This is a genomic window from Shimia thalassica (assembly GCF_001458215.1).
Taxonomy (GTDB): domain Bacteria; phylum Pseudomonadota; class Alphaproteobacteria; order Rhodobacterales; family Rhodobacteraceae; genus Shimia; species Shimia thalassica.
Map to the genome: position 1 here is coordinate 1,718,435 of NZ_CYTW01000001.1, position 57,125 is coordinate 1,775,559.

Below are 57,125 nucleotides of genomic sequence, written 5' to 3' on the forward strand. Positions count from 1 at the left end.
GACGCTCTGGATCGCCCATGTGAAAGGGCGCTGGAGGCAGATCACGCATCGCTTCGAGCTTATCGACGCTCAACTGCGGAATGTCGGGTGTGTCCGGCGCGGCAATCGCCGGATCGCGCAGGATCGCCGCCGGAGACAGCTCGGCCACCATTTTGGCCACTTCTGGCGCAGTTAGTTGCGAGGATGTTGGCACCGGCACAAGGCCCACCGATATGGCCCCCAGATAGGCAATGGGAAAGTCGACGGTATTGCCAAGACGCATCAAAACGATGTCGCCGGGTGTCAGCCCCTGTTGCAGCAACCCCGCGCCAGTGCCCAGAACCGCGGCTTTGAGATCGCCATAGGTCCAGACCTGTGCGTCCGTCATGGACATCACCGCCAAGGCGGGTTTGTCGGCCAAAGCATCAGCATGGGCAAGAACATGGGCAGCCATGTTGAACGGGGTCGGGGCGGGCGCACAGGCGCCTTTGTCGAATATGGAAAGCATAGGAACTTGGTAGGCCGAGGGATGGGCAGTTGCAAGAGGGGCAAAGGGCGCGATAGAAAGACCCTTATGACAGGTAAAGATCCCAAATCACTGATCAAGGTGGCGCGTGAAAACGGCCAGCATGACCATATCGAACCGCTCGACCTTGGCTTGCGGGTGCGTGAACTGCGCAAGGCTCGTAGCTGGACGCTGGAACAGGCCGCGCAACAGGCGGGTCTGGCGCGTTCGACACTGTCTAAAATCGAAAACGGCCAGATGTCGCCCACCTATGAAGCCCTGAAAAAGCTGGCGGTTGGGCTCGAAATTTCGGTGCCGCAGCTGTTTACACCGCCGCAAAACAGTCAGGTCAACGGACGTATGTCGGTGGTGAAATCCGGCGAAGGTGTCCACCATGCAACCGTGACCTATGAGCACGAACTGCTGGCCGAGGCGCTGACGAAGAAATCAATGCTGCCGTACCGCGCGCGTGTGCGGGCCCGCTCGATCGAAGAATTCGACGGCTGGGTACGTCATGACGGGGAAGAATTCCTGTATGTTCTGACCGGTGTTGTGCATCTTTATACCGAGTTTTACGAACCGGTTGAGATGCGCCGGGGCGACAGCGCCTATTACGATGCGTCGATGGGGCACAACGTGGTGTCTGTATCCGACGAAGACGCGACTATTCTGTGGGTGACATCGCTGGCCTAATGCGTCGTTTGGCGGCGTCTGGTTGCCTCTTGCTGCCTATGACGTCAAATCCAGGCCAAGGTCAGAGCCGCAAGCACCAGATAGCGTGCGCCTTTTGCAATGGTCACCAGCACCAGAAAAGGCACAAACGGTTCCCGCATCACACCCGCGATCACGGTCAGGGGATCACCGACCAACGGCAGCCAGCTGGCGAGAAGGGACCATCTGCCATAGCGGTGATACCAGTCTTGCGCGCGCCGAAGCTGGTCATCGGATGCCGGAAACCAGCGTTTGTGTTTAAAGCGCAAAAGGTATTTGCCCAGCACCCAGTTTATCACGGACCCCAAAACATTGCCGACTGTCGCAACGGCCAACAGGATCGGGACAGGGTGCTCTTCTGCAACCAGCAGCGCAACAAGAACCGCCTCTGACTGCATCGGAAGAATCGTGGCCGCGATCAGGGCGGACAGGAAAAGAAGAAGATATGCAGTCATGGAGCGGTTTTGCGGGGGATCGCCCAAGAGTGCAAGCGCGAAGGCGGTCTGTCACCCTGCGCGCGCAACAACGCTCAATCCGAATACCCCCTTTGGGGTCAGCGTTTCCCGATCAAATCCATAGAGATGTCTCGGTCAAACACCCGTTCCGCGTTTTTGTACGCGATCTTTTCGGCAACATCGCGCGGCAACAGCGACAGCCACGCCCGGTTTGACGCGATGATGCTGTCATAATCATCCCACTGGCTGTTGACCCATGTGTCACTGCCAACCATCAGGCGATCCTGAAACTGATAGATGATCTTTTTCCAGACGGGATGCAGGGAATCCTGACCATCAAGAATTTCGTATTCTTTCAAGGATGTATCGGCCAAAAGGGTGGGGCGTTCTTTCATCAGCCGGTAAACACCGTTTGCGCTTTCGCCCAGACCGGCATGGGCCCAGATGATTTTTGCGCTTGGATCAAGACCGTAAAGCCAGCGTATTTCATCCGCGCCAGAGTGGACATGCAGATAGATGTCACGCTCTTTCGCCAGCTTGATCACGTCGCGAAACAGCGGCTCGTCAAATGGATCAAGACGGTGAATGTGGAACTCGCCAATCCCCTCATGCGGATAGGTGTCGAGACGCCCGCGCAGATACTCTTGCATGCCCTCGACCTTGGCCCAGTTCGATGATCCCGCATTGCCGTGATAGGGGCGCAGCTCGGGCACGATCCGGTTGGGGGCATATTCCCACAGCATGATTGTGCCTTCGTCCGGCGTAGAGGACACCAGCCCCATGACAACGCCGTTTCGATCCATCAACTGGATGATGCTTTTGACCGGATAAGCGTCCCACGCGGGTTCCTTGTAATGGATATGCGCGTCAAAAATCGGCAGGTCCTTTACCGCATCACCAATCGGCGTGGCGGCATCATCGGCCATGGCCAAGGAAGACATTGCAGCGGCGGCCAGAACCGCAGCACAGACAGAATTGGCAAAAGCGGGCATGGGATGTTTGCTCCTTGGACAACGGCTGTTGCCCCAGAGGATGGCCCAGCTTTGTCTAATTGCAAACACCGCGTGACAAGAAACCGTGGAAATACATGCTACAATGCGGCCAGTGTCGTGGCGAGATCACCATAACCCGTCATGCGCCGCTCGAACGCGAGGCCCAGTCGATCAGCACAGTCCCGGGCTTTCTGCGTCAACGCGGGATCATCCGTTTGTGCCTGATAAACCAGCTTTGAGTAATTGCCGAAATACATGTCTCTGAGATCCGGGTGGCGGTCCAGCCCCATCGGTTTCCAGACAAAGGCATCAAACTGGCGAACCAGAAAGTCGGTCAGATAAAAAGCGTCGAATTCGGTTTCACTGATCTCGGCAAACTTTTGATTTCCCTCAAAAAAGCTGTAGCAATGAGGGCCTTGAACCATATCAACGCCAAGGTCGCGACATTCCTGTTCCAGCAACCCGCCGGTGCCACAATCGGCATAGACAACGAAGATGTCATCATATCGGTCGCGGTGCTTTTCCACGGCTGTACGCACGGCTTCGGGGATTTTTTGCGGGTGGATATGAAGGATCGCAGGAAGGCAGGTCAAATCCATATGATCCCAGCCATTGGCCTCTTTCAAATCCAGAATTTCACGCGCCAGCGCCCCGCAGGCAATCAGCAGGATTTTGCCTTTGTGTTGATCCAGATCCAGACCTTCAGTGGTCAGTTTTTCATCAGACGGGTGGGGCATGGCAGGGAACACTTCCTTGAAAGTGAAACGGCCTGCCCACAATAAAGAAGGCAGGCCGTAGCAAATTTATGAACTCTTTTCAGAAGGGCGCGATCAGGCGCTCATCTGGTTGTGCTTGCGCGCAACATATTCTTTCGCGGTTTCAACAGCCACAGCCGCATCACGACAGTAGGCGTCTGCACCGATGGCTTTGCCGAATTCTTCGTTAAGCGGCGCGCCACCTACCAGAACGGTATACTCGTCACGGACGCCTTGCTCGACCAGTGTATCGATTACAACCTTCATGTAAGGCATTGTCGTAGTCAGCAGGGCAGACATGCCGAGGATGTCCGGCTTGTGCTCTTCCAGAGCTTCCATATAAGCCTCGACCGCGTTGTTGATCCCGAGATCGACAACTTCGAAACCTGCGCCTTCCATCATCATGCCGACAAGGTTTTTGCCGATGTCGTGGATGTCGCCTTTGACAGTACCGATCACCATCGAACCCATGCGCGGTGCGCCGGTTTCTGCCAGCAATGGCTTGAGGATGAACATTCCGCCCTTCATGGCGTTTGCGGCCAGAAGAACTTCTGGAACAAACAAAATACCATCACGGAAATCGGCGCCAACGATGGTCATACCACCAACCAGTGCTTCGGTCAGAATCCGGTATGGTTCCCAACCGCGTTCCAGCAGAATGTTAACACTCTCTTCGATCTCTTCCTTGAGGCCGTCATAGAGGTCGTCAAACATCTGTTGAACAAGTTCCTCGTCGTCTAGTTCCGACAGGATGATATCGTCTTCTTCCGACATGGGCGTTCCTTTTTGTGCGGGCGCTCGGCCTGTTGTGTATCTTTCAACCACAATTCGTCTTTTTGTATCGATCCGACTGTCAAAATTGCGACATGGACGAAGCTGAGACCGACTTATAGCGAGGAAAATATTTCTCGTGGAGTGAAACTTCTTCATGGAAGAGATGAGGTTCGTTGCATTTGTTCTTCATTTGTTCCAGTGTTGCGGCATGCAAAACTGTGAATCTTCGAAAATTGAAAAGGAAAGGCGTCGCGGGCGCGGCGCGCTCAGCAATCAGGCAGGTCGGTTTGATCTGGCCCGAGTCGAAGAATCAGATGGCTGGGACATCCCTTTTGACCGCCCCGCGTTCAAGACCGAACTGCGTCTGGAGCCGGCCAAAACCATCATCACGCGCAACACATCCCCCGATGTGCCGTTTGATCGGTCCCTGAATCCGTATCGGGGATGCGAACACGGGTGTGTCTATTGTTTTGCGCGTCCAACCCACAGCTATCTCGGGCTTTCTGCGGGACTTGATTTTGAAACACGCCTGATCGGACGGCCCAATGCGGCGGCCCTGTTGGACAAAGCCTTGCGGCGCAAAGGGTATGACGTGGGCACCCTTGCGGTAGGCACAAACACAGATCCCTATCAGCCGGTCGAAAAGGAACAGGGGATCTGGCGCGCATGTCTTGAGGTGCTTGAACGTTTTCAGCACCCTGTTGGTATCGTGACCAAAGGGACGTTAATCGAACGTGACATCGATGTTCTGGTGCGCATGGCCCGCCGCAATCTTGTGCATGTCGGGATATCGATCACAACGCTTGATCCTGATGTGTCTCGCGCGATGGAGCCCCGTGTACCGGCACCGGCGCGGCGTCTGACAACCGTTCGCCGTTTGGCGGATGCGGGTATCCCGGTGCGGGTCATGATGGCGCCGGTAGTGCCTGCGATCACCGACATCGAGATCGAGGCGCTTTTGGGGGCAAGTGCCGCTGCGGGCGCACGGGCGGCAAGCTGGATCATGCTGCGGTTGCCGCTTGAAGTGTCGCCCCTGTTTCGCGAATGGCTGGACACGCATTTTCCGGATCGGGCCAAGCGGGTCATGGCACGGGTCCGCGAAATGCATGGCGGAGAAGATTATCGTGCCGACTGGGGCAAACGCATGCGCGGCGAGGGGCACTATGCAGAGATGATCGCATTGCGGTTCAAACGTGCCATGCGCGCCCAGAACCTCGTCGCGACGTTGCCGCCTTTGAACACAGACCTGTTTTGTCCGCCATTGTCCAAAGGGGATCAGCTGGCGTTGTTCTAGCGCGCACAATGCGTGGACACGTCAGACCCGAACGCCACCGGCGCGAACCGGCGGGCAGGGGGCGTGCATCGGGTTCAGCTTTGCAGGGCCATAACTTCTTTATGCACACGGCGCGCCTTGGCAATCGCCATATCCGCGAGGCAGACGTCGTCTTTGCAGGCGGCGATTTTGGAATCAAAACTGTCGCGGGCAATTTCAAGCGCGGTACGCTCGGACGGAAGAACCTCGAAAGCATATTCCAGCGGCGCATCGGGCGCGAGAATGCCCTCTTCACGCAGTTTGGCCTCGGCAATATCGCGTGCCGCAGGGGTCAGTTTTTCGAACAGGATACTCATTTTGGTTTCCTTTCGGAGTTATCGTGACATGGTTTCAAGAGACCCGTTCGAACAGCGATTGGGCCGCAAGACGGATCAGACACCAAGAGTGTGGGCGGGGCTAAACACCGGGGGCACTGATCTATGTCAAATTGCTCCGATCCGTCGCAACGAAAAAGGCCGGACGCAACGCATCCGGCCCTTTGTTGCATGATTTTAAGGCAGTCTTAACCGCGACGACGGCGATTGCGACGGGCGGGGGCCGCCGAGTCTTCTCCGGTGCCGTCATTGGCAGAGGAAAAAGCGCCCAGTGTTTCGGTGATCTGATCCAGTGTCGGACGTGGTCCCCGTGGACGGGTTTCCAGCGCGGCACGCATGGCGATCAGGTGCTCGGGTTTCGTACCACAGCAGCCGCCAATGATGGTTGCGCCACAATCGCGGGCCATCACGGCGTAATCCGCCATCAGTTCTGGCGTCCCGTCATAGTGGATGTGACCGTCGACATATTTGGGAATGCCGGCATTGCCCTTGGCGATGATCGGGCGTTCGTTACCTTGCGCCGCGAATCCGAGAACCGTGCGCAACAGGTCTGGCGCGCCGGTGCCGCAGTTGGCGCCAAAAGCGATCGGAGGATTTGGAAGGCCTTCGACCATCTGGGCCATGTCCTGAGACGTCATGCCCATCATTGTGCGCCCAGCGGTGTCAAAGCTCATCGTGCCGCACCATGGCATATCCGCCAAGGCAAACGCTTCGGCAGCGGCTTTGTATTCTTCGGGGGCCGAGATCGTCTCGAGCCACAAAACGTCAGCGCCGCCTTCTTTGAGACCTTCGGCCTGTTCATGGAAAATCTCGACCGCGGCGGCGTGCGACAGTGCGCCAACAGGTTCAAGGATCTCACCGGTTGGCCCGACAGATGCGCCAACAACGATGGGACGGTTTGCGCGATCGGCCACATCACGACCAAGTTCGGCTGCGATGCGCGACAATTCACGCGCGCGGTGGCCGGCATTGTGCAGCTTCAGGCGCGCCGAGTTTCCGCCAAACGAGTTGGTCAGGAACAGATCGGAACCGCTATCGACAAAGCCCTGATACAGCTTCTTGATGCGATCCGGGTGCGTTTCGTTCCACAGTTCCGGCGCATCACCCGCCTCAAGACCCATGTTGAACAGGTTGGTGCCAGTGGCGCCATCGGCCAGGATCCAGTCGCGGGTTTCCAGCATTTTGGTCAGCGCGTTGGTCATTTGGCTCTCCTTCGCAAGATTATCATGAATATATGGTGTTTGCCGCACATGTGTCATGCCCGTGCAAAAGGCACAATGCGCATTTTCCTCATAGTCTTTATGAAGCAAGCAACCGCTGACGGCGCATCAGGCGGGTTCGACAAATCCCAAGAATACACAAGATAAGGGGAAAGGCGCTGTTTGTGCCTTTGGGTTCCAACAGGTTGGCAAAGGAAATTCTACGGGGCCCGGTGGCCGTGGCCGATGTCCGGAATAGACAAAACGCGCAGGAGGGGACTCCTGCGCGTTTTTCGTGATCAGAGTGTAAAAAGCCGGATCAGGCTTCTTTCATGATCTGGTCTTTGGCAACAGCCAGAAGCTCTGCGCGTTTTGCGCGAATTTCGTCTGCTGTGGATTTGCCTTCCAGATCTGCCGCAACTTTGCGGACAACATCTTCGTGTCCGGCTTCTTCGAAGTCGGCAATTACAACGGTTTTGGCATATTCGTCTGCGTCTGCGCCGGTCTTGCCGAGTGTCTCGGCAGCCCACAGGCCCAACAGTTTGTTGGCGCGTGCATCGGCTTTGAAGTTCATTTCTTCATCGTGAGCAAACTTGGCTTCGAATGCGTTTTCGCGATCGTCAAAGGTGGTCATCTGCGGAATCCCTTGCAAATGTTGGCGTTGAACCCTGTATGCACAGGTGATCGCATTGCCGCAAGGGGGCTGGGCACGCTTGCGACAATGCCGCCCATGGATTAAGAGAGCGCCAGACAGCGGGGACTCGGCCCCGCGGCACAGGAAAGAGACCCCATGGCGCGTGGTAAAAAGATTTACGAAGGCAAAGCCAAGATTTTGTTCGAAGGCCCGGAACCCGGGACGATTGTTCAGTATTTCAAGGATGATGCCACCGCATTCAATGCCGAAAAGAAAGACGTGATTGACGGCAAGGGCGCGTTGAACAACCGCCTGAGCGAATATTTCATGACCGGTTTGAACCAGATTGGCGTGCCGACACACTTTTTGAAGCGTCTGAATATGCGCGAGCAGCTGGTGCGCTCTTGCGAAATTATTCCGCTGGAAGTGATCGTGCGGAACTTTGCCGCAGGGTCGATCAGCAAACGTATGGGCATCGAAGAGGGCACACAGCTGCCGCGCCCCATCGTTGAATACAGCTATAAAGACGACAGTCTTGGCGATCCTCTGGTGCCGGAAGAATATATCGCCGCCTTTGGATGGGCCAGCCAACAGGACATGGACGACGTTCTGGGTCTTGCGCTGCGCGTGAATGATTTCCTGTCGGGTGTGATGTATGGCGTCGGTATCAAGCTGATCGATTTCAAAATCGAGATCGGCCGCGTTTATGACGGCGACTTCCAGCGTCTGGTTGTTGCGGACGAAATCAGCCCCGACAGCTGCCGCCTTTGGGATATGGAAACCGGTCAGAAGCTGGACAAGGACGTCTTCCGCCGGGATCTGGGAAACCTGACCGACGCATATGCCGAAGTGGCCCGTCGTCTGGGCGTTATGCCCAAAGGTACCGGCCCCAAGCCGACATTGGTAAACTAAGACTGTCGCGTTCCGGAACGGGCGCGGCGCACAGGATTTATGTAGAGAGAAGACACCAATGATGCGGTTCTTCTTCAACTCGGAGAAAAAGACATGAAAGCACGTGTGTACGTGATGCTGAAAAACGGTGTTCTGGATCCGCAGGGCGAGGCCGTGCGCCACGCGCTTGGCAGCCTTGGATTTGACGGCGTTGAAGGCGTGCGTCAGGGCAAGATCATCGAGCTTGATCTGGCCGAGGGCAGCACCGAAGACACTGTGACCGAGATGTGCGAAAAGCTGCTCGCGAACACAGTGATCGAAAGCTACCGTGTGGAGCTGCTGTAATGAAGGCGGCCGTCATTGTATTCCCGGGTTCCAACTGTGACCGCGATCTTGCGGTTGCGTTTGAACAGGCGGGCATGGACGTCACCATGGTGTGGCACAAGGACACCGCGTTGCCCGAAGGGTTGGACATTGTCGGGGTTCCCGGCGGGTTTTCCTTTGGGGACTATCTGCGCTGTGGGGCCATTGCCGCAAATTCACCTATCTGCAAATCGCTGATCGCCCATACCGAGCGCGGCGGTTATGCGCTTGGGGTGTGTAACGGTTTCCAGATTTTGACCGAGACAGGTATTTTGCCGGGCGCGCTGCGCCGCAATGCTAACCTGAAATACATCTGTCGCACCGTTGGCCTCAAGGTTGAGGCCACCAACACGGCCTTTACGTCGCAATATGATGCAGGGCAGGTGATCAACGTTCCGATTGCGCACCATGATGGCAACTATTTCGTCTCTGACGAAAAGCTGGCTCAGCTGCGTGACGAGGGCCGGATTGCCTTTACCTATACAGACAATCCCAACGGGTCGGTTGCCGATATCGCCGGTGTGGTTTCCAAGAACCAGCGCGTTCTTGGCATGATGCCACACCCCGAGCGTGCAGCGGACGAAGGGCACGGCGGCACCGATGGTGTGGCAATGTTCCGCTCGTTGGTGGACCAACTGGCGACAGCCTGACTTGTGACCCCCGCGGGGGCGGCGTAATCTGACTCTATGAGCGAACAGCTGCCCCTTGTGACTCAGGCCTCAGATGCCGACGCCCCCAGCAATTGGCGGGTTCGTTTGGCCATGCTGATTGTCTTTGCGGTTGCCGTAGGGACCATCTGGGTCACGAACTCTTTTCTGACAGACCGCTTTACCCAAAACACCCGTAACCGCGCAGAGCTTCGGTTGGCGTTGTATTCTGGGAACCTGCAATCCGAATTGCGCCGCAACGCCATCGTGCCCCAGCTTCTGGCCCGCGATCCGGCCCTGATCGGCGCTTTGAATTCCGGCGATTTTTCCCAATCCACCGCGCGTTTGATTTCCTTTGTGGATGAAATTGGCGCGGCGTCGTTGATGCTGCTGGATGCGGACGGCCGGACGGTCGCTGCCACAGAACGGACCAAGCTTGGGTCCAGTCATCGGAAAAGTGATTTCTTTATCAATGCTTTGCGCGCAAATGCTACGGTGTTTTCAGTCGAGCGACAGGACACCGGAGCCTATCACTTTACCTATGCGCGGCGACTGGACAACCAGGGACAGGTGATCGGGGTCATCGCGGTTGAGGTGGACCTGCAAAAGTTCGAACGCGCATGGGCGGGGATTTCGGATGCGGTTTTTGTCACCGATAGCGAAGGCACGATCATCCTGTCGACCGAGCCGCGCTGGCGGGGCCTGACAGAAGATGCGGCCTTGGCCCGTCAGCCCGCCGACGGGGCAATCGAGCGTGCGATCCAAGCCACCAGCGATTGGACGGCGCTTCCTGCGGACGCTTATATCCAGGGCGAAGGCGTGATGCGAGAGGTTGCCCGCATCCCGTTTCGGGGCTGGCGGATGACCTCGTTTACCACCTATGCCAGCGTCCGAGAGCGCGTGAATGCCGTTCTGGCGCTAGAGATCATGGGTTTTGCGATTTTGCTGGCTTTGGCGTTTTACCTGTTGGGCCGCAAGAATGCCCTCCGGATGGCCTTGTTTCAGCGCGAGACAGCTGGTTTGCGGGCCCTGAACCTGCGGCTTCAGCGCGAAATCGCAGAGCGGGAGCGGATGCAGGAAAGCCTTGCCGTGGCCGAGCAATCCCTTGCGCAAAGCTCGAAACTGGCGGCCTTGGGCGAGATGTCCGCAGCCGTCAGCCACGAATTGAACCAGCCATTGGCGGCGATGAAAACCTATTTGGCAGGCGCGCGGTTGTTGCTGCAACGCAACCGGCCCGACGAAGCTCTGTCTTCGTTCCAGCGGATTGATGATCTGATCGAGCGCATGGGCGCCATCACGAAACAGCTGAAATCCTATGCCCGTAAGGGTGGCGATGATTTCAGGCCCGTTGAAATGGGCGAAGCCCTGGTTTCGGCCCTGTCGATGATGGAACCCCAGTTGCGCCAGCGTCAGGTGCGGATTAGCCGGATTGTGCCCGATGATGCCGTGCGCGTTATGGGTGACCGCGTGCGCATCGAGCAGGTGATCATCAACCTTTTGCGGAATGCGCTGGATGCAACTGATGGGCAAAGTGATCCAGAGATTGAAATTCTTCTCGCCGCCGGTGAAACGGCGACGCTTACGGTGCGTGACAACGGGCCGGGAATTGAAAATCTGGATGATCTGTTCGAACCATTTTTTACCACCAAGCAACCCGGTGACGGGGTAGGGCTTGGACTTGCGATTTCTTCGGGGATCGTGAGCGACCTTGGCGGGCGGCTTACCGCGCGCAACGGGCACGACAGGGGGGCTGTATTCGAAGTTCAGCTTCCTATCTTGAGTGAAGACATTGAAGCAGCGGAGTAATTTGACATGGCCCAAGGTATGAAGATCGCCATCGTGGATGACGAGCAGGACATGCGCCAGTCAATAAGCCAATGGCTTGCCTTGTCGGGCTATGACACGGAAACCTTTGCCAGCGCGGAAGACGCGCTCAAGGTTTTGGGCCCTGAGTATCCGGGCATTGTCATTTCTGACATCAAAATGCCGGGCATGGACGGAATGCAGTTCCTCAAAAAACTGATGGGATCAGACAGCGCCTTGCCTGTGATCATGATCACCGGTCATGGCGATGTGCCCATGGCGGTTGAAGCGATGCGTGTGGGGGCGTTTGATTTTCTCGAAAAACCGTTCAACCCCGACCGGATGAGCCAGCTTGCCAAAAAGGCGACCGTGGCGCGCCGTATGACAATGGACAGCCGCGCCCTGCGTCGCGAATTGTCCGATGGCGGCCAGTTGATGAAAAAGCTGATCGGAGCCAGCCCGGCTATGGAGCGTCTGAAAGAGGACATTCTGGATCTGGGGCAGGCGGATGGTCACGTCTTGATTGACGGCGAAACTGGCACTGGCAAAACGCTCGTGTCTTACGCGCTGCATGCTGTGGGAAGCCGCGCTGGCAAAAAATTCGTGTTGGTCAGCTGTGGCGCCTTCGAAGAAGATGCCCTGTCCAAGCGTCTGTTCGGGCCCATGTTGCCGGAAGACACGCAATTGCCGGCCATCGAAGAGGCCAGAGGCGGCACTCTGGTGCTTGAGGATATCGAGTCCCTGAGTGATGCGACACAGGCCCGATTGCTGAATGTGATCAACGAACAAGGCACACCGGCAGAGACGCGCATCATCGCGATTTCCAATATGCAGGAACAGGATCGCACCTGCGAGGATGCCCTTCGGTCGGACCTCTATTACCGGTTGGCCGCGTTGAAGATTACGGTTCCGCCGTTGCGCCAGCGTGGTGAAGATATCCTGACGCTGTTTACGCGGTTGTCTGAACAGTTTGCCGACGACTACGGCTGTGACGCGCCCAAGGTCAGCGCACAGGAAGCCGCTCAGTTGCTTCAGGCCCCCTGGCCGGGCAATGTACGCCAGCTGATCAATCTCGCGGAACGCGCGGTACTTCAAAGCCGTCGGGGAGAGGGCACAATCGCGTCGTTGCTGATGAGTGACCATGACGAAATGCAGCCTGTGATGACAACAGAAGGCAAGCCGTTGAAAGAGTATGTCGAGGCGTTTGAACGGATGTTGATCGATAACACCATGCGGCGTCATCGCGGGTCGATCGCGTCGGTGATGGAAGAACTTTGCCTGCCACGTCGGACCTTGAACGAGAAAATGGCAAAGTACGGGTTGGCGCGCGCGGATTACCTCTGACGCTTCTTAAGTACCTGTTTTGTAAACAGACCCACCAGCGAGAGCATTTCTCGATGGTGGGTTTTTTCTTGGGTCGCGTGCTTTTGGATCAGGTCTGTGATGTTTCCTGTTTCCGTGACGCGCCGCTCAACACCGCACCAAAGCCGACCAGAAGAACCACTATGCAGATTTGCAAAAGCTGCTCGTATTTGTGCCCGTCATAAAGCAGGGCCGAGACCCATTGCGTGTCCCGCAGGAAATAGGCCGCAGCGCCCAATGTGGCCGCGCCAAAGCTGACCAGATAGGCCCATGGCGCAATCTGGCGGGATCCAATCAGTCCGACAACCAGCACAGGTGTCAGAAACATCGATGCTGTGCCCGAAACGGCAACAGCGTCAAACAGGCTTTGACTACCGGTCAGGGTCAGGGCCGCCCCAAGCGCGGCAAACGCCGCCATCGCAAGGCGACCGCCAACAAGGCTGCGCGAGGCAAAGTTCAGTTCTTCCACCACAAGACGCGCAGCCGAAGACAGGGCGGAATCCAGCGTCGACAGGGCCGACACGAGAAGCGATACCATCAGGGCTACAAATACCCATGCCGGCAGGATTTCGGCCCATGTGCCAATCAGTTGGGTCTCATAGCTCGCCCCTTGCAGGGCGGCCTGAATACCGAAAAAGCCAAAGGCAATGATGCAGAGGGACGAAATCCAGAAGGCATGGATAAAGCTGTCGCGGGTGGTTTTTTCATCGCTGAGAAATCCACGATCCATCATGACGGGATCATGCACCGGATAAGAGAACACCTGAAGGAACGCCACAAGCAACAGAACCCATCCGTTGTGGGCACCTGACACCCCTTGGGCAGTCACTGTTGCCGCGAAGTCAAAGTTAGGACTGATCACCAACGCAATGAAGGCGGCGACAAAGACAACCAGAAACAAAACCATTTGCATCACATCCGTGCGCAGGGCGGCGCTCAGGCCACCCCATGTGGAATACCCCAGCGCCAAAAGACCAACCAGCATCATCGCCATGTTGCTAAAGCTGGCATATTCGGGAAACACGGCGGCAAAAATCAGCCCGACAACAATCAGATTGGCAAAAACTTCTGACAGCAGTCTGAGGGCGATAATCAGGTTGTAGCATCCTGTGCCCATCGTGCCAAAACGCGTGCCAAGCCAGTCCTGCACCGATCCGGCGCCGGCTGCGCGCAGACGCATCACAACAAACCCGCCGGTCAGGAACGATCCATAGTAGGCTGCATAGGCCAGCACCCCTGCGAACCCATAGAAGTACCCCAGAATGGCTGCATTCATAAGAGAGCGGGCAAAGATCCATGTTGTGACCTGGCTGAGAACCAGCGTCCACAATCCGGGTGCGGCACCCGTTTCGGATGTTCCTCCGAAAAAGCCCGTGACGCTCACCTGTCTTGGCGCTGCCCAAAGGCTCGCCGCGATAATCAGGGTGAAAATTCCTAAAATTGCAATTGGTTGCATGTGGGGCTCCGAATTTTGAGTGGTGCCGTCCGCTAGCAGCGTCCTTGTTCAACAGCGATTCAATTCCATGTGTTCGCTGCGTGATCTGGTGTGATCTTGGGGCTGCAGGAACCCGACTGGATTGCAGGGAACTGCACGCGATAGTCCGGGATGACGGCCATGATCCGGCGTGGCGAAAGGCGGGCGCTTTCGCGAAAAGAGGGCGCGCCCAGAGGCGGTTTTCCGCGCTCCCATTACTAATTGACCTGTGAAGTACCAAAAACATGCGCTTTCACCATGCGTTTTCGTAGGGTCAGAGCTTTTGCCATTGTAATTTCCCAAATGCTGGTTTTATGTAAGCCAGTGGTAGTCCGTGTTGAGACTGCCTTTGAGAGTTTCGCTGGTGCATGGAACGCTGATGGCCACAATGGCCCGACGACATGCCCAGACCGATTGGGTCCCTGTAAAGGGGCCAGAGAGACGCCCGCACCGCCAAGGCGGAGGGCATGCAATAGACACCGGGTGGCGAACGAACCGCTCGTGTGTCGGAGAAGAAACGCGATGACGCGCGCGATCAAATTGTTAGACCGAGAAGAGGCCGCAAGCGGCCCTCTTGGCCGCGCGCACGACTTCGCCCTGACAAGACACCCCCTGCAACCCAACCTCAACGCCCCACCAGGGCGTCGGCGATTGCGCGGGTGCATAAAACGGACAACATGGCAAAGAAAATGCTCATTGATGCCACCCACGCGGAAGAAACCCGCGTTGTGGTGGTCGACGGAAACAAGGTTGAGGAATTCGACTTTGAATCCGAAAACAAGCGACAGCTTGCAGGAAACATCTACCTCGCAAAAGTAACGCGCGTAGAACCATCGCTTCAGGCGGCTTTTGTAGATTACGGCGGGAACCGGCATGGGTTCCTCGCGTTTTCCGAGATTCATCCGGACTATTACCAGATTCCGGTCGCTGACCGCGAAGCTCTGATGGAAGAAGAACGCGCCTACGCGGATGCGATGAAAGCCCGCGACGAGGACGAAGAAAAAGAAAAGCCCAAGCGTCGCCGGTCACGGACACGCAAGCCCAAGGCCAAACAAGCAGAGGCACCTGCGGTTGTAGAAGAGTCGCAGATCGAAGGCATGGAGACCATTGATCTCGACGATGCCGGCGAAGGCACCGAAGGCTTGTCGCCAATGGAACTGGTGTCGGAAACACCGGTGGAAGAACCCGTAGAAGAGGTCGCAGTTGAAGAAACTGCAACGGAAGAACCCGTTGCGGAAGAAACTGTTGTCGCCGAAGACATGCCCGCCGAGACTGTGGAAACACCTGCGGAACCGGTTGAAACCGCCGAGGCTGTTGAAGAAGAAACTGCGCCGGTTGAAACCGCTGCAGAGGACAACGCTGACGCCGCCCCCGAGGTTGCAGAAGCTGAAGACACTGCCGAAGCTGCCCCGGAAGTCGCCGAAGTTGCGGCTGCTGAAGATGCGGCGCCCGCTGAAGAAGCCGCAGTAGAAGACGAGACCGACGTTGCCAAAAAAGATGGCGATGATACCGGTAAAACAATGGCGATGGCGACCGAAGGCGAAGACCCAACGGTTTCGCTTGATCCCGCCACAGGCGAGGAAACCCAAACGGACGGCGATGCGCCAGCTTCTGAGAAGAAGGCCGACGATGTCGCTGCAGAAGAGGCCGCTCCGGTTGAAGACACTGCTGAGGCTGCCCCTGTAGAGGTCGTTGAAGAAGCGCCTGCAGAAGACGCCGCAGAAGCTCCGGCAGAGGTCGAAGCCGAAGCGCCAGCGAAAGACGCACAAAAAGACGAAGACAAACCTTCTGAGGTTGCGGACGAACAAGCCGAGACCGAGGCATCAGATGACGACTCGGACAAGCCCAAGCGCGCCGATGCGTCTTCCAAGGACGAAAGCATTGAATCCGTCGCCGACGAAGATGACAGCGATGACATCCGTCCGCCACGCAAGCCGCGTCCACGTCGTTACAAAATTCAGGAAGTGATCAAGGTTCGCCAGATCATGCTGGTTCAGGTGGTCAAGGAAGAGCGCGGCAACAAAGGCGCTGCTCTGACGACCTATCTGTCTTTGGCAGGGCGGTATTGTGTTCTGATGCCAAACACCGCGCGCGGTGGTGGCATTTCACGCAAAATCACCAATGCGCCGGATCGCAAGAAGCTCAAGGAAATCGCGTCTGAAATCGATGTGCCCTCGGGGGCTGGTCTGATCATCCGCACAGCAGGTGCAAAACGCACCAAGGCGGAAATCAAGCGCGACTATGAATACCTGCAACGCATGTGGGAACAAATTCGTGAACTGACGCTGAAATCCATCGCGCCAGCCAAGATCTATGAAGAGGGCGACCTGATCAAACGGTCGATCCGCGATCTTTATAACCGCGAGATTGATGAAGTTCTGGTCGAAGGCGAACGCGGATACCGCACCGCCAAAGACTTCATGAAAATGATCATGCCGTCGCATTCGAAAAACGTGAAACAATACACCGACGCGCTGCCCTTGTTGGCGCGGTATCAGGTCGAAAGCTATTTGTCGGGCATGTTCAACCCGACGGTCCAGCTGAAATCTGGCGGCTATATTGTGATCGGCGTAACCGAAGCACTGGTTGCAATCGATGTGAACTCTGGTCGTGCGACCAAAGAGGGCTCGATCGAAGAGACCGCTCTCAAGACCAACCTTGAGGCGGCCGAAGAAGTGGCCCGTCAACTGCGTCTGCGCGATCTGGCCGGTCTGATCGTGATCGACTTTATCGACATGGACGAGCGCAAGAACAACGCCGCTGTCGAAAAGCGCATGAAAGATAAGTTGAAGACAGACCGCGCCCGCATTCAGGTGGGACGGATTTCTGGCTTTGGTCTGATGGAAATGAGCCGTCAGCGTTTGCGCCCGGGTATGATCGAGGCAACAACACAGCCGTGCCCGTCGTGTCACGGAACAGGTCTGATCCGTTCGGACGACAACCTTGCGCTGTCGATCCTGCGTCAGATCGAAGAAGAAGGCACGCGCCGTCGCAGCCGCGAAGTTCTGGTGAAATGTCCGGTCGCGATCGGCAACTACATCATGAACCAGAAACGCGAGCACGTCGCACAAATCGAATCCCGCTATGGTCTTTCGGTGCGGATTGAATGTGACACGCATCTGGTGTCGCCTGATTTCACGCTTGAAAAGTTCAAGACCGCCACACGGGTTGTTGCAGAACCGACAGCAGCGGTTGTGTCGGTCGACACGTCGCTGATGGATGCGATTGATGGCGAAGCGGAAGAGGTCGAGACCGAAGTTGAAGCCGTCGCAGCGCCGGAAACCCCCGAAGTAGAAGACACGGAAGCCAAGCCCAAAAAGCGCCGCCGTCGTCGTCGTCGTCGTCGGGGTGGTGCAAATCAGGATGAAAACGGATCTGTTGAAACACAGTCCGAAGGTGAAAACGCGGATGCGGCAGCGGCAACAGACGCCAAGGCACCCGCAGAAGAGCAGGCAGAAACCGCCCCCGCAGAAGAGGGCGAGAAGAAGCCGCGCCGGACCCGGTCGCGGTCTCGCAAACGGTCACGTTCCAAGAAGACGGAAGACGCCGCTTCTGAAGGAAATGCAACACCAGCACCCGTAGCTGAGGATGCAGCCCCGGAAACGCCTTCGCAGAACGAGCCCTCACCGCAATCAGAAGCCGAGCCTGTGGCGGAAAAGGCTGTTGAAGTGCCCGTCGAGGCTGCTGTGGTCGCCGAACCGGTCGCTGCCGAGCCCGTAGCGGAAACTGCGCCAGTTGCGGCTGAGCCAGAGGTGGAAGCTGAAGCGCCCGTTGCAGAAGCGCCAGCAGAAGAGATCAAGACAGCGCCGGTACCCGAACCTGTTGCAGCCGAGATCGTTGCCGAGGTTCCCCCCATCGCGGAAGAACCCGCAGCTCCACCCAAGCCGAAACGCAAGGGGTGGTGGTCGATGGGTCGCTGATCCTGACCAAGGAAATGCAGAAAAGGCCGGGGGATCGACCCCCGGCCTTTTCTTTTGGCGCATGCCGCGAGCACACGGACAGATCAACCACCTAAGCGATCCGGTTGATTTATTGCAGGACGAATTGGAGGATGTCAGGACCGGCATGATGCCACACCGGTGCGGGGTGTCAGGCGCTTTTTTCCACAAGGAAGGTCAGCGTGCCGCCCTGATCAGATGCCTCTACAAGAACGTGCCCGCTTTCATTGCAAAAATGGGGAACATCCACGATGGCGGCAGGATCATCCGCCAGCAGGCGAATCCGGTCTCCGGGTGACAACGCTTTGAGACGCTTGCGCAGTTTCAGCACAGGCAGCGGGCAAAGAAGGCCGATGGCATCGAGATCTTGGGTCATGCTGTTCACATATGCGCGATGCCAGGGGGTGTCTACAAAGATGTGACACCTCTGACCCGTGACCTTTGTGTTCGATTGGCGTAATGCAGAATTATGTTTGGAATCGAGATCATCGACGCAGGCCTGTTACCTGCAATGTTCGTGGCACTTTTTGCCGGGGTTGTGTCCTTTTTGAGCCCCTGCGTCTTGCCGATTGTGCCGCCCTACCTTGCCTATATGAGCGGGGTCAGCGTTACGGAATTGTCTGAAAGCGGAACCGGCGGCAAAAAGGCGATTGTGCCGGCCCTGTTCTTTGTGCTGGGTCTGTCGACGGTTTTTCTTTTCCTCGGCTTTGCGGCCTCGGCGGTTGGTACGCTGTTTTTGGCCTATCAGGGCTGGTTCAACACCATTGCAGGCGTGGTGGTGATGATCTTTGGCGCGCATTTTATCGGCATCTACCGGATCGGGTTTCTTGATCGGGAAGCGCGGATGGATGTCGGGGATCAGGGCGGGTCGTCTTTCGGGGCCTATATCCTTGGATTGGCCTTTGCGTTTGGCTGGACGCCCTGTATCGGCCCGCAACTGGGAGCGATTCTGTCTCTGGCTGCCGGAGAAGCCTCTTTGGCCAAGGGAACGTTGTTGCTGGCGGTTTATGCCGCGGGCCTTGGCATTCCGTTCATTCTGGTCGCTGCATTCCTGCCACGTCTGGGAGGGCTGATGGGATGGATGAAACGCCATATGGAACAGATCGAACGCGTGATGGGGCTTTTGCTGTGGACCATCGGCCTTTTGATGCTCACCGGTGGGTTCTCGGCGTTTTCCTATTGGCTGTTGGAAGCCTTCCCGATGCTGGCAACATTGGGCTAGACCCACCCAGAGTTTCGGATTTTTGAAGCGCGCGCCAATCGGGGCGCGCTTTTGTCTTACTTCGGCCGGAAAGGACCGCTAGTCTAGGCGGCAAGACGAGGTAAGCAGATGGGCCAACGCGCACATAATCAGGTTCACCGGCGCCGGGTTTTCTATATTCCCGGATATGATCCCATTCATCCACGCAGATATCGCGAATTGTATCGCAAAGAAGGGGCCGCGCAGGCGGAACTCTCTAGATACGAGATTGATCTCAAACCCAAACAGACCAAAGGGCGGTATGGCTGGCATGTCACCGGACATATCGAGGGCGGCAAAGTGGACGCCGATTTCGAAGTTCTGGTCTGGTCCGATATCGTGCGGGACAGCATGGCGCAAGGGATCGTGGCGACCTATGCCCAACTGGTGCGTACGGCATGGGCCTATATTGCATCCGGCGCGCTGTGGCGTCTGATGCGTTTGCGAAAAGGTCCCGTGATTGCAGCACTTTATCCGGTTCTCTTCTTGTTGCTCCAATTGGTCATCGCCTGTGTCTCGGCCTATGGAATCGGACAGCTTTTGGCGATGACCTTACCTGCATGGACTGCTTGGGTCGGGCTGGTGATGGTGCCATTGGTGCTGAACTGGTTTCGCAAACGCGACGGCAAGTTCTTTGCCTATTACCTGATGCATGACTATGCCTATTCGGCGCGCTCGAAAGGGGCCAATCCGCCCGAACTAGAAGCGCGACTGGCCGAATTTGGGGATGTGATCGCTGCGGCATTACAAAGCGACGTGGACGAGGTTCTGGTCATCGGGCATTCGTCAGGCGCGCATCTGGGAGTGTCGATCCTTGCTGATCTGATCCGGTCTGGGCGTGTGCCAGAGGATGGCCCCGCGTTGTCCTTTCTGTCGCTGGGGCAGGTGGTGCCAATGGTGTCATTTCTGCCCGAGGCCCATTGGTTGCGCAAAGATCTGCAAGACCTGTGCCAGCGGAATGATATCACATGGATCGATGTCACCGCACCCGGAGACGGCTGCGCCTTTGCCTTGTGCGATCCTGTGTGCGTCTCTGGCGTGGCGCCGGCCACGGGCAAGAAATGGCCTTTGGTCGTTTCGGCGGCTTTCACACAAACCCTGAGCCCGGCGCGCTGGAAAGAACTGCGCTGGCGGTTTTTCCGCCTGCATTTCCAGTATCTGTGCGCTTTCGACAGACCGGGCGACTATGACTATTTCCGCATTACCGCAGGGCCGGCCACATTGGCCGCACGATACGAGGGGCGCGTGCCGTCCAAAAGCCGCATCGAGAAGCCTGTGAACAAGTTTACGAGTGTGACTTCGTGACGGATCTGCCCCCCAAACCGGCCTCGCGGCCCGATAAGGTCTCATTGGTCAAATATGCCAAGCTGTTTCGGCAGGATATCCTGTCGGCCCAGCCTGCGCGCCTTTACAAGGCGTGGATGGCCGAATTTCGCACGCCATTCTTTCGGTCTTATCTGCTGAACCAGCCGGATTTGGTCAAAACGGTTCTCAAAGACAGGCCGGACGACTTTCCCAAAAGCAGCCGGATCAGCGAAGGCCTGCGACCGTTGTTGGGGAATTCGGTTTTCCTGACCAACGGGGATGTGTGGAAACAGCAAAGGCGCATCATTGATCCGGCCTTTGAGGGCGGGCGATTGCACGATACCTTTCCTGCGATGTGGGAAGCCTCTGAGATGATGGTGCGCCGTTTGTCCCGCCATGTTGGCGAAACGGTCGAGATCGAGGCAGAGACCAGCCACGCCGCCGCAGATGTGATCTTTCGCACCTTGTTCTCGATCCCGATCGAACATGACGTAGCGGGCAGGGTGTTTACAGAGTTTCGCGATTACCAGCGCACGCAACCCATTCTGAATGTCGGCGCCTTTTTGCCCTTGCCGGACTGGGTTCCGCGGTTTCACAAAAAACGCACCCGCAAGGCGGCGGCGTCGATCCGTGCGTTGATCACACAGCTGACGGATGCCCGCATGCAGGAGATCAAAGCCGGAACGGCGCCGGATGATCTCGCGACCAAGATCATGACAACGCAGGATCCCGAGACAGGCGACACCTTTTCGACCGAAGACATGGTGGATCAGGTGGCGATTTTCTTTTTGGCAGGGCACGAAACCAGCGCATCGGCTCTGGCCTGGACGCTGTACCTGTTGGCACGCTATCCCGACTGGCAGGAAAAAGTCGCGCAAGAGGCCCAGTGTCTTGAGACCTGTGACTTTGGGGTCATGCGGCACCTGCGGATCAGCCGCGATGTCTTTCGCGAGGCGCTGCGTCTTTACCCGCCTGTGCCGATGATGGTGCGCCAGAATGCCTGTCCCGAGAGGTTCCGTGAACGGGATATTCCCAAAGGCGGCCAGATGGTTTTGTCACCGTGGCACCTGCACCGGCACGAACGGTTGTGGGACAATCCGGACGGGTTTGATCCGGCACGTTGGGAAACCGAAAACGGCAAAACCTGTATGCGCGAGGCCTATATGCCGTTTTCCGCAGGCGCGCGTGTCTGTACAGGTGCGGGGTTTGCCATGGTCGAGGGGCCGCTGATCCTGTCGATGTTGCTCAAGCATTACAAGGTGACCGCCGTGGGGCCGGAACCTGTGCCTGTGGCCTATCTTACCGTTCGGTCCAAAGACGGGATCTGGTTGAAACTGGAAAGGCGCTAGGGCTCCCGCCAGTCTTTGGCCCTTTGGGCCGCATCCTGTTGGGCCAAGCCGCGCGAAACGCGCGGCGGTCGGTGCTAGTCCTTGCGGGGCTCGTACCACCAGACGCCGGGCAGCCATTCCACACCGTCGCCGTAGATTGGCAAGGTTTCAGGAAAGTGCAGGGTGCTGTCATGGGCAACGCGCCCGATGGCATAGGTCCAGATCGGAATCACATAGCGCCCCGTTGTCAAAACGCGGTCCAGCGCCTGAGCCGCTGTTTCAAAGGCTTCGGGGCTGGTTGCCGTGGTGAGGTTTGAAATCATGGCATCCACGGCCGGAGACGCAATGCCCATAAGGTTGCGTGACCCGCTTTGATCCGCCGCCTCGCTTCCCCAATACAGGCGTTGTTCATTGCCGGGGCTAAGGGACAGGGCGCGGCGCGTGTCAGTCATATCAAAGTCAAAAGCCGAGATGCGCTGATTGTATTGCGCATTGTCCACAGTCGTGACCGTAACGAAAATGCCCAGTTTCTCGAGTGCCTTGCGATAAATGTCTACAATGGCCTGATCTTGTTTGTCGCCCTGACGCAGCAACACCTCAAACGTGAGGGGGGTGCCATCCGGCCCGTGCATCACCCCGTTGGTGACGTCGTATCCGGCCTCGGTCAAAAGCTGCATGGCTGTGCGCATGTTGCGTCTGTTGCGCGCACTTCCATCTGTGGTGGGCAGCGCAAAGGCCTCGAGTGCATCAGTCGCCAGATCATCAGCATAAGGTTCCAGAAGCGCCTGAACCCCTTCCGGAGCAGGTCCGTCTGACATCGCCAGATAAGAGCCCGAGAAGAAGGACGAAATGCGCGGCTGCCGCCCGCCGGTGAGCGTGTCCGCGATGAATTCATAGTTAAAGGCATGCAAGAGCGCGTCACGTACCCGAATATCGTCAAACGGCGCACGGCGCGTGTTCATCGCCAGTCCGGTGATCCCCGAAGGTTTTTGATGTGGTATTTCGGATTTCACCACTTCGCCACTGGCGACAGCGGTAAAGTCATAGCGCGTCGCCCAGGCCTCGGCGTTGAATTCGCGGAAAAAACTGAGGGCGCCAGCTTTGAAGGCCTCGAACATCACGTCGCCATCGCCATAAAAGTCGATACGGATCTCATCGAGGTTGGCGATCCCGCGTCGCAGGGGCAGGTCCTTGCCCCAATAGTCGGGGTTGCGGTGCAACGTCACGTGCCGTCCGGGTTCAAAATCGGCAACCACATAAGGGGCGGTCCCGATGGGGATGTCGCTTAGGGTTGCGGCGGTGAAATCCTTGTCCTGCCACTGTGCCTTTTGCAGGATCGGACGCAGACCGGCGATCAGGGCCAGTTCGCGATCAGCGGTGTTGAACGTGATCCTGACAGACCGCGGTCCGGTTTGACGAATGTCGTCAACCTTGCTCCAAAAACCGAGATAGCGGGGGTGCCCTTGGGTGCCCAGCGTTTCATACGACCAGATCACATCCTCGACCGTGACAGGTTTGCCATCAGAGAATCGGGCCTCTTCGCGCAGGGTGAATTCAACCCATTCGCGATCCGGACCGGTCTCAATCGATTCGGCCAAAAGCCCGTAAAGTGCGAAAGGTTCGTCCCAATTGCGCCCCAGCAGGGATTCGTAGGCCAGCGATCGCAATTGCCACGGGGGGGTGCCTTTCAACACAAACGGGTTCAGGGAATCGAAGCCGCCGGTGTTGCCGGTGACGATTCGCCCGCCCTTTGGCGCATCCGGGTTTACATAGGGTAAAGACACAAAATCCTGTGGTAGAGCAGGGTCCCCATACATAGCGATGCCATGTTTTGGCTCGGCCGACGCGAGGGAAGCCAAAGAAATAAGGCTTGTTAGCGCCAAAGCCTTCCCCAAATCGCGGAAACATACTGATGTCATGGTGTAAACAATCCTGCACTGCCTTGTTTTTATTGAGGGTAAGCTAACGGGGGATTCAAGCCTTATCAAACTTTTAGCTTGGACTCTTATCGCTGTAACGCTTATAAAGGTCTCACTGCTCGATAGGTTTCTTGCCTGTATGAAACCTGCCTCAATAACTTTACGCCCGCCTTGCGCGGGCGTTTTTTTTTGCCCTGCAATCTGTACGTAAGAATACGTGAATAGTGTAGATCCCCCTTATTTTGCTGATGCAGCATGATATGGTGCGCGGGACTCGTATAAGCAGAGGAACTCTCATGACACTGGCAGGCAAATCCGCAATCATCACTGGCTCAAACTCGGGAATCGGTCTGGGAATCGCCCGGGAAATGGCCCGCGCTGGCGCAAATGTTGTCCTGAACTCTTTTACCGATCGTGAAGAAGATCACGCATTGGCCGCCGCGATCGCGGAAGAGTTCGGAGTCGACGCGCAATATGTCAAAGCAGACATGTCCAAAGGCGATGAATGCCGCGATCTGATCACCAAGGCCGGCGGCTGCGATATCCTTGTGAACAACGCCGGTATCCAACACGTTGCCCCCATCGACGAATTTCCTGTCGAGAAATGGGATGCCATCATCGCGATCAACATGAATTCGACCTTTCACACCATGGCAGCTGCGCTGCCGGTGATGCGCGAACGTGGTTGGGGCAGAATCGTCAACATTGCGTCGGCCCACGGGTTGACCGCATCGCCCTACAAGGCGGCCTATATCGCGGCGAAACATGGTGTTGTTGGCATGTCCAAGACAGTTGCGCTTGAAACCGCGCAAGAGCCGATCACCTGTAACGCCATCTGCCCGGGCTATGTCCTGACGCCACTGGTCGAGGCCCAGATCCCCGACACCATGCGCGAATACAACATGTCGCGTGAAGATGTGGTGAAAAACGTGATGCTTACACGTCAGCCTTCGAAAGAATTCGCCACGGTCGAACAGTTGGGGGGCACAACGGTGTTCCTGTGTTCGGATGCCGCGGCGCAAATCACGGGCACCACAATCAGCGTCGATGGTGGATGGACGGCTCTATGAGCCACGAAAACGAAGCTGGCACGGACAAGCTTGAAATCGACAATATGTACCTCTGTGGCTCGCGCTTTACCCGCGTGAGCCTCAAAGGCGCCGAATTTCGCGATGCCCATTTGATCGAGGCAAAGCTGGAAGACGTGAATGCCAGCGGTCTTTCTGTCGAGAATGTCAATCTGAGCAAGGCGCGGTTTCACGACGTTAACATGGCGGATGTGACGATCACGAATGCCAACCTGCGGGGGCTTGCCATTCGAGATGCTGACATCACCGATATGACAATTGACGGTATTCGCGTCAGTGACCTGATCGCCCTTTATGATGCGCAGACCAAAGATGACTAAAAAACCAAAACGGATCAATCTGGCCCTTCAAGGGGGCGGTGCGCATGGGGCCTTTACCTGGGGCGCGCTTGAGGTGCTGTTACAGGACCCGGATGTCGAGATTGCGGGTATGACCGGCACATCAGCGGGGGCGTTGAACGGCGCTGCGGTAAAGTCGGGCATGATTGAAGCGGGGCGTGAAGGCGCGCTTACCAATCTTGAGGCGCTCTGGAGCCGGATGGGGGCCGTCGGTGACACGCGCCTTATGAACTGGATGACGGGTATTGGTCCGGCCTCTGTGGCGCGGGCGCTGGAGTATTCGTTTGCCTATTCTGTGGGGGAAACCATGTCGCGGCTTGTGTCGCCCTATGCCTATGGACCTTTTTATCAGAACCCGCTGCGGCCTGTGGTCGATGCGTTCAACTATGCCGGCGTGTGTTCTCAAAGCGGTCCGCGGCTCTATGTGTGTGCCACAAACGTCCGCACCGGCAAGGCGCGGGTGTTCACGCGAGACGAGATCACGACGGATGTCATTCTGGCGTCTGCCTGTCTGCCAACCTTGTTTCAGGCGGTCGAGATCGAAGACCCCAAGACAGGTGTGAAAGATGCCTATTGGGATGGTGGATACACCGGCAACCCTGCGCTTTTTCCGTTGTACGACAAAGAGTTGCCAGACGATATAGTGGTGATAAACCTGAACCCGATCGAGCGTGCGGAAAAGCCGGTAACACCACAACAAATCCAAAGCCGGATCAACGAGATCAGCTTTAACTCTGCCTTGTTGGGCGAACTGCGCGCGATTTCTTTTGTGCAGCGTCTGATCGAACGGGGGGCCTTTGCCGAAGGCGAGATGAAAAACGTCAAGGTGCATATGATCTCGGATGATGCGCTGATGAACGACCTGTCATCTGCGACGAAATCGGTTCCGACACCCTATATCCTGAAAGAATTGAAAGACGCGGGCCGCAAGGCCGCATCGGATTTCCTGACGGCCCATAAACAGGATTTGGGTCAACGCAGCACGGTGGATCTTCAGGCGACGTTCGGCTGAAGATCACGCCTCGGGTGGTTGGCTCGGGTCTTTGGAGTTTGGATACACAAGTCCTGCCGAGATCACCAATTTGGCCGCGTCTTCAATGCTCATATCCAGCTCGATGATATCGTCTTTTGGAAAGAACAGCAGAAAGCCCGATGTGGGGTTCGGCGTGGTGGGCACAAACACACCCATCAGCTTGCCCGTGGTCTGGGCGCGCTTGTCGACTTCGCCTTTGGCCTCGGTCGAAATAAAGCCAACCGCCCAGATGCCTTTGCGGGGATATTCCACAAGGCAGGCTTTCTCGAAGTTACGCTCGGTCTGCGCAAAAACGGTTTCGGCGATCTGTTTTACGCCGGAATAGATGGACCGCACGATGGGCATACGATCCACAAGGCTCTCGGCAAACCCAATAAAGGACCGTCCGATGATACCTTTTGCGATCCAGCCGATAAAAATCGTGAAAAACAGGAAAAACAACACGCCCACGCCGCGCAGGTTGATGCCGACATACTGTTCCGGCTGGAACCGGTTGGGCACCAAAGGCAACACAACACCGTCAACCCAGCCGATCAGGGTCCAGATCAGCCAGATCGTCATGCCAACAGGGGCGATCACAACAATACCCGTCAGGAACGACGAGCGGAGCCTTGAGAACAGGCCGGGTCTCTTGTGCTGATGGTCTTCGTTAAAAGGCGAGGTCATGGGACGTCCGTGAGTGTTTAAGTGTTACCTATGAGTAACCTAGCACCGCTGCAACCTTGCAGTGACCAAATGACACTTATTCGCATTGTTTGGCGATTTCCACGGCGATTTCCGACGCAAGACGCGCATTGTTCAGCACCAGCGCGATATTAGCCTCCAATGAGCGCCCCTCGGTCAGCTCGAAGATACGCGACAGCAAAAACGGCGTTACCTTTTTACCGCTCACACCCTGTTCGCCGGCCTCTTTCGTGGCCTGAGCAATGATGGGCGCCAGAACGGCTGCGGGGATTTCGTCCTCTTGGGGAATCGGGTTTGCAACCAACTGTCCCCCGGGCAGGCCGATCTGGCCTCGCAAGAGATGGGCGCTGGCGATGTCTTTTGCCGTGTCCATGCGCAACGGCGCCTGTAGATCGGATTCTCTGGACCAGAAGGCGGGGATGCTGTCCTGACCATAGGCGATCACCGGAACGCCATTGGTTTCCAGCACTTCAAGCGTTTTTGGAATGTCGAGGATGGCTTTGGCGCCCGCTGCGACCACGGTCACCTCGGTTTGGGCCAGTTCGCTGAGGTCGGCAGAAATATCAAAGGTCTCTTCCGCGCCTTTGTGAACGCCGCCGATCCCGCCGGTGGCAAAGACATGAATGCCTGCCAGACGCGCCGCAATCATGGTGGCGGCAACGGTGGTGGCGCCGGTGCCGCCTTGGGCCATGCACACGGCCAGATCTGCACGTGACAGTTTGGCGGCGTCTTTTGTCTGGGCCAGATTTTCCAGCTGGGCATCGGTCAGACCGGCAAACAGCGCGCCACCGATGACCGCAATAGTGGCAGGTGTCGCCCCGTTGGCGCGAATGGTTGCTTCGACTTTACGCGCCATTTCAAGGTTTTGCGGCCAAGGCATGCCATGTGTGATGATCGTGCTTTCAAGCGCGACAACCGGACGTCCGGCGGCAAGGGCTTCGGTCACTTCTGGGCTGGTGGTGACAAGGCTCATTGTGCGTTTCCTCCGGAAACATAGGTGGCGGCGGCATGAAGGGCGCGCGACAGAGAGGTGTTTCGATCGCTGCCTGATACTTCTGCGGCAATATGGGCAGCCATGAATGTATCGCCCGCGCCAGTGACGCGCGTGACCAGTACAGAGGGCGGTTTTTGGGTGATGACACCGTCTGCGCTGGCGTCACTGGCGGATTCTCCGCCATCCGTGACGAGGGCGCGACGGGCGCCGCGCGCCAACAGGCCAGAGGCCGCATCCGCCGAGGTTTCAAACGTGGTCTGACACAAAAGTCCCGCTTCTTCGAGGTTCACATAAAGAACCGCGCGGTCATGGGTCAAAAAGGGCATCAGGCGCGTGGCCTTGCCGGGGCTGGCCGGCGCAACGCGCAGATCGGCGCGCGCAAACAGCGGGCTTTGTGCGATATTTTCCAAAAGGCGTTGGGTCAGGTTGCCATCCAGCGCGATGAACCCTTCATAAGGGTCCGAGGCGCTGCCCAAAATGCCACTGACCAGCGGGTGCAGGATCTTGTCACCAGCGGCTTCCAGAGAATGCGCATCGGCAATGGCCGCGATCAGGCCATTGGCGCCTTCAACGGCCATATACTGGTCTGTGGGCAGGTCCTGAGAGCGATAGACATAGTCCGTGACCATGCCCAGTTCCCGACAGGCAGTGATGAGTTCGTGCCCGGCTGGGTCCTGTCCAATTGCCGTCAACAACCCGGGGCGCAGGCCAAAGCGGGCAAGGGTCATGGCGATGTTCATCGCGACCCCTCCCGGCAGGCGGGTGATACGGCCCGGCACGTCCGACCCCTGTCGCATATGAACAGGGGCGCGACCGATCACGTCCCACAGGACGGAGCCAATACAAAGAATATCGGGATCATGTGTCATGGCATCGCTTCTCGCCCGAAACGCAAAACTTGGCAAGAGACGCGCAAGGCGTTCAGAACGCCGCGCGCAATTCTGCCAGTCTGGCTGCGGGATCTTCGGCGCGCCAGATTTCTTCGCCGATTCCGAAGAAATCGGTGAAAGGGGACAGTTTGCGAATGATGTCGATGTCCAGAGCACCTTCGGCGACAACGGGCACTTCGATCATTTGCGACCACCATTCAAAGAGGTCAGCTTCGGCGACGGTGCCATCCCCGAGAGGTGTGCTTCCGACGGGTCCGAACGCGATGTAGTCACATCCCAGTTCACCGGCCGTCATCCCGTCGTGGGAAGAGGCACCGCAGAACGCGCCAACAATCGCGTCATCGCCCAGTTCCTTGCGCGTTTTGCGCACGGACCGTGCCCCATCGGTCAGGTGCACACCATCAAGACCAAGACGTTCGGACAACATGATATGTTCCGAAATCACCAAAGCCACGTCCCGCGCATGACAGGTTTCACGCAATGCGTCCGCCGCGCGGCTGATGCGGTCTTCGTCGCGTGTGGCCAAAGCCAGCCGGACACAGGCGATGTCGGTGCTGTCGAGAACCTTGCCAAGCTGGTCGGGGAACCGGCTGAGTTCAATCTCGGGCGGGGTGATGAGATAGATCTGGGGCAGCTCGGTTTCGGCCATCTTCGGGCTCCTTGGAAAGAGGGGTTGCGCCGCTATAACGCGGTTTTGCAGGATTGGCTACTTTGCGGGTAACGGCGCCACAAAATCGAGTGCAAGGGAAAGAACCGCAGCGCGTCGCGCGTCGTCTGCCATGAGATCATCGTCAACGTCAATCATGCCGCCCATCTTTCGTCCCGTAAAGTCCATCGGGCGGGCCCCTTCGATTGCCAAAGCCTCGGTCTCGTTGTCTTTTCCGACGCGAAACATGCCGCCGCCCTTGTGCACACCACAGAGCATATTGCCATGCAGCAGAAAGCAAAGTCCGCCAAACATGCGTTTCTCGGAAAGACCATAATGATCCGCCAGATCGTCGCGCAAAAGTGTGGCGAGCCCTTCATCATAAGCCATGGGACATCCTTTTGAGGTTCTGCCAGATGATTTTAGGCCTCCGGCGGGGATATTTATAGCCAAAAGAAGGGCATTGGCTTGTGTTTTCTGAGGGCTGAGGTGATATGAGCGGCCAGACGTGAATGATGGAGTGGCCAATGCCAAGTGGAACCCCGCAACCTGCTTTTGTTCTGGTGCGCCCGCAAATGGGCGAGAATATCGGAGGCGCGGCGCGCGCGATGTGGAACTTTGGTCTCGACCGGATGCGCATTGTTGCACCGCGTGACGGCTGGCCGAACCAGAAGGCAATTGCCATGGCGTCGGGGGCGGGGCGTCTTCTGGACGAAGCTTTGCTGACATCCTCTGTCGAAGACGCGCTGGATGATTGCCATTACGTGTTTGCCACAACGGCGCGTGCACGTGGATTGACCAAGCCCGTTGTGACCCCCGAACGCGCGATGGAAATGGCCCGCGAGAAGATCGCCGCAGGCCAGAAAGTTGCGGTGTTGTTTGGGCCGGAACGTGCCGGCCTTGAAAACGAGGATATCGCCAAGGCCAACGCGATTATCAATGTGCCTGTGAATCCCGAGTTTGCCTCGCTCAATCTGGCGCAATGTGTGTTGTTGACCGCCTACGAATGGCGCCGCCAGTCCGTCGAGGTGGACGCCGAACGTGTGGATATGGCCAAGTCGGTCTGGGCCAACCACAATGAAATCGAAGCCTTGAGCGGGCACTATGAAGAGCGTCTGGATGAGGCGGGGTTCTTTTTCCCCGAACCCAAGGCAGAGGGGATGAAAGTCAACCTGCGCAACATGTGGTCGCGCATGCCTTTGACGCGTGCCGATGTGCAGATGCTACATGGTATCCTGCGACAGATGGTACGTTGGAAAGAACGCGGCGACGAATAACGTCGCAGGCGCTTGAAGGCGGGCAGGGGCCGCTCTACTCTCTCCTGAAGTATTTTCGCAGACGTGGTGCAAGGGACAACCATGAGCCAGAAACGCAGTATTTTCGAAGAGGTGGGCGACGCCCCCGCCAAAGACCAGCCCAAAGCCGCCGTTGGCGTCATCGATAAGGGCGCCAAAGGGGGCCGTCGTGGCATCCGCGCCTGGCTGATGGTGTTGTTTGCCATGGTGGTTGTGATGATCGCGGTCGGCGGATTGACACGGTTGACCGACAGCGGGCTTTCGATCACCGAATGGCGCCCCGTTACCGGTGCTTTGCCCCCTATGAGCGAGGTCGAGTGGCAGGCTGAATTTGATAAATACAAACAAATAGACCAGTGGCAGATTGAAAACCAATGGATGAATCTTGAAGATTTCAAACAAATCTATTGGTGGGAGTGGGGACACCGCCAGATCGGTCGTGTGATTGGTCTGGTCTGGGCTTTGGGCTTTGCGGGCTTTGCCGTTGCACGCAAAATTCCGACGGGATGGACCGGGCGACTGGTGCTGATCGGGGCCCTTGGCGGTTTGCAAGGGGCTGTCGGCTGGTGGATGGTAGCGTCCGGTGTAACCTCGGGTGAAGGTGTCACAACAGTGGCCTCTTATCGGTTGGCCGTGCATCTGGGTCTGGCCTTTGTCATCCTTGGATTCATTGCTTGGTACGTGTTCCTTTTGGGACGTGAAGAACGTGATCTGATGCAGGCCAGACGCAGCAAGGAAGACAAGCTGTTTTCGCTGTCGACGGGTCTTCTTCATGCGACCTTTGTCCAAATTCTGCTGGGGGCTCTGGTTGCCGGTATTGATGCCGGACGGTCCTATACGGATTGGCCTTTGATGGGGGGGCAGGTGTTCCCGCCCGAGGCCTTTATGATCGAGCCGCTTTGGAAAAACTTCTTTGAAAATCCGGGGCTGGTTCAGTTCATTCACCGCATGTGGGGTTATATTCTGGTGATCTTTGCGGTGGTCGTTTGGACCCGCGGGCGCAAATCGGCAAATGGCGCGACACGGTTTGCGTTTAATGCTGTCATGGCCGCCTTTGGTGTGCAGCTTTTGATGGGCATTGGCACGGTGCTTTATGCCGCGCAGGTGCATATCGCGATTACCCACCAGATCATCGCTATTGTGGTCTGGGTTTTGATTTTGCGGGCACGGTTCCTTTCGAACTATCCGCAAGTCCAGTCCATTCGAAAAGGATAAGAGATGACAGCCTATGACGCGCTGATGGCGTTCCAGCACACAACCGAGGCGCTGGGGCAGGTGGCTGGCCGCTTGGGCTGGGATCAGGAAACGATGATGCCGCGCGAGTCTGCGGGTCAACGCGCCGAGGAAATGGCGGCAATGGAAAGCGTGCTGCATGCGCGCAAGACCGACCCGCAGGTTGCGGCGTGGCTGGCCGAGATTGACGACGCGTCTCTGGATACGGTTGGGCAGGCACAGATGCGCCACATCCGCAAAAGCTATGCACGAACCATGAAGGTGCCTGCGGATCTGGCTGCGGAAATTGCCAAAGTGACCAGCCGGTCCCAAGGATTGTGGGCGCAATCGCGTGCGGATGAGGATGTGTCGGGGTTCTTGCCCGTGCTGGACGAGGTTGTGAACCTGAAACGGCAAGAGGGGCAGGCTCTTGCAGATGGTGGCGACGTCTATGACGCCATGATTGATGACTACGAGCCCGACATGACGGCCGCCGAGTTGCAAGCGATGTTTGACGCCATGCGCCCGCGCCTTGTGGCGTTGCGGGCCGCGGTTCTGGCCAAGGCAACTCCGGTGCATCTGAGCGGAAACTTCCCATCGGGCGCCCAGATGAAGCTGACGCGAAAACTGGCCAAAACCTTTGGCTATGACATGAGCATGGGCCGCATTGATAAGGCCGTGCATCCGTTTTCTTCGGGGTCCGGCCATGATGTTCGCATCACGACCCGCACCAGTGAAGATGATCCATTCAATTGTTTGTACTCAACAATTCACGAGGTTGGTCATGGCTGTTACGAGATGGGGATCGATGATGCCTATGCGCTGACGCCACTCGGGCGCGGCGTGTCGATGGGCGTTCACGAAAGCCAAAGCCGGATTTACGAAAACCAGCTTGGGCGCAGCAAAGCGTTCACCAGCTGGTTGTTCACAGAAATGCAGGCCGCTTTTGGCGACTTGGGCGTTTCAACCGCAGACGCGTTTTACAAGGCCGTGAACTGTGTGCACGACGGCTATATCCGGACAGAAGCGGATGAGGTTCAATATAACCTGCATATCATGCTTCGGTTTGATCTCGAGCGGGCGTTGATGTCTGGCGATTTGGCTGTTGGAGACCTCGAAGCGGCCTGGAATGACCGGTTCAAAGCCGATTTCGGCTATGCCGTTGATAAGCCTTCGAACGGATGTCTTCAGGATGTGCATTGGTCTGTCGGGTTGTTCGGGTATTTCCCGACTTATTCTCTGGGCAATGTCTATGCAGGATGTTTGCATGAAACCTTGCGCAAAGCCGTTCCTGATCTGGATGGGCGTCTTGCCATGGGTGACACCACGGCGGCAACGGGCTGGTTGCGTGAAAATCTTCAACAGTATGGCGGATTGCGGTCCCCACACGAAACGATCCAACACGCAAGTGGCATGACCCCATCGCCCGAGCCTCTGCTGTCCTACCTCGAAGAGAAGTTCACTGCGCTTTACGGGCTTTGATTGCTTTGCCTGAGCGCCGGTAAAGGCTGGCGTTCAGGTCGCAATTTTTTGGATCTGTTGTGTCGTCAGCCCAACGCGCGCCCCCTTCAATATCAAAGGGATAAGAGTGATTTCTGGCTGGGATCGTGTGCTGCGCCGGAGTTCGCTTTGATGAAGGATTGCGCGCGACTTAGGTGGGTGTTTTTCCGGAAAAACCCCGAAAAGAAAAAAAAGCCACCATCGGTTTCGCCCGACGGTGGCTTTTGATTTTATTCGATATCGTCCGCTTCCGCGTCGTCTTCGTTTTGCTCCGCGATCCATGCCACAGAGACAACTTCCTCACCTTTGCCGGTGTTGAAGACGCGCACGCCGCCGGCGCTGCGTGATCGGAAGGAAATACCATCGACCGGAACCCGGATGGATTGGCCTTTCGATGTGGCCAGCATGATCTGGTCACCCATTTCGACAGGGAAGGATGCCACCAGAGCACCGCCGCGCATGGCCTTGTCCATGGCGGCCACACCTTGGCCCCCGCGACCGCGCACCGGATAATCATGGGACGACGACAACTTGCCCGCGCCACCCGAGGTGATCGTTAGGATCAGGTTCTCCGCAGCCGACATTTCAGCATAGCGTTCCTGACTGATGGACCCTTCGATGGTTTCCTCTTCTTCACCACCTTCGGTGACACCGGCAACGGCACGGCGCATCTTGAGATATGCGGCGCGTTCATCGGATTCGGCCTTGAAGTGGCGAATGACCGACATCGAGACAACCCTGTCCTCACCGGACAGCTTGATCCCGCGCACACCCACCGACGCGCGCGAGTTGAAAACACGCACCTCTGTGGTGGGGAAGCGGATCGCGCGACCGGAACTTGTCACAAGCATCACATCGTCGTCTTCGGAACAGATGCGCGCATTGATCAGCTCGGTTTCTGCGTGATCATCTTCGAACTTCATGGCGATCTTGCCGTTTGATTTCACATTGGTGAAATCGGACAGGCGGTTCCGGCGAACGGTCCCTGCCGAGGTTGCAAACACGATTTGCAAATCCTGCCACTGATCTTCGGGAACATCGACCGGCATGATCGCTGCAATCGACACACCTGTCGGGATCGGCAGAATGTTTACGATTGCCTTGCCCTTGGCCGTGCGGCCCCCTTGCGGCAGACGCCAAGTCTTGAGCTTGTAAACCATACCTTCGGTCGTGAAGAACAGAAGCTGGGTGTGGGTATTGGCCACGAAGAGCGTGGTCACCACGTCCTCTTCTTTGGTCTGCATCCCCGAAATCCCCTTGCCGCCACGCTTTTGAGCGCGGAAATCAACAAGAGGCGTCCGTTTGATGTAGCCACCCGAGGTGACCGTGACGACCATGTCTTCCCGTTCAATCAGATCTTCGTCGTCCATGTCACCGGACCAGTCGACAATTTCTGTCCGACGCGGCACGGCAAACTGGTCACGAACCTCGCGAAGCTCGTCCGAGATGAGTCCCATAATGCGTTCGCGTGAACCGAGAATTTCCAGATATTCCTTGATCTTACCAGCCAGTTGTTCAAGTTCGTCAGTGACTTCCTTGACACCAATCTGGGTCAGACGCTGAAGACGCAATTCGAGAATGGCACGGGCCTGTGTTTCGGACAGATTATAGGTGCCATCTTCGTTCATCTTGTGGGTCGGATCATCGATCAGCTGGATATAAGGCGCGATGTCGCCTGCCGGCCAGCGGCGGGTCATCAGTTTTTCACGCGCCTCTGCAGCATCGGCCGAGGCCCGAATGGTCGCAACAATTTCATCGACGTTGGACACAGCCACCGCCAAACCACACAGGATATGGCTGCGTTCGCGTGCCTTGCGCAGATCATATGCGGTCCGGCGGGCGACAACCTCTTCCCGGAAGTCGACAAAGGACGTCAGGAACCGGCGCAGGGTCAGCTGCTCGGGGCGGCCCCCGTTCAGGGCCAGCATGTTACAGCCGAAATAGGTTTGCATCGGCGTAAAGCGGAACAGCTGGTTCAGCACGACCTCGGCCGTTGCGTCGCGCTTGAGTTCCACAACAACGCGCACACCGTTACGGTCCGATTCATCCTGAACGTGGGACACGCCTTCGATCTTTTTCTCGCGAACCTGTTCGGCAATCTTTTCGATCATCGACGCTTTGTTCACCTGATAGGGGATTTCGTCGATGATAATGGCGAACCGGTCTTTGCGAATTTCCTCAACACGGGTTTTGGCGCGGATAATGACGCTGCCACGCCCTTCGAGATAGGCTTTGCGTGCACCAGACCGGCCCAGCATGATCCCGCCAGTGGGAAAGTCGGGGCCCGGAACATATTCGATCAACTGCTCGCTGGTGAGATCGGGATCTTCAATCAGCGCCAGTGTGGCATCGCACACTTCACCAAGGTTATGTGGCGGAATATTGGTCGCCATACCAACCGCAATACCGCCGGCACCATTGACCAGCATGTTCGGAAAACGTGCGGGCAAAACCGTGGGTTCACGGTCTTTACCATCATAGTTGTCCTGAAAATCGACGGTTTCTTTTTCGATATCGGCCAGAACAAACGCTGCCGGCTTGTCCATGCGCACTTCGGTGTAACGCATCGCCGCCGGGTTATCGCCGTCCATCGATCCAAAGTTACCCTGACCGTCCAAAAGCGGCAGGGACATCGAGAAGTCCTGTGCCATCCGGACAAGGGCGTCATAGATCGCGCTGTCACCGTGCGGGTGATACTTACCCATCACATCCCCAACAGGACGGGCCGACTTGCGATAGGGCTTGTCGTGGCTGTTGTTGGTTTCGTGCATGGCATAAAGAATTCGACGATGCACCGGTTTCAGACCGTCACGCAGGTCGGGAATGGCCCGGCTCACGATCACGCTCATGGCATAGTCGAGATACGATGTGCGCATCTCGTCTTCGATTGTCACGGATGGACCATCATGCGCCATATATTCGTGCACGTTTTCTTCTTCGTTTTCAGGGATTTCCGGGGTGTCGCTCACGTAGTGGCTCGCTTCTGTCTGGCGGTCTTCATGTAGTTGTCATGTTTATATCAGCCACAGCATATTGGGGCAATGGTTGTTCCGTGTTTTACGGCCCGTTGGGCAATTAGTTTCCCAAGACGTCGGGACGTTTAAGGGCCATCGCTAGTTTGTGCGGGCGATGACGTCACGTCCCGACAAGTGGCCCCTCTATCGCGCCGCTGCGGACTGCGGTTAGGCTTGTCAGGTGCTGGCGTAGGGAGGACGACCATGAAACGGCTTTTGGTAAACCAGAAGGACATAACGCAGATCACGATGGACGAGGTGCCGTCCGAGCCCCTCAAGGCCGGTCAGGCGCGGTTGAAAATCGAACGGTTCGCTTTGACCACGAACAACATCACTTATGCCGCCACGGGGTTCGTGATCGGGTATTGGCACTTTTTTCCGTCGGGCATCGACGGGCAGGGCATTGTGCCTGTCTGGGGGTTTGGCGAAGTGGTCGAAAGCCGCTCGGAATTCGCACCGGTCGGAGAACGCTTTTACGGGTTTTACCCGCTGGCCGACGAATTGGTTATCACACCAGAGCCACAAGGAGGCGCCGTCATTCTGGATGTAACCGAGCATCGCCGCAAGCTGCCCGTGGTCTACAATCGATATAACCGCGGTAAGCCAAAGACGCCCGAGGAGGAAGGGTTGCAATCGTTGCTGCAACCCTTGCTGGCCACATCTTATCTGTTAAGTGACTGGTTGCAGGATAATGGATTTTTTGAGGCAAAACAGGTTATTATCGGAAGTGCTTCATCCAAAACGGGTTTGGGACTGTGCAAATTCCTTGCCGAGGTATCGCCGCGCCCCGTGACCGTTGTGGGCCTGACGTCAGCAGGCAACAAAGACTTTGTTGATGCCCAATCCGGATGTGACAGCGTCGTGGTCTATGACGAGATTGAAACCCTTGAGAAAATACCGTCCGTCTATGTGGATATGGCAGGCAATGCAGAAGTCAAACAGCGGCTGCATGCCCATCTTGGCGATCTCTTGCGCCACTCGAGCGCTGTCGGAACAAGTCATTGGGATCAGTTCCAGCCCAAACAGGAGCTTGCAGGTCCAAAGCCACAGTTCTTTTTCGCACCCAGCCAGATCGAAAAGCGGCGGGCAGACTGGGGGCCGGGCGAGATTGAGCGCCAGATCACGAGCGCCTGGAAACGCATCGCGTCAGATGCGCAAACCTGGCTTGATCTAAAAGAACACCAAGGGCTTGATGCGGCGCTTCCGGTTTACGACGCGCTTGCCAAAGGGCAGGCCGCGCCGCGTGACGGTCATGTTATCGCGCTTTAGGCAGAGCAGGACGCCCCGCCCAGAACGCAAAACTTGGCGCAATGGGGGTGGTTAAGCTGAACAGGGCGCTCAGCGTCCTCCAGCGTTTGCCCAAGGTCGAATTCCGGCTCAAATGGCAACAGGGTGCAGGCAATCACGGAAGGGTGGTCTGCGCCCTTATGCTTGACCACCATACGAGAGTTCGAGCACATCACATCGGTTTGTGATTTGCCCAGAATACGCCAACAATCGGTTGTGATTTCAGGTACTTCTACTGCTTCGTCCATCTCTGGGAACAGAACGGTCTGGCCGGGATTTGCGGCATCGATATCAAAGCCGTGTTCGGCAAAAAGACGGGCATAGCCCGCACGCGCATCAGGGTCGGATTCGCCCCAAACCGTGCGACCGGCAATTGCCATGCGGAACCCGTTGTCGCGCAACCATGCCATGCCTTCGATGGTGAGATCAAAGCTGCCTTTGCCGCGCTCTTTGTCGTGAAGATCGCTGTTCCAGTGATCGACTGAAATCCGCAGGGTGAGCTTGTCGCCATAGGTTTCCTGCAGGTCCAGAAGACCGGCCTGGACACGTTTGCGCATCATGGGACGCATCGCATTGGTGAGGATCAGAACATCATAGCCCCGCGCCAACGCCCGCCGTGTCATTTCAACCATCTCGGGGTTCATGAACGGCTCACCGCCCGTAAATCCGATTTCGCGCACATTCCAGTTGCGGGTTTCAAGCTGGTCGAGATAGTCGGACACCTCGTCAGCGGTCAGATAAACCAGCGCATCATTGGTCGGAGAGCTGAAGATATAGCAGTTTTCACACTCGATGTTGCAGAGTGTTCCGGTGTTGAACCAGAGGGTTTCAGGGTCACCAAGAGCCACGTGCGCCCGTGTTTCGCCTTTGGCCGTTACAAAAGGATCGCTGAATTTGCCAATATTGGCGTTGGCTGTGGTGTTGTCTTTCATGTGGCGTTCCCCATTTTTCAGGAAGTTAGCGCACGTGCTGGCCCTAGAAAACCACCATTGCAGGTGACTGACACAGTTGTGATGCGCGAATGCGGTGCTAGAGTCGTTCTGGATGGTTATTGCAGCCGGTTTCGCGATAGGACCGGAGCAATCAAGAAGGACAGAGTCGGGATGAATACGCGCAAAACACCGGTGAATGTGTTTGATCTGGTCGTCTTTGGCGGCACGGGGGATTTGGCACGGCGCAAAATTCTTCCGGCGATGTTCAAACGATTCTGTGCCGGAGAAATGCCGGACGGGTCCCGTTTGATTGGTGTCGCTCGTCGCGCAATGCCGGCCGAGGCCTACCGTGATATGGTGCGCGCGGCGCTTGACGAGTTTCTAAAGACACCTATCGATCCGGAAGCGGTCGAACACTTCCTGCAGCGTATCGAGTATGTGCAACTTGACGCGCAGGGCGAAGACGGTTGGCAATCTCTGGCCGAGATGATGCTGCCCGATCGCATGCGCGCGTTCTATTTTTCGGTCGGCCCGAGCCTCTTCAGCGATCTTGCTGCACGTCTGCGTCTGTGGGGGCTTGCCGACGAAAACAGCCGCATTGTAGTTGAAAAGCCCTTTGGTCATGATCTGGAAACAGCCAAAGCGCTGAACGCGGAACTGGCGACCCATTTCAAAGAGTGCCAGATTTACCGGATCGACCACTATCTGGGCAAGGAAACCGTACAGAACCTGATGGCGGTCCGGTTTGGCAACATGCTGTTCGAGCCGCTTTGGAACTCTCAGTATATCGACCACATCCAGATCACCGTCGCGGAAACAGTCGGGGTTGGCGGGCGCGGGGCCTATTACCAAAAGGCCGGCGCCATGCGCGATATGATGCAAAACCACATGATGCAGCTTTTGTGCCTGATCGCGATGGAACCTCCTGCAAAATTCGATCCGGAAGCGGTGCGCGATGAAAAGCTAAAGGTGATCCGTGCGCTTGATCCTGTCGAGCCGCATCATATCATTCGCGGCCAATACACATCAGGCGAAGATGTGGCCAGCTTTCGTGAAGACGTAGCGGATGCGCGATCCAAAACAGAGAGCTTTATCGCCCTCAAATGCCATCTCAGCAATTGGCGGTGGGCGGGCACGCCGTTCTATTTGCGAACAGGCAAGAGGCTCAAGACGCGCAGTTCGCAGATCACGGTTGTGTTCAAGGATGCCCCGCATTCGATCTTTGGTCCGGCCTCTGGCCGGCACAACAATGAACTGACGATCCAGCTACAACCGGACGAAGGCATCATTCTGGATGTGACCATCAAGGAACCCGGCGCAGGGGGGATGAAGCTGATCGATGTGCCCCTTGATATGAGCTTTGCCGAGGCTTTGGGCCCCAAAGCAGATGCGGCAGACGCCTATGAACGCCTGATTATGGATGTGATCCGGGGCAATCAGACCTTGTTTATGCGCAACGACGAGGTCGAGGCCGCATGGGCGTGGACCGATCCCGTGATCAAGGGATGGGAATTGCGGGGGGATGTGCCGAAACCCTACGATTCCTTTGCAAACGGCCCAGATGATTCATCACAGCTTTTGCGGCGTGATAAACGTGAATGGCGGGGGATAAAACGTTGAATATAATCGAGTATCCAGATTTTGAGTTGATGGCAATTGATGTTGCCAGCCTGATTGCGGACGAATTGAACGAGGCGCTGCATCATCATGAGCGGGTCTTGTTTGCCGTGCCGGGCGGCACAACGCCGGGTCCTCTGTTTGATGACCTCTGCGGGGTCGACCTTGATTGGTCGCGTGTGGATGTGTTGCCAACGGATGAACGCTGGGTTCCCGAGGAACATCCTCGGTCGAATGCGCGTCTGATCAAGGAACGGCTTTTGGTCAATCGGGCCGCCAAAGCGCGTTACCTGCCCTTGTTTGCCGCAGCGCACCAACCACAAGAGGTACTGGCGGAACTCGAGTCTCTGATCGCGCCTGAGCTGCCGATTGCGGTGGCTGTGCTGGGTATGGGGTTGGACATGCATACCGCGTCTTTGTTCCCCGAGGCAGAGGGGCTTGAGGCCGCGCTTGATGCGCATGCGCCCATTCTGGTGCCCCTTCAACAGCCCGGTTCGGGCGAGCAACGCGTCTCGTTGTCGGCACGCGTGTTGGAAGGTGCACTTTCTAAGCATGTTTTGATTACCGGAGCCGAGAAAAGGCAGGTAATCGAGAACGCTGTGAAATTGCCGGTTGCCCAGGCACCGATCCGGGCGGTATTAACGGGCGCGAAGGTACATTGGGCGAATTGACTATGTGGAATGAATTGATCCGGCTGCGCGAAGCCACTGAATCGCGGAAGATTTCTGAACTTTTTAACGACACCTCCAGAGCCAGCGCATTTTCGCTGCAAAATGACGGACTTTTATTTGATTATTCAAAGACAACACTTGATGACGACATCCGGACGGCACTGATCGATCTTGCCCGCGAGGCGGACGTGGAAGGCAAACGCGCCGCGATGTTTCGTGGTGACAAAATCAATACAACCGAAGATCGTGCGGTTCTGCATGTCGCCAGCCGTGCATTGGCGGGCGATGCGGATGACATAGAGATCGACGGTCGTAACATCATGGCGGAAGGCCGCGAAACCTTCGAGCGCATGATCCAGTTCAGCAATGATCTGCGGTCGGGCGCCTGGCCTGCAAACGGACCAAAGATCACGGATGTCGTAAACATCGGGATTGGCGGATCCGACCTTGGTCCGGTTATGGCGTATAAGGCTCTGATGCCTTACATCGACGGGCCGCGCGTACATTTTGTGTCGAACGTGGATGGCGCGGACATTCACGATGCGCTGCATGGTCTGGATCCAAACACCACGCTGGTGATTGTGTCTTCCAAAACCTTTGGCACGCAGGAAACGCTGATGAATGCGCGCACTGCGATGCGCTGGATGGAAGCGGGCAGTGACAACGCGATGGAGCGGTTTGTTGCGATTTCGACCTCTCGCGAGCGCACCGAGGCCTTTGGCATCGCACCCGAGCGTGTTTTCGGGTTTGGTGACTGGATCGGCGGACGGTATTCGGTCTGGAGCCCTATCGGGCTGTCGCTGATGCTGGCGGTTGGTCCAGAGAATGCGACCGAGTTCTTGCGCGGTGGCCATTCAATGGATTGCCACTTTGTGGACGCCCCGCTTCAAGAGAACATGCCTGTGATGCTGGCTCTTGTGGGGCTGTGGCATCAGAAATTCTGCGGGTATGCAACCCGTGCGGTGGTCCCTTACGAGCACCGTCTGTCACGACTTCCTGCCTATCTTCAGCAGCTTGAAATGGAATCCAACGGCAAAAGTGTTGCCATGGATGGCACGCCTTTGAAGCATGGCGGCGGCCCCGTTGTTTGGGGCGAGCCAGGCACCAACGGCCAGCACGCTTTTTTCCAGCTGATCCATCAGGGTACAAATGTGGTGCCGGTTGAATTCATCGTTGGCGCGATGGGGCACGAACCGGACCTGCGTGAACACCACGAAGCGCTGCTGGCAAACTGCCTTGCGCAATCCGAAGCACTGCTCAAGGGGCGCACTTTGGAAGAGGCGCGCAACCAGTTGATCGGGCAGGGGAAATCAGGTGATGAGCTTGAGGTTCTGGCGCGTCACCGGGTGTTCTCGGGCAACCGTCCGTCAACCACTTTGGTTTACAAGAAACTGACCCCTTATGTGCTGGGGCAGATGATCGCCTTGTACGAGCACCGCGTGTTTGTCGAAGGCGTGATCCTTGGGCTGAACAGCTTTGATCAGTGGGGCGTCGAGTTGGGCAAAGAGCTGGCCGATGGTCTGGTTCCCGCGATTGCATCTGGCAAGGCGCCAGAGAACGCAAACGGGTCCACCCGTATGTTGCTTGAACATTTCCTGGCCCTGGCGGCGTCCTGATCCAAGGGATCGGTATCTCACCAAATCAGGGACCTGAAACAAAGAAGGGCGCGGAGTGTTCCGCGCCCTTGTTCGTTCTAACCGCGCCGGCGGCGACGTCGCCCGCCCTGATCTCCACCGCCTGATCCGCCGGTGTTAAAGCTGACATCTGGCAGGGTGGTGATCTTTGCCAGTTCCGGGAAGGGGTCGGTAGCATGCGGGATTGCATTGGCGTTGACGAAGTGTTCCTGAAACTTGGGCTCAATCGCGGTTTCAACCTTGGTGATTTCTCGCACAATGCGTTCGATTTCGACCCGCGCGCCCAGATTGGACAGCGCGATCCTTGCGCCGGTGCCTGCCGCGTTGCCTGCAGAGGTCACTTTGTCCAGCGGGGCGTCGGGGATCATGCCCAGAACCATCGCGTGTTTGGTAGAAATATGTGCCCCAAAGGCGCCTGCCAGAACCACGCGATCCACAGTGTCGACACCCATTTCGTCCATCAAGAGGCGTGCGCCCGCATACAATGCAGACTTGGCAAGCTGAATGGCACGGATGTCGCCTTGGGTGACGGTGATCACTGGGCCGCCTTCGGCGCTGCCATCATGGATGACATAGGAATGTGTGCGCCCTTCGGGAATGCTTCTTGAGGTGCCTGTCTGCTCGGCCGACCCGATAAGACCTTTGGGGTCCAGCAATCCGGCGATGCGCATTTCGGCCACGGCCTCGATGATGCCAGAGCCGCAAATGCCGGTAATGCCGGTGGTTGCGATCACTGCATCAAAGCCGTCTTCGTCCGACCAGATATCCGAACCGATCACGCGGAAGCGGGGTTCTTTGGTCTCGGGGTTGATTTCAATACGTTCAATCGCCCCCGGCGCGGCGCGTTGTCCGCTGGAAATCTGGGCACCTTCAAAGGCGGGGCCCGTAGGCGACGAACAGGCCAGAACCCGTTCCTTGTTGCCCAGAAGGATTTCCGCGTTGGTGCCAACATCCACCACCAGAACAAGATCTTCGGATTTGTCGGGCTCTTCCGACAAGGCCACCGCCGCGGCATCTGCGCCAACGTGACCGGCGATACAGGGCAGGATATAGACCTGTGCGTTTTCGTTCATCACGTTCAGATCGAGATCCCGCGCGTTCAATGCCAGCGACTCGGAGGTTGCCAGCGCAAAAGGTGCCTGTCCCAATTCAACCGGATCAATGCCCAGCAAAAGGTGATGCATCACCGGATTACAGACAAAAACGGTTTCAAGAATTTGAAAGGGGCGAATTCCGGCTTCGGTTGCAATGGCCTCTGTCAAACCATTGATGGCGGTGCGCACGGCATTGGTCATTTCCTGATCACCACCGGGATTCATCATGGCATAGGACACCCGGCTCATCAGGTCTTCGCCAAAACGGATTTGCGGGTTCATCACGCCGGTCGAGGCTTTGACCTCGCCGTTGCGCAGGTCACAAAGATGGGCCGCGATGGTGGTTGACCCCAGATCGATGGCAAGCCCGTAAATGCGGTCTTCGGTCATGCCTGACCAGATTTCAACGACCTTGTGGGCTTCGTCCTTGTGGGATTTGTGCAAGGCGACGGTGGCCGCCCATTTGCCCTTGCGCAGGACGGTTTGCAGACGGGTCAGGATCTTGAGGTCGGCCGTGATCGATCCGATCTCCCATTGTTCCTGAAGCGCGCGTTCCAGTCGCTCGAGATCGCCTGTGGGTTCGTGCATGTCGGGCTCGTCGACCTCGACATAATAGAGGTGGGTCGCGGGATCCATCGTGATGGTGCGGTCAGAGGCGGCTTTGCGCACGACCTGACGGTGAACCTGGCTTTCGGGGGGGACGTCAATGACGATGTCGCCCTGAACCGTTGCCTGACAGCCCAGACGCCGCCCGTCGATCAGGCCACGTTTGTCCTTGTAGCGCTGTTCGACCGAATTCCACTCGGAGATGGCGTCTTCCTGTACGGTGACGCCGTGTTTGGAGAATTCACCGAACGATGGCGTGATCTGGCATTTGGAACAGATACCACGCCCCCCGCAGACCGAGTCGAGGTCGACCCCCAATTGACGTGCCGCCGTCAAAATGGGTGTTCCGGCGGGAAAGTGGCCTCGTTTGCCAGAAGGGGTGAAGATCACGAGGGGTTCAGTGCTCATGTTCGGGTACCTGTAATAGCTGTTCGCGCGACGTTCAGGATATGTGACTTGTTGAGAGGTGAAAGGCAAGGAGCGGCATGGAAATGTAAATGCGCGGCATTTTGCAGAAAAATCAGTCCTGTGGTCAGATGTTCATGCGCCAGTTGGGGGCGCTGCCCCCCGGCTTTGCGCGGCAAAGCCTCCCCCCGGGATATGTGTGGCCAGAAGAAGCGGAAAGAGGCATTCCTGCCAGAAAGCGGGGGGCGGTAAATTTTGGGGGTTTAACGTTTGGGCAACCCATGCGATATGGACGCGTCAAACGAGGTTCCCCCAGGAGATGTGTGATGGAGATTCGTGAGGCACTCACTTTCGACGATGTTCTATTGGTTCCGGCGGCGTCTGACGTTCTGCCGACAACGGCGGATACGCGGACACGCGTCACCCAGAGTATCGATCTCAATATACCGCTTTTGTCCAGTGCGATGGACACGGTGACAGAGGCCCGTATGGCCATTGCCATGGCACAAGCCGGTGGCATGGGTGTCATTCACAAAAACCTTGATGCAGAGACGCAAGCGCGCGAAGTGCGCCGTGTGAAGCGGTTCGAGTCCGGAATTGTTTACAACCCGGTGACATTGCACCGTGACCAGACCATCGCGGATGCCAAGGCGCTGATTGAACGGTATAACTTTACCGGTTTTCCGGTGGTGGATGCGGATGGTCGCATCGAAGGTATCGTGACCAACCGTGACATGCGGTTTGCCACATCGGATGACACGCCCGTGAGCGTTGTCATGACCACCAATGATCTTGCTATCCTGCATGAGCCGGCCGATCTGGAAGAAGCCAAAAGCCTGATGCGGGCGCGTCGGATTGAAAAACTATTGGTGACGGATGGAACGGGTATTCTGACCGGTCTTTTGACACTGAAAGATACCGAACAGGCCGTTTTGAACCCGACCGCTTGTAAGGATCAGCTTGGCCGGTTGCGCGTGGCGGCGGCGTCTTCGGTGGGTGATAGCGGATTTGCGCGGTCGGAAGCCTTGATTGACGCCGGTGTGGATATCGTGGTGGTTGACACCGCGCATGGTCACTCGATCGGTGTGATCGATGCCGTGAAGCGTATCAAAGCACAATACGGTGATGTTCAGGTGATTGCCGGAAACGTCGCAACCGCGGAGGCCACCAGGGCCTTGATCGATGCGGGCGCGGATGCGGTCAAGGTCGGCATCGGGCCCGGATCGATTTGTACAACACGCATGGTCGCCGGTGTCGGTGTTCCACAGCTGACCGCGATCAGCGACTGTTCGGATGCGGCCGGCACTGTGCCCATCATTGCGGATGGCGGGATCAAATTCTCGGGCGATTTTGCCAAGGCAATCGCGGCGGGTGCGTCCTGTGCCATGGTTGGATCGATGATTGCGGGCACGGACGAATCTCCGGGCGAGGTTATTCTGTATCAGGGCCGCAGCTTTAAAAGCTATCGGGGTATGGGAAGTCTGGGCGCCATGGCGCGCGGGTCGGCCGACCGGTATTTCCAGAAAGATGCAGCCAGCGACAAGCTTGTTCCGGAAGGCATCGAGGGGCAGGTGCCTTATAAAGGGGGCGCAGGCCCCGTTGTGCACCAGCTGGTGGGCGGATTGCGGGCGGCCATGGGCTATACCGGTAATGCCACTGTCGAAGAGATGCGCAAGAACTGTCGTTTTGTGAAAATCACCGGCGCAGGTCTCAAGGAAAGCCACGTGCATGATGTTCAGATCACGCGCGAAAGCCCGAATTACCGGATCGGATAAATGACACCTGCAGCGCGCGTTCAAACAGCGATTGAACTTCTTGATCAAATTCTTGCGGGCGCGCCTGCAGAGAAAACCCTGACAGGCTGGGCGCGTAAATCGCGCTTTGCCGGGTCCAAAGATCGTGCCGCCGTGCGCGATCACGTTTATGACGCGTTGCGTCGACGTCAAAGCGCCGCCCGGATTGGCGGGGCTTTGACCGGACGGGGCATACTGCTCGGGCTGCTCATGCAAGACGGGGCGGATGCTGACGCGTTGTTTTCCGGTCCGCCATATGCCCCCGAGCCTTTGAGCGATCTTGAAAAAGAGATGATGTCGTCGTCTGCCGATGTGGCCCCATTGGAAGATATTCCCGAGTGGATGTTGCCCATGTTGCAAGACACGTTGGGAGACGAGATTGACGAAAACGTTGAACAGATGCGTCAGCGCGCCCCTGTTTTTCTGCGTGTAAACCTTCAAAAGACCACGGTTGAACTGGCGGTTTTACAACTTAAAGAGGAAGGCGTTCTTGCGGAGCCGCACCCGCTAAGTGATACGGCCTTGCACGTCACCGAAGGCGCACGTCGCGTTTCCAATACCGAAACCTTTCGGAATGGATATGTGGAGTTGCAGGACGTTTCCAGTCAGGCGGCCATTCAGTCTCTTTCTCTGAAAACTGGCATGCGTGTGCTTGATTTTTGCGCTGGGGGCGGGGGCAAGGTTCTGGCCATGGCAGGGCGATGTGAGGCCACATATGTGGCGCATGATGCAAACGTCGCACGTATGAAAGACCTTCCTTTGCGCGGGAAACGCGCCGGTGCGGCCATTCAGATCAAATCTCTCGAAGAGGTTGAGAAAGCTGCGAGATTCGACTTGGTGTTTTGTGATGTGCCGTGCTCTGGAAGCGGAACATGGCGTCGGACACCAGATGCAAAATGGCGGTTCCAGAAAGAAGATCTCGAGGCGCTGACAGCGCTGCAGGCTGAGATCCTGCGAACTGCTTCCAGGTTTGTCGAGACCGGGGGCATTCTGGCCTATGCGACTTGCTCGCTGTTTCCACCGGAAAATTCTGATCAGATTGCTGCGTTTCTGGCACAGAACCCGGATTGGCATTGCGTTTCCGAGCGCCAATGGCGTCTGGATGAAGGGGCCGACGGGTTCTATCTCGCAAAATTGGCACGGACATAGGGAAAAAGTTAAACAACTTTAGGTAGTTCTTCTTCTTTGCGGTTGTTTATGATTTCTTAAGATTTCCACCTTTTGATGCCGGCCAATGGTTCGGGAAGGAGATCGATTTGTCCGACTTGGCACATGTGCCCGCTTATCAGACCGAACGAGTGCAAAAGTTCCAAACATTTTTGTTTTGGTCTTTGGCTGGTGTTGTGATGACCTTGGCTGCCGGACTTGTCTTTTACTGGACCAACCTCACCCTCGGGCCGCTGCAGGGTGTGACGTTGGTGTTTTTGGCGATCGTGACCTTAGCGTTCTTGTTTTATACAGCGTTTCGCCATGCGTTTATCCAAAAAACGAATGCTCTTTTAGATGCCTCTTGCCAGTTGCAGTGGCTTACCGATCGCCGTGGACGCCTGCTCACTCCGTCGGATGGGCCAGAAGGGGTGGGTGCACGGTTTTCCTTTTCTGAGGCGGAGCGCGCCACGCTTTTGGCGCAGGTGCAACAGGACGGGCCTGTTGTTCGCTCGGGAATGGGGCGCGAAGGGCGCCACTGTCTGGAAGTGCGCCCGCTTGGGCTCGGGATTTTTGTCTGGACTTTGGGTGAACCCGTATTGGGTCAGGCAGGTGAGACAGAGAACGCTTTGGCGCATGTTCCCCAAGTTGTGTTGAACGGTGAAGGCGATGTTCAGTTCATGAACAGGGCCGCGCATGTCCTGTTCGCGGGGCGGTCTCAGAACTTTCCCGACATTCTGGAAAATCTGGAAAAGCCGGTCTTTTTGGATACAAAAGACGGTCCCACGCAGTGCAATGTGTCTTGTATCGATATGCCGGACAACTATCGCGCATTGTTCCTGATGCCCTTATCGGCGGCTCTGGACAGTCGCGATGCGATCCGGTTTGAGGCTCTGCCCGTGGCTCTTCTCAAACTTGCTCCGGACGGACATGTGATCGTCGCGAACGAATCCGCACGCCGTCTTTTGGGGGACGAAAATGTGATCCGCCGCCCATTGCATGACCTGATGGAGGGGTTGGGGCGTTCGATCAATGATTGGCTGGCCGAGGCTGCGGCGGGGTTAGGGGACAGCCATACCGAGTTTCTTGTTCTCAAACGCAGTGATCGCGAAGTCTTTGTTCAGGTTTCCCTGTCGCGCATTATGGTTGAAGATCGGGTCGCATTGATGGCGGTTTTGACCGACGCAACCGAACTCAAGTCGCTGGAAGCACAGTTTGTGCAAAGCCAAAAAATGCAAGCTATCGGACAGTTGGCGGGTGGTGTTGCACATGACTTCAATAATCTTTTGACAGCAATAACAGGGCATTGTGATTTGTTGTTGATGCGACATGATCAATCTGATCCGGATTATGCCGACCTTGTTCAAATCAATCAGAACGCCAATCGCGCCGCGGCTTTGGTGGGCCAGTTGCTTGCTTTTTCGAGAAAGCAGAACCTGCGTCCTGAAGTGTTGGACTTGCGCGATACGCTTGCGGATCTGACACATCTGTTGAACCGTTTGGTCGGAGAGCGCATCCATTTGACGCTGTGCCATGATCCGGCGCTGCGGTCGGTCCGCGCCGACAAACGGCAGCTTGAACAGGTCTTGATGAATCTGGTGGTAAATGCGCGCGATGCAATGCCCGACGGCGGTGAGATCGTGATCGAGACCGAAAGCCTTAGTCTTGAGCGTGCCTGGAAAAGGGATCGCGCCACTGTTCCGCCCGGTGACTATGTCTGTGTTAAGGTCAAGGATCAGGGCGTTGGTATTCCATCGGACAAAATCCAGAAGGTGTTCGAGCCGTTTTATACCACCAAACGAACAGGCGAGGGCACGGGGCTGGGGTTATCCACGGCCTATGGCATCGTGAAGCAGACCGGCGGATACATCTTTGTAGACAGCGTGATTGACCAGGGCACATGCTTTAGCCTGCTGTTTCCGGTGCATGAGGTTTATGATGTGGCGGGGCCTGCGCTCCCTTCACAGAAGCAGGAACAGATACCTTTGGTAGAAGGGGGTGTCATCTTGTTGGTCGAGGACGAGGCGCCAGTCCGCTCTTTTGCATGTCGCGCACTGCGCCTCAAAGGATTTACCGTGCTCGAAGCGGCCTCCGGAGAAGAGGCACTGGAAACTCTGGAAGATGCCTCGATCGGGATTGATCTCTTTGTATCTGATGTTGTGATGCCCGGCCTCGATGGTCCCGGCTGGGTCACCCAAGCGCATGAAAACAGGCCGGGCACCCCTGTGGTCTTTATGTCCGGCTATGCCGAAGACAGTTTTTCAGACACGCAGGCGCGCATTCCCAACACCGCCTTTTTGCAAAAACCCTTTTCATTGAACCAGCTGGTCGAATCCGTCCAAGACATGATGGTCAAACACTAGGACAGGCTGTCATAAAGCTCGAACTCGGCGCTGCATTTCCGCCTCAACTTGTCTTCAACCTTGGCCGACAGGGTTAGAGGCATCGCGGGAGATTCGTTCGTTCGATCAAAGGTAATCTGTGTCTTCAGCCGGTCTTCCAAAAAACGCACCAAAGCCGGCTGATCTTCATAGCGAAACAGGTGGTCGACCTTTGTGCCATTGGGACGCGGTTCAAGAAATTTGGCCTGGCTGCCGACATTTGCAAAGGGCGGTTTGTCCCCGCGCGTGTAGGCATCAACAAATTCATCAAAACTCAGATTTTTTGTGGACCGGTTGGTGCCATCCAGAAAATCCCGTTTGCGATAGCGGTACCAACTGCCCAACCAGCTGATTGGTTCACGCATAACGGCAAGTGTTTCCATGCTTGTTTCATTGCAGGCCTTTTCGAACATGGGGCGAAAAAAACGGTTATAGCGATAGACCGGTGCGTGTTTGAGTTCGGGCGGATCAGAAATAACCATCGACGCCCGATGTGACAAAGCCGCTTCAATGGCGGTTGTTCCGGTTTTGGGAACAGACAGGAAAACTAATTTTTCTTTCCAGAAAACAAGCATTTATTTGCCTCAAACAGGGGTCAACTCGATCATTTATCCAATCGTAAACCACTCTTTAACCTACAGGCCAGAAAATTGTTCCAACAAAATTTTAGTTGAAATGTTCCCGTTTTGATCTCATAACAAAAAAGAACAAGACGGGAACAAAGCCAGGCATTGCCGCAGGCAGCGCTGTGTGGAATAAGGAACCGAACCAATGGCAACGGCAGATCTTTTAGAAATGAGCAGCAAGAAAACCGCAGACAAGCAAAAGGCGCTGGACAGTGCCTTGGCCCAGATCGAACGTCAGTTTGGTAAAGGGTCCATCATGAAGCTGGGCGCGGACAATCCCGCGCAGGAAATCGAGTCGACATCCACTGGTTCTTTGAGCCTGGATATTGCCTTGGGTATTGGCGGGTTGCCAAAAGGGCGGATCATCGAGATCTACGGCCCTGAAAGTTCTGGTAAAACCACCCTGACACTGCATTGCATTGCCGAAGAGCAGAAAAAGGGCGGCGTTTGCGCCTTTGTCGACGCTGAACACGCGCTTGATCCGCAATATGCCAAACGTCTGGGTGTTGATCTGGACGAATTGCTGATTTCACAGCCCGACACCGGTGAGCAGGCCCTCGAGATCACGGATACGCTGGTGCGCTCGGGTGCCGTCAATATGGTTGTGGTCGACTCGGTTGCGGCGCTGACACCAAAGTCCGAACTGGAAGGTGACATGGGCGACAGCAGCGTGGGTGTTCAGGCCCGCCTGATGAGCCAAGCCATGCGCAAACTGACCGGTTCGATCTCGCGTTCGAACTGTATGGTGATCTTCATCAACCAGATTCGGATGAAGATTGGCGTCATGTTTGGATCGCCTGAAACGACAACGGGCGGTAACGCTCTTAAATTCTACAGCTCGGTGCGTCTGGACATCCGCCGTATCGGCGCGGTCAAAGATCGTGACGAAGTTGTGGGCAACGCGACACGTGTGAAAGTCGTTAAGAACAAGGTGGCCCCGCCGTTCAAACAAGTCGAGTTCGACATCATGTATGGCGAAGGTATTTCGAAAACCGGCGAATTGCTTGATCTTGGGGTCAAGGCGGGCGTGGTCGGCAAATCCGGTAGCTGGTACAGCTATGGCGATGAACGCATTGGTCAGGGCCGCGAGAATGCAAAGACTTTCCTCAAGGAAAACAAACGTGTGGCCTATGAAGTTGAAGACAAAATTCGGGCCGCACACGGGTTGGACTTCGACATGCCCAAAGGCATCGATGACAATGACTCGTTAATGGAAGACGATGCATGACCCACGTCACACGTGACGAACTTGATCAGGCGCTGCCTGATGTGATGGCTGCCCCCAAAAACGGGGCGGCCATTTCCATGTTGTGCCTGCGGCCTGCGCGAAACGAACGGCGCTTTGTCGATGCAATCCATCTCACATCGCAACAGGGTATTCCCGGCGAGCGTTGGGTAACTCAACCGTGGTTGCGCACCGAAGACGGGGCACCGCATCCCGGCATTCAGGTCTGTATCCTCTCCAAACGTGTGCTTGATCTTGTCTGGCGGGACCGTGAGAACACCGTGCACCCCGGTGATACCTTTATTGTGGATATGGACCTGTCAGAGGAAAATCTGCCGACAGGTCAGGTTCTCGAAGTGGGCACGGCGCGTCTTCGCGTCTCTGACGTGTTCAATGACGCCTGCGTAAAGTGGAAAGTGCGATACGGCGCGGCCTCAAAAGAGTGGATCAACCTGCCGGAACACGCGCCTTTGCGGTTGCGAGGAATTCTGTGCAGCGTTGAGCGCGATGGTGTGATCCGAACCGGGGATACACTTCGAAAAATCGAGCCTGAACATAAGTCCAGTTGACGCGCCGGGCGTTTGAGATGTGGACAGGCGCGGGCAGGGGTTATACACCCGCTGAGAACCCAAAAGACAGCCGCGAGAACCCTATCTCATGCCCAGTTTGAACGACATCCGGTCGACCTTTCTAAATTATTTCGCCAAGCAAGGGCATGAAGTCGTCGACTCCTCCCCGCTGGTGCCACGCAACGACCCCACACTCATGTTCGTCAACTCGGGCATGGTGCAGTTCAAGAACTGTTTCACCGGCGTTGATAAACGGGATTATGTCCGCGCCACTACGGCGCAAAAATGTGTGCGCGCCGGTGGCAAACACAACGATCTGGACAATGTGGGCTATACCGCACGCCACCACACATTCTTTGAGATGCTTGGTAACTTCTCGTTCGGCGATTACTTCAAACACGAAGCCATCCCGTTCGCATGGGAGCTGATCACCAAAGAATTCGGCATTCCAAAAGAACGGCTTTATGTCACCGTGTTCCACACGGATGACGAAGCCTATGACATCTGGAAAAAGATCGGCGTACCCGAAGAGCGGATCATCCGCATCGCGACGTCCGACAACTTCTGGCAGATGGGCCCGACCGGGCCGTGTGGTCCCTGTACCGAGATTTTCTATGACCACGGCGACCACATCTGGGGTGGCCCTCCCGGTTCACCCGAAGAAGACGGGGACCGGTTCATCGAGATCTGGAACATCGTTTTCATGCAGAACGAAAAGTTCGAAGACGGGTCGATGATCGATCTCGACATGCAGTCGATCGACACCGGCATGGGCCTCGAGCGGATTGGCGCGTTGCTTCAGGGCAGCCATGACAACTATGACACCGATCTGTTCAAGGCTTTGATCGAGGCCTCTGCGCATGCGACTTCGTCTGATCCTTACGGGGACAAGAACGTGCATCACCGCGTGATTGCGGACCACTTGCGCTCGACCTCGTTTTTGATTGCTGATGGCGTGATGCCGTCAAACGACGGGCGGGGCTATGTTCTGCGCCGGATCATGCGTCGCGCGATGCGCCACGCTCACCTGTTGGGTGCCAAAGATCCGGTCATGCACCAACTGGTGCCGGCATTGGTCACACAGATGGGTCAGGCCTATCCGGAACTGGGTCGTGCTCAGGCGCTTATCGAAGAAACGCTGAACCTTGAAGAAACACGCTTTAAGCAAACGCTGGATCGCGGTCTGAAACTGCTGGACGATGAGTTGGGCGGTCTTGAAGAGGGCGCGCCATTGTCCGGTGCGGCTGCGTTCAAACTCTATGACACCTACGGCTTTCCGCTTGATCTGACACAGGATGCCCTGCGTGAAAAAGGGCGCGAGGTTGATACCGACGGGTTCGACACCGCTATGGCCGAACAAAAGGCCAAGGCGCGCGCGGCATGGTCCGGATCGGGTGATGCGGCCGACAATGCGATCTGGTTTGATCTGGCCGAAGAACACGGCGCGACCGAATTTCTGGGGTATGACACCGAAAGCGCCGAAGGTCAGGTAATGGCCATCGTCGTCGACGGCGCCGCGGTTGATGCGCTGGATGAGGGCAAAACAGGGTGGCTGGTGTTGAACCAGACGCCGTTTTATGCCGAATCTGGCGGACAGGTTGCCGATCATGGTTTCGTGAGCCGTCTCGAGAACCGCGACGAGATTGCCAAGGTGGATGCCGTTCAAAAGTTCGCTGAAGGCAAGCTGTTTGCTCACAAGGTCACCGTCGAGCGCGGAAAAATCGCCAAAGGCGATCCCATTGCGATGGAGGTGGATCATGGACGCCGCACGGCAATCCGTGCCAACCACTCGGCAACACACCTGTTGCACGAAGCCTTGCGCGAAACATTGGGGGATCACGTGGCTCAGCGCGGGTCGCTGAATGCAGAAGATCGCCTGCGGTTTGACTTTAGCCATGCCAAAGCCCTGTCGGCAGAAGAGCTGCACAAGGTGGGTATGGATGTGAACGCCTTTATTCGCCAGAACACCACTGTCGAAACTCGGATCATGACTCCGGATGATGCCCGCGAGATCGGTGCACAAGCCTTGTTCGGCGAGAAATACGGCGACGAGGTGCGTGTTGTATCGATGGGACGCGCCAACACCGGCAAAGGTTTTGGTGGGGACACCTATTCGATCGAGCTTTGCGGTGGCACACATGTCAAACAAACCGGTGATATCGGCGTGTTTGTGTTGCTGGGCGACAGCGCGTCTTCTGCGGGTGTGCGCCGGATCGAAGCCCTGACAGGCGCGGCTGCATTCGAGCATCTGGAACGCGAAGCGGTCCGCATGGCCGAGATCGCGGGAACGCTCAAGGCGCAACCGGCCGATGTGGCTGACCGTGTCAAAGCCCTGCTTGATGAACGCAAGTCCTTGCAAAACGAAGTGGCCCAGCTGCGCCGCGAACTGGCGATGGCCGGTGGTGCGGGACAGGGCGGCGGCGCAGAAGCCAAAGACGTCAATGGCGTGAAGTTCTTTGCACAGGTTCTGACTGGCGTGTCTGGAAAAGACCTGCGACCTCTGCTGGATGAACACAAAACCCGTCTTGAAAGTGGCGCTGTTCTGCTGATCGCGGATGAAGGCGCCAAAGTGGCCGTGGCCGCCGGTGTCACCGATGATCTGACCGGCAACGTGTCTGCGGTTGACCTTGTGCGTGCAGCCGTAGAAGCTCTGGGCGGCAAGGGCGGCGGTGGCCGTCCCGACATGGCCCAGGGTGGGGCCAAAGATGCAAGCAACGCGGACGCGGCTATTGCAGCCGCCGAAGCCGTGATCGGAGGATAAGATATGGGTGCACTCTGGATTGCCCACGTGACGGTGACTGATGCCGACGCTTATGGGAAATACGCTGAACTGGCGGGACCCGCGATTGCCAAACATGGCGGCACATTTGTCGCCCGCGGTGGCCGTTTTGTTCAGCTTGAGGGCAAAGAACGCCCCCGCAACGTGGTAGCGAAATTCCCCAGCGTCGATGCGGCGGTGGAATGCTATCACAGCCCTGAATACCAAGAGGCGCTGAGCCATGCGCGTGGGGCCTCTGAACGCGAACTGATGGTTGTGGAAACCAGCGAGTAACCAAAAGGAGATTGGTCGCATGTGCCGTTGGGCCGCCTATATCGGGCAACCCTGTTTCTTAGAAGACGTCGTCACCCGGCCAGATCACTCGCTGATCCAGCAAAGTATCCAAGCGACAGAATGCAAGACCCAGACCAATGCCGATGGCGTTGGTCTGGCTTGGTACGACCGGCGCCCCGAGCCCGGATTGTACCGCGATACCCATCCCGCATGGTCGGATCCAAACCTCAAGGCCCTGACCGCTCAGGTCTGTTCGGGGTTGTTTCTGGCGCATGTGCGCGCCTCGACAGGGACCGCGACCAGCCGGAACAACTGTCATCCTTTTGTCGTTGGCAACTGGTCTTTCATGCATAATGGTCAGGTGGGCGGTTTCGAACGCTTTCGCCGACGGGCCGATATGCTTATTCCCGATGATCTTTACCATGAACGCAAAGGCGCCACCGACAGCGAGGTAATCTTTCTTTTGGGCCTCAGCGAGGATCTCGAAAATCGTCCGAAAGAGGCGTTGGAGATTGCGGTCGGCGTCCTGCAACGGATGAGTCGCGAAAAGGGGGCAAAGCCCCATATCCGGCTGGCAGCGGCCTTTTCAGATGGCGAGTCGCTTTATGCCATCCGGTATGCATCGGATGCGCGAGCCCCAACCGTTTATCACCGCTGGAGCGACAGCAGACAGGGGCGTGCAGTGGTGAGCGAACCTCTTGTCGGGGCCGAACAGGATTGGGAAGAGGTGCCAGCAGGCAGTTTTTGCCGGTTCTCATCCGATGGCGCGGTGCATATCGAACCTTTCCGGCCGCTGCTCTAAAGCAGGTAGAACCGGATCGCCCAGAACAGAAAACCGGCATAGGTCAAAGGGTAGACCCAAATCACAAGATAGCGGTCTATCTTTTTCGCCAGAACTTCTCGGCCATTCAGCTTGAGCCGCCGCAGCGCGATATTGACCAGCACCATCGATCCAGTGATGACGAACATCCCGACCAGCAGTGAATCCAGAAACGTCAGGTATCCCAAACGGGGCAGGGTTGTCGAAATCGCAAAGTTGAAGGCCACGAACACCAGCAGGTTCGCATTCGCCATATCGACCCGCCGGCGGTATTCCTCGAGAAAGAAAGTGGCCCAGCTGACAAACAGGATTATCAGCAGCGGCAGCAAAATCCGAAGCGCGTAAAACTGGATGTGCCGGTTGGCTTCGAATGAAAGCTGCACCTGCGAGGTATCAAGCCCGGTCGGGCCCTGAACGGTAATGGCTTCCAGTTTTGGATTGTGCGGAATCCATTCTTCCTCTCCGAGCATATCCCCAAGACCGGACAGGTCTTCAATAGGTGTCAGCTTGAAATGGGTGTCGGGCAGTAACGCCTGAACCTCGATGAAAAACTTCTGTTTATCAAAAGGGTATCTGCGAAAATTGAAGTGCGGCGCCTGCAGCGTTGCGGTGAATCTTTCGTGATACAAGATGTCACCATTGGCATGGTGAA

General features: G+C 56.8%; 50 protein-coding genes (2 of these 50 running past the window's edge). 29 read left to right on the forward strand and 21 right to left on the reverse strand.

Annotated features, from left to right (window positions below; all coding sequences use genetic code 11):
• Positions 1–487 carry the 5' portion of a class I adenylate-forming enzyme family protein gene (locus PH7735_RS07765; protein ID WP_058310691.1) on the reverse strand. 1,034 nt of this gene lie to the left of the window's left edge, so 487 of the gene's 1,521 nt are visible here — the first part of the coding sequence; the start codon lies at positions 485–487; its stop codon lies off the left edge, out of view.
• 66 nt (positions 488–553) lie between these two features.
• On the opposite strand from PH7735_RS07765, the gene PH7735_RS07770 reads away from it, so the two are divergent.
• Positions 554–1,177, forward strand: a complete 624-nt coding sequence (locus PH7735_RS07770) for a helix-turn-helix domain-containing protein (RefSeq protein WP_058310692.1) — start codon at positions 554–556, stop codon at positions 1,175–1,177.
• A gap of 44 nt (positions 1,178–1,221) precedes the next feature.
• On the opposite strand, the gene PH7735_RS07775 is transcribed toward PH7735_RS07770, so the two are convergent.
• The 4 genes from PH7735_RS07775 to PH7735_RS07790 all read right to left on the reverse strand — a co-directional run bounded on the left by PH7735_RS07775 (position 1,222) and on the right by PH7735_RS07790 (position 4,171).
• A complete protein-coding gene (locus PH7735_RS07775) occupies positions 1,222–1,650 on the reverse strand; it encodes a YqaA family protein (RefSeq protein WP_058310693.1) in 429 nt (142 codons plus the stop codon).
• Between the two features lie 98 nt (positions 1,651–1,748).
• Positions 1,749–2,642, reverse strand: a complete 894-nt coding sequence (locus PH7735_RS07780; RefSeq protein ID WP_058310694.1) for an amidohydrolase family protein — start codon at positions 2,640–2,642, stop codon at positions 1,749–1,751.
• A 98-nt stretch (positions 2,643–2,740) separates the two neighbouring features.
• Positions 2,741–3,379 (reverse strand): DUF1638 domain-containing protein, encoded by a 639-nt coding sequence (locus tag PH7735_RS07785; protein WP_058311196.1) that lies wholly within the window; start codon positions 3,377–3,379, stop codon positions 2,741–2,743.
• Between the two features lie 93 nt (positions 3,380–3,472).
• Positions 3,473–4,171, reverse strand: coding sequence for a cobalamin B12-binding domain-containing protein (locus PH7735_RS07790; protein ID WP_058310695.1), 699 nt, complete (start codon positions 4,169–4,171; stop codon positions 3,473–3,475).
• Between the two features lie 208 nt (positions 4,172–4,379).
• Between PH7735_RS07790 and PH7735_RS07795 the strand changes: the two genes are divergently transcribed.
• Positions 4,380–5,465, forward strand: coding sequence for a PA0069 family radical SAM protein (locus PH7735_RS07795; protein ID WP_058311197.1), 1,086 nt, complete (start codon positions 4,380–4,382; stop codon positions 5,463–5,465).
• Positions 5,466–5,539: 74 nt separating this feature from the next.
• Here PH7735_RS07795 and PH7735_RS07800 read toward each other — a convergent pair whose 3' ends face one another.
• The 3 genes from PH7735_RS07800 to PH7735_RS07810 form a co-directional block, all read right to left on the reverse strand.
• Positions 5,540–5,800 carry a hypothetical protein gene (locus tag PH7735_RS07800; RefSeq protein WP_058310696.1) on the reverse strand — a complete coding sequence of 87 codons (261 nt, stop codon included), beginning with the start codon at positions 5,798–5,800 and terminating at the stop codon, positions 5,540–5,542.
• Between the two features lie 206 nt (positions 5,801–6,006).
• Positions 6,007–7,020 (reverse strand): betaine--homocysteine S-methyltransferase, encoded by a 1,014-nt coding sequence (gene bmt / locus PH7735_RS07805; protein ID WP_058311198.1) that lies wholly within the window; start codon positions 7,018–7,020, stop codon positions 6,007–6,009.
• 316 nt (positions 7,021–7,336) lie between these two features.
• Positions 7,337–7,651: a DUF1476 domain-containing protein gene (locus PH7735_RS07810; protein WP_058310697.1), complete on the reverse strand. Its 315-nt coding sequence runs from the start codon at positions 7,649–7,651 to the stop codon at positions 7,337–7,339.
• A gap of 156 nt (positions 7,652–7,807) precedes the next feature.
• Here PH7735_RS07810 and purC point away from each other — a divergent pair, with 156 nt between their 5' ends.
• The 5 genes from purC to PH7735_RS07835 all read left to right on the forward strand — a co-directional run bounded on the left by purC (position 7,808) and on the right by PH7735_RS07835 (position 12,699).
• On the forward strand, positions 7,808–8,563 hold the full coding sequence (gene purC / locus PH7735_RS07815; RefSeq protein WP_058310698.1) for a phosphoribosylaminoimidazolesuccinocarboxamide synthase: 756 nt from the start codon (positions 7,808–7,810) through the stop codon (positions 8,561–8,563).
• A gap of 93 nt (positions 8,564–8,656) precedes the next feature.
• Positions 8,657–8,887, forward strand: coding sequence for a phosphoribosylformylglycinamidine synthase subunit PurS (gene purS, locus PH7735_RS07820; protein ID WP_058310699.1), 231 nt, complete (start codon positions 8,657–8,659; stop codon positions 8,885–8,887).
• Entirely contained in the window at positions 8,887–9,555 is a 669-nt protein-coding gene (gene purQ / locus PH7735_RS07825) for a phosphoribosylformylglycinamidine synthase subunit PurQ (protein ID WP_058310700.1), read from the forward strand. Before purS ends, purQ begins: the two co-directional genes overlap by 1 nt.
• A gap of 36 nt (positions 9,556–9,591) precedes the next feature.
• A complete protein-coding gene (locus PH7735_RS07830) occupies positions 9,592–11,358 on the forward strand; it encodes a sensor histidine kinase (protein WP_058310701.1) in 1,767 nt (588 codons plus the stop codon).
• Positions 11,359–11,364: 6 nt separating this feature from the next.
• Positions 11,365–12,699 (forward strand): sigma-54-dependent transcriptional regulator, encoded by a 1,335-nt coding sequence (locus PH7735_RS07835; protein WP_058310702.1) that lies wholly within the window; start codon positions 11,365–11,367, stop codon positions 12,697–12,699.
• A gap of 88 nt (positions 12,700–12,787) precedes the next feature.
• Here PH7735_RS07835 and PH7735_RS07840 read toward each other — a convergent pair whose 3' ends face one another.
• On the reverse strand, positions 12,788–14,173 hold the full coding sequence (locus tag PH7735_RS07840; RefSeq protein WP_058310703.1) for an SLC5/6 family protein: 1,386 nt from the start codon (positions 14,171–14,173) through the stop codon (positions 12,788–12,790).
• 695 nt (positions 14,174–14,868) lie between these two features.
• Between PH7735_RS07840 and PH7735_RS07845 the strand changes: the two genes are divergently transcribed.
• Positions 14,869–18,111 (forward strand): Rne/Rng family ribonuclease, encoded by a 3,243-nt coding sequence (locus tag PH7735_RS07845; protein WP_058310704.1) that lies wholly within the window; start codon positions 14,869–14,871, stop codon positions 18,109–18,111.
• A 169-nt stretch (positions 18,112–18,280) separates the two neighbouring features.
• Here PH7735_RS07845 and PH7735_RS07850 read toward each other — a convergent pair whose 3' ends face one another.
• A complete protein-coding gene (locus PH7735_RS07850; RefSeq protein WP_058310705.1) occupies positions 18,281–18,505 on the reverse strand; it encodes a sulfurtransferase TusA family protein in 225 nt (74 codons plus the stop codon).
• A gap of 93 nt (positions 18,506–18,598) precedes the next feature.
• Between PH7735_RS07850 and PH7735_RS07855 the strand changes: the two genes are divergently transcribed.
• The 3 genes from PH7735_RS07855 to PH7735_RS07865 all read left to right on the forward strand — a co-directional run bounded on the left by PH7735_RS07855 (position 18,599) and on the right by PH7735_RS07865 (position 22,023).
• A complete protein-coding gene (locus PH7735_RS07855) occupies positions 18,599–19,351 on the forward strand; it encodes a cytochrome c biogenesis CcdA family protein (RefSeq protein ID WP_058310706.1) in 753 nt (250 codons plus the stop codon).
• A gap of 108 nt (positions 19,352–19,459) precedes the next feature.
• Positions 19,460–20,674 (forward strand): hypothetical protein, encoded by a 1,215-nt coding sequence (locus PH7735_RS07860; RefSeq protein WP_058310707.1) that lies wholly within the window; start codon positions 19,460–19,462, stop codon positions 20,672–20,674.
• Positions 20,671–22,023 carry a cytochrome P450 gene (locus PH7735_RS07865; RefSeq protein WP_058310708.1) on the forward strand — a complete coding sequence of 451 codons (1,353 nt, stop codon included), beginning with the start codon at positions 20,671–20,673 and terminating at the stop codon, positions 22,021–22,023. Before PH7735_RS07860 ends, PH7735_RS07865 begins: the two co-directional genes overlap by 4 nt.
• 74 nt (positions 22,024–22,097) lie before the next feature.
• Here PH7735_RS07865 and PH7735_RS07870 read toward each other — a convergent pair whose 3' ends face one another.
• Entirely contained in the window at positions 22,098–23,921 is a 1,824-nt protein-coding gene (locus tag PH7735_RS07870) for an extracellular solute-binding protein (RefSeq protein WP_058310709.1), read from the reverse strand.
• A 296-nt stretch (positions 23,922–24,217) separates the two neighbouring features.
• On the opposite strand from PH7735_RS07870, the gene PH7735_RS07875 reads away from it, so the two are divergent.
• Genes PH7735_RS07875 through PH7735_RS07885 form a run of 3 tightly spaced genes read left to right on the forward strand, consistent with a single transcriptional unit; the run spans position 24,218 to position 26,359 of the window.
• Positions 24,218–24,991 (forward strand): 3-hydroxybutyrate dehydrogenase, encoded by a 774-nt coding sequence (locus PH7735_RS07875; RefSeq protein WP_058310710.1) that lies wholly within the window; start codon positions 24,218–24,220, stop codon positions 24,989–24,991.
• Positions 24,988–25,329 carry a pentapeptide repeat-containing protein gene (locus PH7735_RS07880; protein WP_058310711.1) on the forward strand — a complete coding sequence of 114 codons (342 nt, stop codon included), beginning with the start codon at positions 24,988–24,990 and terminating at the stop codon, positions 25,327–25,329. The genes PH7735_RS07875 and PH7735_RS07880 overlap by 4 nt, the downstream gene beginning before the upstream one ends.
• A complete protein-coding gene (locus PH7735_RS07885) occupies positions 25,322–26,359 on the forward strand; it encodes a patatin-like phospholipase family protein (RefSeq protein WP_058310712.1) in 1,038 nt (345 codons plus the stop codon). The genes PH7735_RS07880 and PH7735_RS07885 overlap by 8 nt, the downstream gene beginning before the upstream one ends.
• 3 nt (positions 26,360–26,362) lie before the next feature.
• Here PH7735_RS07885 and PH7735_RS07890 read toward each other — a convergent pair whose 3' ends face one another.
• From PH7735_RS07890 to PH7735_RS07910, 5 genes are all read right to left on the reverse strand, one after another.
• A complete protein-coding gene (locus tag PH7735_RS07890; RefSeq protein WP_058310713.1) occupies positions 26,363–27,046 on the reverse strand; it encodes a DUF502 domain-containing protein in 684 nt (227 codons plus the stop codon).
• Positions 27,047–27,122: 76 nt separating this feature from the next.
• Positions 27,123–28,037 (reverse strand): pseudouridine-5'-phosphate glycosidase, encoded by a 915-nt coding sequence (locus PH7735_RS07895; protein ID WP_058310714.1) that lies wholly within the window; start codon positions 28,035–28,037, stop codon positions 27,123–27,125.
• On the reverse strand, positions 28,034–28,927 hold the full coding sequence (locus tag PH7735_RS07900) for a PfkB family carbohydrate kinase (RefSeq protein WP_058310715.1): 894 nt from the start codon (positions 28,925–28,927) through the stop codon (positions 28,034–28,036). The genes PH7735_RS07895 and PH7735_RS07900 overlap by 4 nt, the downstream gene beginning before the upstream one ends.
• A 52-nt stretch (positions 28,928–28,979) precedes the next feature.
• Positions 28,980–29,597 (reverse strand): thiamine phosphate synthase, encoded by a 618-nt coding sequence (locus PH7735_RS07905; protein WP_058310716.1) that lies wholly within the window; start codon positions 29,595–29,597, stop codon positions 28,980–28,982.
• Positions 29,598–29,654: 57 nt separating this feature from the next.
• On the reverse strand, positions 29,655–29,984 hold the full coding sequence (locus tag PH7735_RS07910; protein ID WP_058310717.1) for a TfoX/Sxy family protein: 330 nt from the start codon (positions 29,982–29,984) through the stop codon (positions 29,655–29,657).
• Positions 29,985–30,121: 137 nt separating this feature from the next.
• Here PH7735_RS07910 and PH7735_RS07915 point away from each other — a divergent pair, with 137 nt between their 5' ends.
• The 3 genes from PH7735_RS07915 (at position 30,122) to PH7735_RS07925 (ending at position 33,583) form a co-directional block, all read left to right on the forward strand.
• Positions 30,122–30,871, forward strand: coding sequence for an RNA methyltransferase (locus PH7735_RS07915; protein WP_058311199.1), 750 nt, complete (start codon positions 30,122–30,124; stop codon positions 30,869–30,871).
• Positions 30,872–30,952: 81 nt separating this feature from the next.
• Positions 30,953–32,104, forward strand: coding sequence for a heme A synthase (gene ctaA, locus PH7735_RS07920; protein ID WP_058310718.1), 1,152 nt, complete (start codon positions 30,953–30,955; stop codon positions 32,102–32,104).
• 3 nt (positions 32,105–32,107) lie between these two features.
• Positions 32,108–33,583 carry a carboxypeptidase M32 gene (locus PH7735_RS07925; RefSeq protein WP_058310719.1) on the forward strand — a complete coding sequence of 492 codons (1,476 nt, stop codon included), beginning with the start codon at positions 32,108–32,110 and terminating at the stop codon, positions 33,581–33,583.
• Positions 33,584–33,831: 248 nt separating this feature from the next.
• On the opposite strand, the gene gyrA is transcribed toward PH7735_RS07925, so the two are convergent.
• Positions 33,832–36,570, reverse strand: a complete 2,739-nt coding sequence (gene gyrA / locus PH7735_RS07930; protein WP_058310720.1) for a DNA gyrase subunit A — start codon at positions 36,568–36,570, stop codon at positions 33,832–33,834.
• 249 nt (positions 36,571–36,819) lie between these two features.
• Here gyrA and PH7735_RS07935 point away from each other — a divergent pair, with 249 nt between their 5' ends.
• A complete protein-coding gene (locus PH7735_RS07935; RefSeq protein ID WP_058310721.1) occupies positions 36,820–37,884 on the forward strand; it encodes a DUF2855 family protein in 1,065 nt (354 codons plus the stop codon).
• On the opposite strand, the gene PH7735_RS07940 is transcribed toward PH7735_RS07935, so the two are convergent.
• Positions 37,881–38,834 carry a radical SAM protein gene (locus PH7735_RS07940; protein WP_058310722.1) on the reverse strand — a complete coding sequence of 318 codons (954 nt, stop codon included), beginning with the start codon at positions 38,832–38,834 and terminating at the stop codon, positions 37,881–37,883. The genes PH7735_RS07935 and PH7735_RS07940 overlap by 4 nt on opposite strands.
• A gap of 171 nt (positions 38,835–39,005) precedes the next feature.
• Between PH7735_RS07940 and zwf the strand changes: the two genes are divergently transcribed.
• Genes zwf through pgi form a run of 3 tightly spaced genes read left to right on the forward strand, consistent with a single transcriptional unit; the run spans position 39,006 to position 42,738 of the window.
• Positions 39,006–40,454: a glucose-6-phosphate dehydrogenase gene (gene zwf / locus PH7735_RS07945; protein ID WP_058310723.1), complete on the forward strand. Its 1,449-nt coding sequence runs from the start codon at positions 39,006–39,008 to the stop codon at positions 40,452–40,454.
• 29 nt (positions 40,455–40,483) lie between these two features.
• Entirely contained in the window at positions 40,484–41,122 is a 639-nt protein-coding gene (pgl, locus tag PH7735_RS07950) for a 6-phosphogluconolactonase (protein ID WP_233488281.1), read from the forward strand.
• Between the two features lie 2 nt (positions 41,123–41,124).
• Complete coding sequence (gene pgi / locus PH7735_RS07955; protein ID WP_058310724.1) at positions 41,125–42,738, forward strand: glucose-6-phosphate isomerase; 1,614 nt, start codon at positions 41,125–41,127, stop codon at positions 42,736–42,738.
• Between the two features lie 77 nt (positions 42,739–42,815).
• Here pgi and PH7735_RS07960 read toward each other — a convergent pair whose 3' ends face one another.
• On the reverse strand, positions 42,816–44,864 hold the full coding sequence (locus tag PH7735_RS07960) for an ASKHA domain-containing protein (protein WP_058310725.1): 2,049 nt from the start codon (positions 44,862–44,864) through the stop codon (positions 42,816–42,818).
• Positions 44,865–45,187: 323 nt separating this feature from the next.
• Here PH7735_RS07960 and guaB point away from each other — a divergent pair, with 323 nt between their 5' ends.
• The 3 genes from guaB to PH7735_RS07975 all read left to right on the forward strand — a co-directional run bounded on the left by guaB (position 45,188) and on the right by PH7735_RS07975 (position 50,163).
• A complete protein-coding gene (guaB, locus tag PH7735_RS07965; RefSeq protein WP_058311201.1) occupies positions 45,188–46,636 on the forward strand; it encodes an IMP dehydrogenase in 1,449 nt (482 codons plus the stop codon).
• Positions 46,637–47,803, forward strand: a complete 1,167-nt coding sequence (locus PH7735_RS07970; protein ID WP_058310726.1) for an RsmB/NOP family class I SAM-dependent RNA methyltransferase — start codon at positions 46,637–46,639, stop codon at positions 47,801–47,803.
• Positions 47,804–47,910: 107 nt separating this feature from the next.
• Positions 47,911–50,163, forward strand: coding sequence for an ATP-binding protein (locus PH7735_RS07975; RefSeq protein ID WP_058310727.1), 2,253 nt, complete (start codon positions 47,911–47,913; stop codon positions 50,161–50,163).
• On the opposite strand, the gene PH7735_RS07980 is transcribed toward PH7735_RS07975, so the two are convergent.
• A complete protein-coding gene (locus PH7735_RS07980) occupies positions 50,160–50,756 on the reverse strand; it encodes a hypothetical protein (RefSeq protein WP_058310728.1) in 597 nt (198 codons plus the stop codon). The two genes, PH7735_RS07975 and PH7735_RS07980, sit on opposite strands and share 4 nt — an antisense overlap.
• A 196-nt stretch (positions 50,757–50,952) precedes the next feature.
• Here PH7735_RS07980 and recA point away from each other — a divergent pair, with 196 nt between their 5' ends.
• The 5 genes from recA to PH7735_RS08005 all read left to right on the forward strand — a co-directional run bounded on the left by recA (position 50,953) and on the right by PH7735_RS08005 (position 56,455).
• Positions 50,953–52,035, forward strand: coding sequence for a recombinase RecA (recA, locus tag PH7735_RS07985; protein WP_058310729.1), 1,083 nt, complete (start codon positions 50,953–50,955; stop codon positions 52,033–52,035).
• Positions 52,032–52,601, forward strand: a complete 570-nt coding sequence (locus PH7735_RS07990; RefSeq protein WP_058310730.1) for an MOSC domain-containing protein — start codon at positions 52,032–52,034, stop codon at positions 52,599–52,601. Before recA ends, PH7735_RS07990 begins: the two co-directional genes overlap by 4 nt.
• Before the next feature lie 88 nt (positions 52,602–52,689).
• Positions 52,690–55,362: an alanine--tRNA ligase gene (alaS, locus tag PH7735_RS07995; RefSeq protein WP_058310731.1), complete on the forward strand. Its 2,673-nt coding sequence runs from the start codon at positions 52,690–52,692 to the stop codon at positions 55,360–55,362.
• 3 nt (positions 55,363–55,365) lie between these two features.
• Positions 55,366–55,653, forward strand: coding sequence for a DUF1330 domain-containing protein (locus tag PH7735_RS08000; RefSeq protein ID WP_058310732.1), 288 nt, complete (start codon positions 55,366–55,368; stop codon positions 55,651–55,653).
• Positions 55,654–55,672: 19 nt separating this feature from the next.
• A complete protein-coding gene (locus PH7735_RS08005) occupies positions 55,673–56,455 on the forward strand; it encodes a class II glutamine amidotransferase (RefSeq protein ID WP_058310733.1) in 783 nt (260 codons plus the stop codon).
• Here the strand turns inward: PH7735_RS08005 and PH7735_RS08010 are convergent.
• Positions 56,452–57,125: the 3' portion of a ligand-gated ion channel gene (locus tag PH7735_RS08010; protein ID WP_058310734.1), read on the reverse strand. Its footprint extends 406 nt past the window's final position; 674 of the gene's 1,080 nt are visible here — the last part of the coding sequence; the start codon falls outside the window, past its right edge; its stop codon occupies positions 56,452–56,454. The genes PH7735_RS08005 and PH7735_RS08010 overlap by 4 nt on opposite strands.

Bases quoted from the DNA above. Each gene is read 5' to 3' on its own strand.
- PH7735_RS07860 (WP_058310707.1), top strand. From the start codon at position 19,460: ATGGGCCAACGCGCACATAATCAGGTTCACCGGCGCCGGGTTTTCTAT.
- pgl (WP_233488281.1), top strand. From the start codon at position 40,484: ATGGCAATTGATGTTGCCAGCCTGATTGCGGACGAATTGAACGAGGCG.
- PH7735_RS08005 (WP_058310733.1), top strand. From the start codon at position 55,673: ATGTGCCGTTGGGCCGCCTATATCGGGCAACCCTGTTTCTTAGAAGAC.
- PH7735_RS07840 (WP_058310703.1), bottom strand. From the start codon at position 14,173: ATGCAACCAATTGCAATTTTAGGAATTTTCACCCTGATTATCGCGGCG.
- PH7735_RS07990 (WP_058310730.1), top strand. From the start codon at position 52,032: ATGACCCACGTCACACGTGACGAACTTGATCAGGCGCTGCCTGATGTG.
- ctaA (WP_058310718.1), top strand. From the start codon at position 30,953: ATGAGCCAGAAACGCAGTATTTTCGAAGAGGTGGGCGACGCCCCCGCC.
- PH7735_RS07785 (WP_058311196.1), bottom strand. From the start codon at position 3,379: ATGCCCCACCCGTCTGATGAAAAACTGACCACTGAAGGTCTGGATCTG.
- PH7735_RS07875 (WP_058310710.1), top strand. From the start codon at position 24,218: ATGACACTGGCAGGCAAATCCGCAATCATCACTGGCTCAAACTCGGGA.
- zwf (WP_058310723.1), top strand. From the start codon at position 39,006: ATGAATACGCGCAAAACACCGGTGAATGTGTTTGATCTGGTCGTCTTT.
- PH7735_RS07845 (WP_058310704.1), top strand. From the start codon at position 14,869: ATGGCAAAGAAAATGCTCATTGATGCCACCCACGCGGAAGAAACCCGC.
- PH7735_RS07800 (WP_058310696.1), bottom strand. From the start codon at position 5,800: ATGAGTATCCTGTTCGAAAAACTGACCCCTGCGGCACGCGATATTGCC.
- PH7735_RS07935 (WP_058310721.1), top strand. From the start codon at position 36,820: ATGAAACGGCTTTTGGTAAACCAGAAGGACATAACGCAGATCACGATG.
- PH7735_RS07830 (WP_058310701.1), top strand. From the start codon at position 9,592: ATGAGCGAACAGCTGCCCCTTGTGACTCAGGCCTCAGATGCCGACGCC.
- PH7735_RS07855 (WP_058310706.1), top strand. From the start codon at position 18,599: ATGTTTGGAATCGAGATCATCGACGCAGGCCTGTTACCTGCAATGTTC.
- alaS (WP_058310731.1), top strand. From the start codon at position 52,690: ATGCCCAGTTTGAACGACATCCGGTCGACCTTTCTAAATTATTTCGCC.
- purQ (WP_058310700.1), top strand. From the start codon at position 8,887: ATGAAGGCGGCCGTCATTGTATTCCCGGGTTCCAACTGTGACCGCGAT.
- PH7735_RS07795 (WP_058311197.1), top strand. From the start codon at position 4,380: ATGCAAAACTGTGAATCTTCGAAAATTGAAAAGGAAAGGCGTCGCGGG.
- PH7735_RS07780 (WP_058310694.1), bottom strand. From the start codon at position 2,642: ATGCCCGCTTTTGCCAATTCTGTCTGTGCTGCGGTTCTGGCCGCCGCT.
- PH7735_RS07905 (WP_058310716.1), bottom strand. From the start codon at position 29,597: ATGGCCGAAACCGAGCTGCCCCAGATCTATCTCATCACCCCGCCCGAG.
- PH7735_RS07790 (WP_058310695.1), bottom strand. From the start codon at position 4,171: ATGTCGGAAGAAGACGATATCATCCTGTCGGAACTAGACGACGAGGAA.
- PH7735_RS07915 (WP_058311199.1), top strand. From the start codon at position 30,122: ATGCCAAGTGGAACCCCGCAACCTGCTTTTGTTCTGGTGCGCCCGCAA.
- PH7735_RS07810 (WP_058310697.1), bottom strand. From the start codon at position 7,651: ATGACCACCTTTGACGATCGCGAAAACGCATTCGAAGCCAAGTTTGCT.
- PH7735_RS07970 (WP_058310726.1), top strand. From the start codon at position 46,637: ATGACACCTGCAGCGCGCGTTCAAACAGCGATTGAACTTCTTGATCAA.
- PH7735_RS07880 (WP_058310711.1), top strand. From the start codon at position 24,988: ATGAGCCACGAAAACGAAGCTGGCACGGACAAGCTTGAAATCGACAAT.
- bmt (WP_058311198.1), bottom strand. From the start codon at position 7,020: ATGACCAACGCGCTGACCAAAATGCTGGAAACCCGCGACTGGATCCTG.
- PH7735_RS07910 (WP_058310717.1), bottom strand. From the start codon at position 29,984: ATGGCTTATGATGAAGGGCTCGCCACACTTTTGCGCGACGATCTGGCG.
- PH7735_RS07980 (WP_058310728.1), bottom strand. From the start codon at position 50,756: ATGCTTGTTTTCTGGAAAGAAAAATTAGTTTTCCTGTCTGTTCCCAAA.
- purC (WP_058310698.1), top strand. From the start codon at position 7,808: ATGGCGCGTGGTAAAAAGATTTACGAAGGCAAAGCCAAGATTTTGTTC.
- pgi (WP_058310724.1), top strand. From the start codon at position 41,125: ATGTGGAATGAATTGATCCGGCTGCGCGAAGCCACTGAATCGCGGAAG.
- PH7735_RS08000 (WP_058310732.1), top strand. From the start codon at position 55,366: ATGGGTGCACTCTGGATTGCCCACGTGACGGTGACTGATGCCGACGCT.
- purS (WP_058310699.1), top strand. From the start codon at position 8,657: ATGAAAGCACGTGTGTACGTGATGCTGAAAAACGGTGTTCTGGATCCG.
- PH7735_RS07900 (WP_058310715.1), bottom strand. From the start codon at position 28,927: ATGACACATGATCCCGATATTCTTTGTATTGGCTCCGTCCTGTGGGAC.
- recA (WP_058310729.1), top strand. From the start codon at position 50,953: ATGGCAACGGCAGATCTTTTAGAAATGAGCAGCAAGAAAACCGCAGAC.
- PH7735_RS07895 (WP_058310714.1), bottom strand. From the start codon at position 28,037: ATGAGCCTTGTCACCACCAGCCCAGAAGTGACCGAAGCCCTTGCCGCC.
- PH7735_RS07885 (WP_058310712.1), top strand. From the start codon at position 25,322: ATGACTAAAAAACCAAAACGGATCAATCTGGCCCTTCAAGGGGGCGGT.
- PH7735_RS07775 (WP_058310693.1), bottom strand. From the start codon at position 1,650: ATGACTGCATATCTTCTTCTTTTCCTGTCCGCCCTGATCGCGGCCACG.
- PH7735_RS07940 (WP_058310722.1), bottom strand. From the start codon at position 38,834: ATGAAAGACAACACCACAGCCAACGCCAATATTGGCAAATTCAGCGAT.
- PH7735_RS07850 (WP_058310705.1), bottom strand. From the start codon at position 18,505: ATGACCCAAGATCTCGATGCCATCGGCCTTCTTTGCCCGCTGCCTGTG.
- guaB (WP_058311201.1), top strand. From the start codon at position 45,188: ATGGAGATTCGTGAGGCACTCACTTTCGACGATGTTCTATTGGTTCCG.
- PH7735_RS07835 (WP_058310702.1), top strand. From the start codon at position 11,365: ATGGCCCAAGGTATGAAGATCGCCATCGTGGATGACGAGCAGGACATG.
- PH7735_RS07890 (WP_058310713.1), bottom strand. From the start codon at position 27,046: ATGACCTCGCCTTTTAACGAAGACCATCAGCACAAGAGACCCGGCCTG.
- PH7735_RS07870 (WP_058310709.1), bottom strand. From the start codon at position 23,921: ATGACATCAGTATGTTTCCGCGATTTGGGGAAGGCTTTGGCGCTAACA.
- PH7735_RS07925 (WP_058310719.1), top strand. From the start codon at position 32,108: ATGACAGCCTATGACGCGCTGATGGCGTTCCAGCACACAACCGAGGCG.
- PH7735_RS07770 (WP_058310692.1), top strand. From the start codon at position 554: ATGACAGGTAAAGATCCCAAATCACTGATCAAGGTGGCGCGTGAAAAC.
- PH7735_RS07960 (WP_058310725.1), bottom strand. From the start codon at position 44,864: ATGAGCACTGAACCCCTCGTGATCTTCACCCCTTCTGGCAAACGAGGC.